The sequence below is a fragment of the Sulfitobacter sp. HI0027 genome (genome assembly GCF_001634775.1).
GTDB lineage: Bacteria > Pseudomonadota > Alphaproteobacteria > Rhodobacterales > Rhodobacteraceae > Sulfitobacter.
The window spans coordinates 1-53,960 of the sequence record NZ_LWER01000230.1 but is presented as its reverse complement, the minus strand read 5'-3'; the positions used below and the strand labels follow the sequence as shown (position 1 = coordinate 53,960).

The window sequence follows — 53,960 nt, the reverse complement described above, 5'->3', positions numbered from 1 at the left end:
TGCGGGTAAAATAGGCGTGCAGATGATCGCCGTCGCCGGTGCGGATCGCGCGTTGCAGGGCAAAAAGTTCTTCGGTGAAGCGGCCAAGGATCTCCAGCGTGGCGTCTTTGTTGGTCAGGAACACATCGCGCCACATGGTCGGATCGCTCGCCGCGATCCGGGTGAAGTCCCGAAAACCGGCGGCGGAATATTTGATGACTTCGCTGTCGGTCACCCGGCGCAGGTCGTCGGCCACGCCCACCATCGTATAGGCGATGAGGTGCGGCGCATGAGAGGTGACCGCAAGCACCAGATCGTGATGCTCGGCGTCCATCTCTTCGACATTGGCGCCCGCCCCTTCCCAAAGCGCGCGCAGCCGCGCGATGGCGTCCTTGTCTGTCCCCTCGACTGGGACCAGCAGACACCAACGGTTGTCGAAAAGCTCGGCAAAGCCGCTGCGCGGGCCGGAATGCTCGGTTCCTGCCAGCGGGTGAGCGGGGATGAAATGCGCGCCTTCGGGCAGATGCGGCCCCACCTGCGCGATCACATCGGCCTTGACCGAGCCCACATCCGTCACCGTGGCACCGGAGGCCAGATGCGGCGCGATTTCGGCGGCGACGGCCCCCATGACGCCGACCGGTACGCAGAGCACCACCAGATCGGCGCCCCTAACGGCTTCGGCGGCGCTGTCGCAGACCCGGTCGCAGAGGCCGATCTCGCGCGCCGTGGCGCGGGTCTCGTCGCTACGGGCATAGCCTGTGACTTCGCCCGCCAGCCCGCCGCGTTTCATCGCCCAGAAAAGCGACGAGGCGATCAGCCCCAGCCCGATCAGAGCGACCCTGTCATAGACCTGCGCCATCAGCTGCCTCCCTTAAATTGCCGCACCGCATGGACCACGCGGCGGCAGGCGCTTTCGTCGCCTACGGTGATGCGCAAGCAGTTGGGCAAGTTGTATCCCGCCACCCGGCGCACGATCAAACCTTGGGACTTGAGGTAGTCGTCGCAGGCTTCCGCCTCGGCCTGGTTGGCGAAACGGGCCAGCACGAAATTGGCGAGCGAGACATCCGAGGGCACGCCGATCTCTGCCAGCGCATCGGCGAGCCATGTGCGCCAGCGGGCGTTCTCGGCACGGCAATGGTCGGTATAGGCCCGATCACGCATCGCCGCTTCGGCGGCGTTGAGTGCTGCCTGCGAGAGGTTGAACGGCCCCCGCACGCGGTTGAGCACGTCGATCACATGGGCGGGTCCATAGCCCCAACCGATGCGCAGACCGCCCAGCCCGTAGAGCTTGGAAAAGGTGCGCGTCATCACGACGTTATCGCGCCGGTCCACCAGTGCGGCTCCGCCGTCGTAGCCCTCGACATATTCGGCATAGGCCCCGTCGAGCACCAAAAGCGCCTGCGGCGGCAGCCCCTCGGCCAGCCGTTCGATCTCAGCCAAACCGATCATCGTGCCGGTGGGGTTGTTAGGGTTGGCGATGAACACCAACCGCGTCGCATCGGTACAGGCGGCGAGGATCGCATCGACATCCGTCACCCGCTCACGCTCGGGCACCTCCACGGGCGTGGCGCCGGCGGCGAGGGCAGAGATGCGGTACATGGCAAAGCCGTGTTCGGTGTGCACCACCTCGGTCCCCGGTCCGGCATAGGCTTGGCAAAGGAAGGCGATGATTTCATCCGAGCCCGCGCCGCAGATGATCCGCCCCGCATCAAGGCCCAGTACCTCGGCGATGGCGGCGCGCAGCGCGCTATGATCGGAAGACGGGTAGCGATGCAGATCATAGGCCGCGCGGCGATAGGCTTCGACGGCGGCAGGGCTTGGCCCCAGCGGGTTTTCGTTCGAGCTGAGTTTGACCACATTATCAAGGCCCGCGACATGCGCCGCACCCCCTTGGTAAAGGTCAATCTCCATAATGCCCGGTTGCGGTGCGATCTGTGTCATCTCGCTCTTTTCCTCACGCTACTGCCGCCCTTCTATCGGGGCGACAGCGGTGATGCCAGAATCATTCTGCATCCGCGCGTCCGCCGGACAGCCTGTTGCATCGCTGCGCCCCGGCCCAGCCCCGCGCAAAGAAAAAGGCCGCGCGGTTTGCACCACGCGGCCTTTCGATTGTCGACGGGCGAAGAAACTTAGTTCTTCGCGTAGAATTCCACGACGAGGTTCGGCTCCATCACAACCGGGTATGGCACGTCGGACAGGCCGGGTGTGCGCACGAAGGTTGCTGTCAGCTTGGAGTGATCCGTCTCAAGGTAGTCAGGCACGTCACGCTCGGGCAGCTGAACCGCTTCCAGAACGGAAGCCAACTGCTTGGAACGGTCACGCACTTCGATCACGTCACCCTCTTTCACGCGGTAGGAGGGGATGTTCACTTTTTTGCCGTTCACACGAACGTGGCCGTGGTTCACGAACTGGCGCGCTGCGAAAACGGTTGCAACGAACTTGGCGCGGTACACAACGGCGTCCAGACGACGCTCCAGCAGACCGATCAGGTTTTCACCTGTATCGCCTTTAACACGCTCGGCTTCGCCGTAGATGCGACGGAACTGCTTTTCGGTCAGGTCGCCGTAGTAGCCCTTGAGCTTCTGCTTGGCGCGCAGCTGGATACCGAAATCGGAAATCTTGCCTTTACGGCGCTGGCCGTGCTGGCCGGGGCCGTATTCACGACGGTTCACCGGGGACTTCGGACGGCCCCAGATGTTTTCGCCCATGCGGCGGTCTAGTTTGTGCTTGGCAGCTGTGCGTTTTGTCACGGCTGTTCTCCTTTATAAGGCCCCGAGGGGCGGTAAAGGGCGTTGTCCTTTGGCCGAAGCCCGACAGGGTTCCCCTTGCGGGGTCCACCAACACCAATGAAGGGGCGCTTATACGGTGCCGTGGCGGGGAGTCAACGGGGGATTTCAGCGAAGACGATACGCCCTGCCTTAACGCGCCATCGCCGCACAGGGGCCGTGGCGGTGGCAGGTCAGAATATGATCGTTCACCAGCCCGCAGGCCTCCATCCACGCATAGGTGATCGTCGGTCCGCAAAATTTAAAACCGGCTTTCTTCAGGTCTTTGCTCACCTGTTCTGACAGCGCAGTTTTCGGCGGCACCTCAGCCTGTGTGGCAAAGCCGGGCTGTAACGGCACCCCATCCACATAGCGCCACATGAAGCTGTCAAAGCCCCCGCGTGCCTCCAGCTCCTGCCAAGCACGGGCATTGGTGATCGCGGCCTCAATCTTGCCCCGGTGCCGGATAATGCCCGGATTGCCCAGCAGGCGCGTGACATCCGCCTCGCCCCACTCGGCAATCTGATGCGGATCAAACCCGGCGAAAGCGGCGCGAAAGTTATCGCGTTTTTTAAGGATCGTGATCCAGCTTAGCCCGGCCTGAAATCCGTCGAGGATGAGCTTTTGCCACAACGCACGGCTGTCATATTCGGGCACACCCCATTCGGTGTCATGATAAGCTTGGTAAATCGGGTCATCCCCGGCCCAGTCACAGCGCTGCATCTTAACCCTCCCGCGTGATCCACCGCGGAAATCACCGCTGATTAAGACCGTGTTATCACCTTTGCGCCCATACCCAAAGCAGGACAGAAAGAAGAGTACCGCCGTGCCCCGTCGATTCCAACGCCCTATCGCCGATATCCCCCCCGGAGGGGACAGCCCGCTTAACCATGCGATAACGCAACGCGATGCCGCGACCCTAGAAATGGTGCGCGACGCCGTGGCGCACCGTCAGACCCTGCTGGCCTTCCAGCCGGTCATGCGGGCCAGCGATCCGACGTCCATCGCCTTTCATGAGGGGTTGATCCGCCTGCTTGACCCCACTGGCCGCGTGATTCCGGCCAAGGATTTCATGCCGGTCATTGAAGATACAGAAACGGGTCGGCAGGTGGATGTTCTGGCCCTGCGCCTTGGCCTGAACGCGCTGCACCACCACCCCGGATTGCGGCTGTCGATCAATATGTCGGCCCGTTCCATCGGGTATCAGGAATGGACCCGCGTCTTGCGCCACTGGCTGGCCCGCGACGCGACCTTGGGCGAACGGCTGATTCTAGAGATTACCGAAAGCTCGGCCATGATGGTGCCGGAACTGGTGGCGAACTTTATGGATCAATTGCAGCCCTATGGCATTTGCTTTGCCATGGATGATTTCGGCGCGGGGCAAACCGCGATCCGCTATTTCAAGGATTTCTACTTCGACATCCTGAAACTTGACGGACAGTTCATTCGGGGCATCGCGACGAACCCCGACAACCGCGCCCTGACCGCCGCGCTGATGTCGATCGCCACACATTTCGACATGCTCACCGTGGCCGAATGCGTGGAGAACGCGGCTGACGCAGCAGTCCTTGTCGAGATGGGTGTCGACTGTTTGCAGGGCTACCATTTTGCCGCCCCCACGACCCGGCCCGCCTGGCTTGGGTTCGACCGCATGCGCGCCACAGGCTGACCGGGTAAAGAGGGTAACGCCATGTCGGCAGCGTGCCGCTGCCTGCTCAGTTGCCGCATTGCAGCGCATCCGCTATCACTACCTTAGAAGGACGGGAGCGCCCACGCCCGACGATGGCGCGTGTCGGTGTGCCCCCGCTCAACAAGGTAGAGGAAAGTCACATCATGACCAATGTCGTCATCGCATCCGCCGCCCGTACCGCCGTGGGCAGTTTCGGCGGGGCGTTTGCCAATACACCCGCCCATGATCTGGGTGCCGCCGTTCTAAAAGAACTGGTGGCCCGCGCCGGGGTCGACCCATCCGAAGTCTCTGAGACCATTTTGGGGCAGGTGCTGACTGCCGCCCAAGGCCAGAACCCTGCGCGTCAGGCACATATCAATGCGGGCCTGCCGAAAGAAAGCGCCGCGTGGGGCATCAACCAAGTCTGTGGCTCGGGCCTGCGCGCCGTGGCATTGGCGGCCCAGCACATCCAACTGGGGGATGCGAACATCGTCGCCGCTGGCGGTCAGGAGAATATGACCCTCAGCCCCCACGCGCAGAACCTGCGTGCGGGTCAGAAGATGGGCGATCTGCAGTTCATCGACACGATGATCCGCGACGGTCTGTGGGATGCCTTCAACGGCTACCACATGGGCCAAACCGCCGAAAACGTCGCCGAAAAATGGCAGATTTCCCGCGACCAGCAGGATGAATTCGCCGTCGCTTCGCAAAACAAGGCCGAGGCCGCGCAGAAAGCTGGCAAATTCGCGGATGAGATCGTCGCCTACACGATCAAAACCCGCAAAGGCGAGACTGTCGTCGATCAAGACGAATACATCCGCCATGGGGCCACTATGGAAGCCATGCAAAAGCTGCGCCCTGCCTTTACCAAAGACGGCTCGGTCACTGCGGCCAACGCCTCGGGCCTGAACGACGGTGCAGCCGGTGCCCTGCTGATGAGCGCGGATGACGCCGAAAAGCGCGGCATCACCCCGTTGGCGCGCATCGCCTCCTATGCCACGGCAGGTCTCGACCCGTCGATCATGGGCGTCGGCCCCGTCTATGCCTCGCGCAAGGCGTTGGAAAAAGCCGGTTGGAAACCAGAAGACCTCGACCTTGTGGAAGCCAACGAAGCCTTCGCCGCGCAGGCCTGCGCCGTAAACAAGGAAATGGGCTGGGATCCGGAAATCGTGAACGTCAACGGCGGTGCAATCGCGATTGGCCACCCGATCGGCGCCTCCGGCGCGCGCGTGCTCAACACTCTGCTGTTCGAAATGCAGCGCCGCGGGGCCAAAAAAGGTTTGGCGACGCTGTGTATCGGCGGCGGTATGGGTGTTGCCATGTGTCTTGAGCGCCCCTAAAACTACAATTGGCGCGCAATTTTGTTGCGCGCCAAAACATGCAATTGCAAGAACATTACCTTGAGGGAGGGACTATATGTCACGCATCGCTTTGGTCACCGGGGGCAGCCGCGGCATTGGCGCGGCCATTTCCACCGCGCTGAAAGACAAAGGCTATACCGTCGCCGCCACCTATGCCGGCAATGACGAGGCCGCCGCGAAATTTACCGAAGAGACCGGCATCAAGACCTATAAATGGAACGTGGCAGATTACGACGCCTCCAAAGCCGGGATCGAACAGGTCGAGGCCGATCTTGGCCCCATTGAGGTGGTCGTCGCCAACGCAGGCATCACCCGCGATGCACCTTTCCACAAGATGACTCCCGACCAGTGGAATGAGGTCATCGCCACCAACCTCACCGGGGTGTTCAACACGATCCACCCAGTCTGGCCCGGCATGCGTGAGCGGAAATTCGGCCGTGTCGTCGTGATCTCTTCGATCAACGGCCAGAAAGGTCAGTTTGCCCAAGTGAACTATGCCGCGACCAAGGCGGGCGATCTGGGCATTGTGAAGTCATTGGCCCAAGAGGGCGCGCGCGCAGGCATCACTGCCAATGCGATCTGCCCCGGCTATATCGCGACCGATATGGTCATGGCCGTGCCCGAGAAGGTCCGCGAAAGCATCATCGCGCAGATCCCCGCGGGGCGTCTGGGGGAGCCTGAGGAAATCGCCCGCGCCGTGGCCTTCCTCGTCTCGGACGACGCGGGCTTCATCAATGGTTCGACCATTTCAGCCAATGGCGCGCAATTCGTCGTTTGATCGACGCCAGCATCGAATCGAAAAGGCCAGCCCCTCGACGGGCTGGCCTTTTTCATTGCGGCGGGAGGGGCCGTTCACCCGTCACGCTCAGTATCGCTTCTGGCATCCGCCTGCCCTACGCAAAGGCTGCCGCCCCGCCCCAGCGAAACGACAGCCCTCGAATGAAAATCTCAATTCACGGGTGAGAGTCAGCTCGACAGGCGGCTAATCTCCTCCTTCAGGCGCAGTTTTTCCTTTTTCATGGAAGCCACTTGTAAATCGTCCATACCGGGGGCGCGTTGCGCGGTTTCCACCGCCTCACTCATCGCCTGATGCTTCCGCTTCAGGGTGTCCAGATGTGCGTTCAAAGCCATACAATCCTCCATGATTGGTGTGTGGAATTTCAGTGGACCACAGCGCGACCCACAAGTCACGCAGCACCGCAGCATAGGGGTGAAGTTGGTAAAAAAACGCTTAAGAAGTAGGATAAGTCAGCGGCGCCCCGCGACGCAGGACCGCTTCAATTTCCGGCACATAGCTGTTGCCATCCGATTCATGCCGCGCGCCAAGGTGCATAGCGTAGCTGTGATAGAGCCGAAAAGCACCGCGGCCATTCTTGCGGGCACGCAAGAGAATCAACTCCGGCATTCGCCCCGCGCGCGAGGCCAGAGGCAGCACTTCGACCGATCCCATCTCATGTGGAAGGGCGGCCAGAATCTCGGGCAGCCGCTCGGCACGGTGGATAAAATGTGCCTGCCCTTTGGGTTTGAGCCGCCGCGCCGCGGTGCGGACCCATTGCCGCAGCGGCGTGGCTTCGCCCAAAGCGGTCTCTCGTCCCGGATCGCGGGACTGAACCGAGGCGGCGCGGTCGAAATAGGGCGGATTGGCCAGAACGTGGTCAAATTGTCGCTGGCGCAGATGCAGGGGCATGTCGGTCAGATCGGCCTCGACCACCTCAAGCGCCGCGCCGCCATTGCGCCGCGCGAGTTCGGCGTAGGCAGGTTGCAGTTCACACCCCGTCAGCGTCAGTCCCGGCACCCGCGCGCCCAGACAAAGCACCGCCGCACCGACCCCGCAGCCCAATTCCAGCACGCTTTGCCCCGCCGTGGCCTCAATGCTCGCGGCCAGCAAAACAGGGTCCACCCCGGCGCGGTAGCCCCGCCCCCGGCGCGGCTGCCAGAGGTGCAACTTGCCGCCCAGAAAGGCGTCACAGGTCAGGTCATCTTCGGCAAAACGGGTCACAGCCCCAGCGGAATCTCATTATCGCGCATTACCCGCACAGCGGCGTCATGGTCATCGGGGTGCACCATCAAGCGGCGCGGGAAAATCCCGATGCCGCCTTCGAGCACGCTCATGTTTACGTCCATTTCAAAGCAGTCTATATCCTCCCCCCTGAGAAGGGCGGTGGCAAAGGCGATGATGGTCATGTCGGTGCTGCGCAAAAGTTCCTTCATATCAAAGATGTAGAGCCGGATCACCGGCATGTCGAGCGGGACGCGGGAAATGATGATGAAAAGTGATGCAACGGCCAAACCGCACGACCGCATGGCGGCCTATCTGAGCGATGATATGGCGGCAGTCAGCGCCCTGATCCGTGAGCGGATGGCGTCAAAACACGCGCCCCGCATTCCCGAAGTCACCGCCCATCTGGTCGAGGCTGGCGGCAAGCGCCTGCGCCCGATGCTGACACTGGCCGCAGCGCGGATGTGCGGCTACGGCGGCCCCTATCACGTCCATCTCGCGGCGACGGTGGAGTTCATCCACACCGCGACCCTGCTGCATGACGATGTAGTGGACGAAAGCGCGCAGCGCCGCGGGCGGCCCACGGCGAACCTTTTGTGGGACAATCAGTCCTCGGTGCTGGTGGGCGATTACCTTTTCGCGCGCAGCTTTCAGTTGATGACCGAACCGGGCTCGATGCCTGTGATGCGCATCCTGTCCAATGCTGCTGCGACGATTGCAGAGGGCGAGGTGTTGCAACTGACCGCAGCGCAGAACCTTGCCACGGATGAACAGGTTTACCTGCAAGTCGTGCGCGGCAAGACGGCGGCGCTCTTCTCGGCCGCGACCGAGGTGGGCGGCGTAATTGCCGACGCGCCAGAGGGTCAGGTCAAAGCGCTTTACGACTATGGGGACGCCCTTGGCATCGCCTTCCAGATCGTTGACGATCTTTTGGATTATCAAGGCGATACAGGGGCCACGGGCAAAAACGTCGGCGACGATTTCCGCGAGCGCAAGCTGACCCTGCCAGTGATCAAGGCCGTTGCCAAAGCCGATGAGACCGAGCGCGCGTTTTGGGTGCGCACCATTGAAAAGGGCAAACAGGAAGAGGGCGATCTCGACCATGCGCTGATGCTCTTGGGCAAACACGATACGCTGACGGCAACACAGCGCGATGCGCGGGACTGGGCAGAAAAGGCCCAATCGGCCCTTGCCCCCCTGCCCGACCATGAGTTGAAAGACATGTTGATCGATCTGGCCAACTACGTCGTCAGCCGGATCAGCTAAGCGGCCAAGATCGGCGCGGCGGCGACCCACCACTGGGGCGCGGCACTGCTGATGCGGTGGGCCGCGTTCTCGGCCTGCGACGCGGTGGCGTAGAGCCCGAAACAGGTCGCGCCCGAGCCGGACATCCGCGCCAGCGCCGCATCGCTCAGCACCTCCAGACTGGCCCCGATGACCGGCTCCCGCGCGATCGCCGGGGCGGCGAGGTCATTGCGCTGTTCGCCCAGAAAATCGATGAATTCAGTAAAGCCCGCGAAGGTCGGGATCACATCCGGCATCGGCGGCTGGTTCTTATCGGTCAGGGCCGAAAAAACGGCAGGCGTCGGCACATCGACGCCGGGATTCACCAGCACCATATGGCAGGGCGGCAACGGCGAAAGCGGCGTGAGGATCTCCCCCACCCCCTGCATCCGCTGCGGGCCGCGCGTCAGGCAGACCGGCACATCCGCCCCGAGCCGCGCCGTGTCTGCGGGCAATGGGACGCCCCAATGCGCGGCAAGCAGGTCCAAGGCCGCCGCCGCATCGGCAGAGCCGCCGCCGATCCCTGCCGCCGCGGGCAGGTGTTTCTCCAGATGCAACGCGGCACAACGGCCCGCGCCCGCATCCAGCATTTCTGCCGCGCGCAGGACGAGGTTGCGGGCATCGGTCGGCACCCCTTCGGCCCGCGGGCCGCTCACGCTGAGGGTCAGGGCGTCGGCAGCCGCCACATGCAGCGCATCGCCCACGCCCGCCCGCACCACCAGCGAATCCAGCAGGTGATAGCCGTCAGCGCGCTGGCCGGTGCAATGCAGGGTCAGGTTCACCTTGGCCCAAGCCATCCGCGACGCCGCAGCGCCGGGACCAGCGGGTGCCCCTTCGTTCGAAAGGTTCATTCGTCTGCAGCAACCTTCAGCGGGGCCGCACCCTCTTCGGACAGCACGGCATCGAGCCCGACTTCCAGCTTGCGGCGCATCCGCTCGGGGTCAGCCTCGGAATCCGCATCCGTCAGGTCCACGAAAGACAGCGCCCGACGCCACTGGAACTCGGCCTCCCGCTGGCGGCCCACGGCCCAGTAGACATCGCCGAGGTGGTCGTTCACCACCGGATCCACCGGCTCCAGTTCCACCGCGCGCTCCATCTGCTCGACCGCCTCTTCGTAGCGGTCCAAACGGTAGAACACCCACCCTAGCGAATCGACGATATAGCCACTGTCGGGGCTAGCCGCGACGGCGCGTTCGATCATGTCCAACGCCTCGTCCAGGTTGCGCTGTTGTTCAACCAGCGAGTAGCCGAGGTAGTTCAACACCTGCGGCTGCTCGGGATTCAGCTCAAGTGCTGCGCGGAAATCGGATTCTGACCCCTCCCAATCACCGCTGCGCTCTTTGGCGATGGCACGGGCGTAGAACAGCACCCAGCGGGCGCGGGCGGTTTCAGGCGTAAGCGCGAGCGCTTCGTCGTAGGACGCGATGGCCGCCTCATAGTCTTCCTCGGCGCGCAGCATGTCGCCCAGCGTGGAATGCACCACCGCCAGTTCCCCATGACTGCGGGCGAGTTGCTCCAGCACTTCGATGGCCTGCGCCGTCTTGCCCGAGCGCCGCAGCGCATCGGCGCGGCCCAATTCCGCAGCGTGATAGGCGGGGCTGTCGGCAGGCAGAGATTTGTACTCGGCAATCGCCAGATCATGCTCGCCGAGGTTTTCCAAAAGGCTGGCCGTCAGCAACAGCGCATCGACATGATCGGGGCGCAGATAGCGCGCGATGCGCGAGTAGAGCAGCACATAGTAGTCCCCCGCCGCCTCGTTGCGCAGCACGGCGGCAAAGGTGAAAAACACCTCGGCCATACCCGCTTGGGCGTCGGGCATATGGCTGAAGGGGGCCGGTGCCTCTTGCTGCAGGGCCTCGATCAACCGCGCGATTTCGGGATCGGTATCTGCGCCAAAGCCGTCCGAGAGCACGGCCAGTGCATCGTCGCTGCGCCCCAGTTGGCCAAGGATCTCAGCATGGGCCATGACCCCGCGCCGGGTCTGGCCCGCAGCGCCCGCTTCACCACTGTCAAAGATCGCCTCTGCCCCTTCGAAGTCACCCACACTCGCCAGCGCGAGGGCCTTGTGATACATCACAAAGCCCTGCATCCCGGCCTCTTCGCTGAGGCCGTCAAATGCAGCCATGGCGGCGGTGACATCGCCTGCGCCCATATGCGCCCAAGCCTGCACCAACCCGCCGACCCAAGGGCCGATGGAAGATGTGTCCCGCTCTAACAGGGCCTTGTAATCACCCTCTTTCGCCATGGCGGCCACGAGGGTCATCTCGGCCACTTGGCTCTTGGTGCCGAGGGTGATCATGTTGCGCGCCAGCGGCAGCGCCTTATCCACCCGCCCAAGCGAGAGATAGGACAGCACCGCGCTTTCCATCAGTTCGATGTTCTTGGGATCACGGGCCAGCGCCTCGGTGTAGTAGCGCGCGGCCTCGGGGTAATCGCTGTTCACAGCCGCATGACGCCCCGCCAGATAGGGGCCCGCGATCGACTGCGCCATCAGTGGCGCAGAAAGGCCGATGCAAAGCGCCGCAACGCTGGTGAAACCTAGGACATTCCGAAACATGCAAACCGCCTCATATCGCTTTGCGCTCAGGCTATCATCTCTGTGCCCGGACGCAATGGCGGGGCCGCGATGAGGCATGCAGCCGACAGGATTTCGCCGATTCAGACAAAGAAAGGACCGACACGCCCTCGCATGCCGGTCCTTTGATTGTGCCTGTTGGCGACCCGTTTACATGTTTGGATAGTTTGGTCCGTCGCCGCCCTGCGGGGTGGTCCAGACGATATTCTGCGTCGGGTCTTTGATGTCGCAGGTCTTGCAATGAACGCAGTTCTGGAAGTTGATCTGGAACCGCGTCTCGCCGGTTTTCTCATCCTCGACGAACTCATAGACCCCCGCCGGACAATAGCGGGCCGAGGGGCCGGCGTATTTCGGCAGGTTCACCTCGACCGGAATGCTCGGGTCTTTCAGCTTGAGGTGCGCAGGCTGGCTTTCCTCGTGATTGGTGAACGAGAAGGCCACGTTGGTCAGACGGTCAAAGCTGAGTTTGCCATCGGGCTTGGGGTAGTCGATCTTTTTGTGCTTATTCGCAGGCTCAGTCGCTTCGGCGTCCGATTTCCCATGGCTCAGCGTGCCCAAAAGCGAGAAGCCGAGCGTGTTGGTCCACATGTCAAAGCCACCAAGCGCCAGCGAAGCGGTGAGCCCGTATTTCGACCACAGCGGTTTGACGTTGCGCACTTTCTTGAGGTCTTCGGCAATCGGACCTTCGCGCACATCCGTCTCATATTCGGTCAGCTCATCGCCGCCCCGCCCTGCTTGGATCGCGGCATAGGCGGCCTCAGCCGCTGCCTTGCCCGAGAGCATGGCGTTGTGGTTGCCCTTGATGCGCGGCACGTTGACCATGCCGACCGAGCAGCCCAGCATCGCCACGCCGGGGGCCACCATCTTGGGCATCGACTGATAGCCGCCTTCGGTGATTGCCCGCGCGCCGTAGGCCACACGTTTACCCCCCTCGAGCAACTCGGCCACCATCGGGTGATGCTTGAAGCGCTGGAATTCCATGTAAGGGAAGACATGCGGGTTTTTGTAGCCAAGGTGAACGACGAAGCCGACGTAAACCTGATTGTTCTCAAGGTGATAGATGAAAGACCCGCCGCCCGCGTTGCTGTTCAGCGGCCAGCCCATCGTGTGGGTGACGGTGCCTTCTTTGTGCTTGGCGGGGTCGATCTCCCAGATTTCTTTCATGCCGAGACCGTATTTCTGCGGCTCTTTGCCCTCGTCCAGCCCGTATTTCGCGATCACCTGCTTGCTGAGGCTGCCGCGCACGCCTTCGGAGAGGAAGACATATTTGCCGTGCAACTCCATGCCCGGCTCATAGCTTGGGCCGGGGGTGCCATCGGCGTTTTTACCCATCTCACCGGCAACGACGCCTTTGACTTCGCCGTTCTCGCCAAAGACGAGTTCGGAACAGGCCATGCCGGGAAAGACTTCGACGCCCAGTTCCTCGGCCTGTTCGGCCATCCAACGGCAGACATTGCCCATGGAGACAATGTAGTTGCCGTGGTTTTTCATCAGCGGGGGCATGGGAAATTCGGGGATACGCAGCTTGCCCGCCTCACCCAGCAGGTAAAAGTTGTCTTCTTTCACCGGCACGTTGATCGGCGCGCCTTTTTCTTTCCAATCGGGGATCAGCGCGTCCAGCCCGCAGGGATCAAGCACCGCACCCGAGAGGATATGCGCGCCCACTTCCGAGCCCTTCTCCAGCACCACGACATTGCAATCGGCGTCCAACTGCTTGAGCCGGATCGCAGCCGACAGGCCAGCAGGCCCGGCGCCGACGATCACAACGTCATATTCCATCGCTTCGCGTTCAATCTCGGCCATTTTGGTGCTCCCTCACGGCAAATTCGGTTTGGATTTGGCTAAACCACCGCCGCGCGCAATGCAATCGCGACCCTGCGTTTATTGCGCAAAACATGGCCTCAGCGACATAACATGACGCGCGACCTGTCAGGCCGCCGGTTCGTCCCCCATCAGATAGCGCGGTCCGGGGCCTTTTTCACCTGCTTGGTCGATAGGATTGTAAAGCGCGCAGGCTTCGAGGCTCAGACAGCCACAGCCGATGCAGCCGTCAAGATTGTCACGCAGCCTGTTTAGGGTGGCGATGCGCGCGTCGAGGGCGGCGCGAAACCCTTCGGAAATGCGGGTCCAATCGGCCTTGGTGGGCGTGCGCCCGCCCGGCAAGCGGTCCAACTCAGCCTTGATCTGTGGCAGGGTGAAACCGAATTGCTGGGCGATCATGACGAAACTCAGCCGCCGCAGATCGGCCCGATCAAACCGCCGCTGCCCGCCCGCATTGCGCCACGGCGCGATCAACCCCTGCGCCTCATAGTAGCGAATGGCCGAAACGGCGAGCCCGGTGCGCTTGGCCAAAGCCCCGATCGACAGCCCCTCATTCACCGCCATTTCGCCCTCACAAATCTCTTTACCTAAAGTTAGGTTTAACAATTACACTCAGATGGCACAAGCGATCACAAAAAGGATAAACGCCATGCCCGCGCAACTTGAACATGCCAATTTCACCGTCTCTGACCCCGCCGCCACCGCCGATTGGATGCGCGAAGTCTTTGGCTGGCACCTGAGATGGGAGGGCGACGCCATGGCCGGGGGCCATACCAAACATGTCGGCACCGAGGCGTATTATGTCGCGCTCTACAATCCCGGCAATGCGGGCACTCTTACGAACACCAGCTACGAAACTATCGGTGCGCTCAACCACATCGCGGTCGTGGTGGATGACCTCGACGCCACCGAAAAAGCCGTGCTGGCGCAGGGTTTCACCACCGGAAACCACGCCGACTATGAGCCCGGACGGCGGTTTTATTTTCACGATGCGGACGGGATCGAATATGAGGTCGTGCAATACGATTGACGGCAGTCAACCGCCGACCCAGAGGCCGTTAGGCTCTTGCAATTGGCGGGCAGTTTGGGTCAGGTATCTGCCAAGTTAACACGCAATTGGCCGCCCCCCGGCGAAAACCCGGGTGCGGCCCTCATTATGTAGGCACACCGCCATGGAAAAGATCCCGATGACCCGCGACGGTCACACCGCGCTCGAAGTCGAACTCAAGCAGCTCAAGTCGGTCGAACGGCCCGCCATCATCAAGGCCATCGCCGAAGCGCGCGAACATGGTGACCTGTCGGAAAATGCCGAGTATCATTCCGCCAAGGAAAAGCAGTCTTTCATCGAAGGCCGCATCAAAGAGCTTGAGGGCGTGATCTCGCTCGCGGATGTGATTGACCCCAAGAAGCTGTCGGGGTCGATCAAATTCGGGGCCACGGTGACGCTGGTGGACGAGGACACCGACGAAGAGAAGACCTATCAGATCGTTGGCGAATATGAGGCCAATATCGAAAAGGGACTTTTGAACATCAAGTCGCCCATCGCCCGCGCGCTGATCGGCAAGGACGAAGGTGATTCCGTCGAGGTGCGCACCCCCGGGGGGCAGAAATCCTATGAGGTTCTCAAGATCGTTTACGCTTGACCGGGAAGGCTGACATGGCAGAGCCCGACGCTTCGACACCCCAAGATCAAGCCCCCCGCGCCCCGCGCGGCGGGAACGGCGCCGCGCGGCCTACGTCGATGGGCGTCTACGACCGCCCCAAACCCAATAGCATCACAGAGATTGAGATCATCGCGGGCGCGCTTTCAGCGCTTTGGCTGCTTGGCACGGCGATCTATTTTACCTTCATTGCCGCAGAGGTGCCGGAAGGGGCCAATGACGGGGGGCTGCGCGGGCTGCTGATCCTGTTGGTGGTGATCTTGCCGGTTGCGATGATCTGGGTCGGGGCCACCGCCGCCCGTGCCGGGCGGGTTATGCGTGAGGAAATCCAACGCCTACAAGCCGCGATTGATGCCATCCGGTATTCCTATATTTCGCAACAGCAGGGCAACAAACCTGCGGGCGACAGTAACATCGCGCGCAAGCTTGATGAACTCGCCGCCAGCGCCCGCAAGACCGAGATCGCTTTGGCCGGGCTTCAGGGCCGCGACGAGACCGCGCGCCCCGTCACCCCAGCCCCCGCGCCCACACCGCCCGCCGCCGAAGACCAGCCGACGCTGGCGCTTGGCACGCAGGCGGGCGACAAGACACAGCCGCTCTCTGCCGAGGATTTCACCCGCGCGCTTAACTTCCCCGAAACGGCGGAAGACCAAGCCGGGTTCGACGCGCTGCGCCGTGCGTTGAAAGACCGCTCCGCCTCGCAACTGGTGCAGGCCGCGCAGGACGTGCTGACCCTGCTCAGCCAAGACGGCATCTATATGGACGACCTGCGCCCCGACCGCGCGCGCCCCGAGGTCTGGCGGCAATTCGCCAGCGGAGCGCGGGGCCGTACAATTGCGCCTTTGGGTGGCATCCGCGACCGCTCTTCACTGGCACTGGCCAATGCGCGTATGCGGCAAGACCCGATCTTTCGCGATGCCGCGCATCACTTCCTGCGCCGGTTTGACCGGACCTTTGCCGAGTTCGAGAAACAGGCAACGGATGAGGAAATCTCATCGCTGGCTGACACCCGCACTGCCCGCGCCTTTATGCTGCTGGGCCGTTGTGCGGGCACCTTCGACTGACACGCGGCCTTAGCTGGTAAAACTGCCGTAAGGAATGAAACGGACGAGATCGCCGGGCGCAATGTCGCGCGCGGTCTCGTCCAACTCGACCAGCCCTTCGGCCCAGCTTAGCCCGCTGATACGCCCCGATCCTTCGGAGGCGAAAACCTCGGCCCGGCCATCGCGCATCCGGGCGCGCAGGTATTCGCGCCGCCCGGCCTTTTTGCGTTTCTCAAAGGCGGCAGGCACATCAAAGCCCTGCGGTTCCTGCCAGCCGCCCCCGGCAAGCAGCGCCATGGCGGGCCGCGCGAAAATCAACGAACAGACCATCGCCGCCACCGGATTGCCTGGCAGCCCGAACACCGGCACGCCTTGCCACAGGCCAAGCGCCAAAGGCCGTCCCGGCTTCACCGCGATCCGCCAAAGCTGCATCGCCTCCGCTTCGGTCAGCAGGGCCGAGACATGGTCTTCGTCCCCCGCCGAAGCACCGCCGCTGGTCAGGATCACATCCACCTGCCCCGCCGACGCGTCGAGCCGTTTGCGCAGGGTGGCACGGTCGTCGGCCACGCGGCCCAGATCGACGGCCTCGTGCCCAAAGTCCGCCGCGAGTTGCAGCAACATGGGGCGGTTGGCGTCGTAAATCTGCCCGTCGCGTGCTGCCTCCCCCATCTCGACCAATTCGTCGCCGGTTGAGATCACGCCGACCTTCAATCGCTTGCGTAGGCGCACCTCTGCCACACCTGCTGCCGCCATCAATGCCAGTTCCGCCGGACCAACGCGCGTGCCTGCGGCAAGGATCACATCGCCGGCTTGTACATCCTCTCCGGCTTTGCGGGTGTTCGCCCCCTGCTTTACCGGCCCGTTGAACCGCAACACGCCGCTCTCGGCGGTCACGTCTTCTTGCAGGATCACGGTATCCACGCCCTCAGGCAGCGCCGCGCCGGTCAGCACGCGGATCGCTTGGCCCGCAGGCACTGCGCCGGGGCGATCCCCTGCCGCTGCACGGCCCGGCACCANCGGAAGCTCATGCAACCCTTCGCCGCGCCCACCGGCAAAACCGTAGCCATCGACCGCCGTGTTCGGCAGCGGCGGGTTGGCGCGGATGGCTGTGACATCTTCGGCCACGATACGCCCCCCGGCATCGGCAGCGGGAAAGGTTTCCGCCCCCGTCACCGGGTGGAGGCGCTCTTTCAACAGCGCCAGCGCATCATTCACCGGGGTCCAATGCACGCCGGGCGGGAGGGCGAAACAGTCGTTGCGCAGGGGCGGCGGTGCGCTGGTGGCAGGTGCCGTTGGGGCGGCGATCAGCCCCACTTCGTGCAGGATGAAATCGGCAATCGCACGGGTGTCGTTCAGATCAAAAACAGGTCGGTCCATCTCAAGCGCCACGTCGCTGGCCACCGCCCGCACCGTCGGGTCATCCGGCGCGATCAGCGCGTTTCCGGTCTCGGCCCGGTGCGCTTCGACCTTGGGATGTCCGTCGCGTTTGTAGCCTTCGATCAGCACCAGATCGACAGGCGCTAGCCGTGCCAGATGCGCCTCCAGCGGCGGCTCTTCGGCCCCGCGCAACTCATGCATTAAGGCAAAGCGCGCGCCGGAGGCCAGCAGCACCTCACGCGCGCCCGCGACGCGGTGGCGGTGGCTGTCCTTGCCGGGGTGGTCCACGTCGAAAGTGTGATGCGCATGTTTGACAGTCGAAACGGTGAAGCCGCGCCCGGTGATCTCGGCCACCAACCGCTCCATCAATCCGGTCTTGCCTGCATTCTTCCAACCGACGACGCCGTAAACCCTCATGCCATCGCCTCTGCTTTCGCCAAATCCTCGGGCGTGTTCACGTTGAAGAAAGCGGCCTCATCGGGGAACAGCGCCTCGCGCCCGTCGTGCTGTTCGGTCCAGAGCACCACCTTGCGCAGCCCGCCCGCCAAGGCGCTGCGCAGATCGTCCCGCAACCCCACGGGCCAGAGGCCAAAGGTCGGATGCCGCGCCGTGCCGCGCTTCGCGTCCGGCGTCGCGGCCAAGGCGAGCGGGTTGTCCATGCCATCGGCGGCCAGCAGCAAACGCGGCACCAGATCGCAGGGAAAGAAGGGCGTATCGGCAGCGGCGGTCACAATCGTATCGGCCCCCTGTTCGGCGGCCCAATCGAGCCCGGCCAGCACGCCCGCAAGCGGCCCGGCGAAACCCTCGATACTGTCCGCCAGCACCGGCAGGCCCAGATCCGCAAAGCGCGCCGCATCGCCATTGGCGTTGAGCGCCAGCCCCGCGACCTGCGGCTCCAGCCGGTCGATCACCGAGGATAGCAGCGTGCCCTGCCCCAGCGGCAGCAAGCCCTTGTCACCGCCGCCCATACGGGTCGCCTGCCCGCCCGCCAGAATGACGCCAAGTGGTTGTTTCATCGCTCTATTCCTTCGCGCCTTTGCGCCCGCTTTTGCGCGGCTCCTCGGCCACGGTGGTCGGATCCGCGTCGCGGATCAACCGCCCCTCGCCCGCCAGACAGGTAAATCGCTGCCCGCGCATCCGCCCGATCAGCGTAAGATTCACCTGCTGCGCAATCTCCACCCCCCAAGCGGTAAAGCCCGAGCGTGACGCCAGCACCGGAATGCCCATCATCGCCGTCTTGATCACCATCTCAGAGGTCAGCCGCCCGGTGGTATAGAGCACCTTATCCTCGGCCCCGACCCCTTCGGAGAGCATCCAGCCCGCGATCTTGTCGACTGCGTTGTGACGGCCCACATCTTCCATATAAACCAAGGGCCGGTCGCCTTGGCAAAGCACTGTGCCGTGGATCGCGCCCGCCTCCAGATAGAGGCTCGGCGTGCGGTTGATCTTGGCCGCGAGCGCGTAAAGGTCCGAGGTGCGCACCGGCGTGTCGGGCAGACGCACATCGGCCAGCCCCTCCATCATATCACCAAAGACGGTGCCCACGGCGCAGCCGCTGGTCCGGGTCTTGCGCTGCATCTTGTCTTCGTAATCAGTGGCGCGTTTCGTGCGCACGACGACGGTCTCAAGCTCTTCGTCATAGTCGACGCCGGTGATTTCTTCGTCCGGGCGCAGCATCCCCTGATTGCGCAGAAAGCCGAGCGCCAGATAGGCCGGATAGTCGCCGATGGTCATGGCGGTCACGATCTCTTGCCGGTTGAGGAATATCGTCAGGGGGCGTTCTTCGACCACATTGATCGCCACCTCTGCGCCGGTGTGATCCACGCCAGAGACATTCCGCGTCAGTCGAACAGCAGTGGGATCGGGGGCGATCAGATAATTGCTAAGTTCATTGTCGCGGGCCAATTGTATCCCCTTCCGGTTAGGTCTAAGCCTTTGACATTATATTTAAGAGTTCGTCATGGCCATCACCACCACCAAATCCGCCTATCGCAAAGGTATCGTCGACGCGCTGCCCTTTGTGCTGGTGATCATCCCCTTCGCCTCACTCTTTGGTCTATTGGCGACTGAGGCGGGGTTGAACGTATTCGAGACGCTGACATTCTCGATCGTGGTGATCGCCGGGGCCGCACAATTCACAGCGCTGCAACTGCTGCAAGAGGATGTACCCACGGCCATTGTGCTGGCCTCGGCGCTGGCGGTGAACCTGCGCATGGCGATGTATTCGGCCTCTCTGACCCCTTGGATCGGCGGCGCCCCGATCTGGCAGCGGGCACTGGCGGCATATATGACGGTGGATCAATCCTATGTCGCTTCCATGACCCAATATGAGCGTGAGCCAGAGATGACCGTGCCGCAGCGCATGGCCTATTTCTTTGGGACCGTGACGCCGGTGGTGCCGCTTTGGTATCTCTTCACGCTGATTGGCGCGATGGTCGGCTCCAGCGTGCCGGATAGCTGGGCGCTGGACTTTGCCATTCCGATCACCTTTCTGGCCATGATCGCACCGATGTTTCGCACGCTGGCCCATGTGGCGGCGGCGCTTGTTGCAGTGATCGTGAGCTTGATCGCCGTCGAGGTGCCCTATGCGCTTGGGCTGATCATCGCGGGGCTTGCTGGCATGATCACCGGTGCACAGGTCGAGGCGTGGATGGAACGGCGCAAACCCGGGAGCACGGCACGATGATCGACAGAACCTCACTTTGGATCGTGATTATTGGGCTCGGGCTGGGCAGCTTTTTCCTGCGCTTTGTCTTTACCGGATTGGTCGGCAACAAGCAGATGCCCGCGTGGTTGTTGCGGCATCTGCGCTATACCGCCGTGGCGATTCTGCCTGCGCTGGTGGCACCGCAGGTGCTTTGGCCCTCGGGCACGGACGGGCAGTTCGACCTGCCGCGTGTGACTGCGGCGGTGGTCACGCTGGGTGTGGGACTGGCGAGCAAGAACGTGCTCGCCGCGATCCTGTCAGGGGCCGCGGCGCTTTATGGGATGCTCTATCTGGTGGGGTAAGCGCGGGCGCTACTGGCGGGCCAGTTGCGCCGCGCGCAGGGCGTCGATCACGTCGCCCTCATCGTCTTCGTAGTATTTCGTCGTGGTCACGCCCGGCAGGGTCTCAAACCGCTCTTGCAGTTTGACGGGATAGAAGGTCGACCCAACGCTTTGAAAACCGGGGATTTGGCTAAGAATACCGCTGGTGGCATTGGCGCAAAAGGCGCCGGGCACCGCCCCGTTGGAGGTCACCAGTCGAAGCGCCCGCTCGGCTACTTCGGGGCTGACCGGGATTTCCTGACTGACCACGTGAAAGGTGCTGCGGGCATGGGCGGATTTATAGGCCTGCAGCCACGCGGGCGTCACCCCATAGAGCACATCGCCCCGCTCGGCCATCCGCGCGTCCCGGAACGATCCGGCGGGGTCAAAGATCACCCGCTGCGAGCCGTTTACCATCAAGGCAGTATGTCCGCCGCTGCCGGTACGGTTATTCACCATGGTCATCAAAGTGAGGGAGGGCGGCTCGGGCGAGCGATAGGCCGCACGCGCCACGACGTCGGGCGGGCTATCGGGGCTTTGATCCACCGAACAGCCAGCCAGAACGCCTACCAGCGCAATCGCCGTCAAGAGAGTTTTCAAAGGGTTACCCTCTCACGCAGGGATAGGGCGTGATCAACCGGCAAAGATCGCCAGCAGAACCAGGATCGCCAGGATGACAACGGCGCTGCGCGTCACGAAGGTCATGAACCCGTCAAAGGTCTTTTGCTGTGGTTCGTAATTCATGCTGCCGTGTTCGTGTTCAGCCATTTTCGTCTCCCTAAGACAATCTGTTGGCGCTGATTAACCTATTCGTAACACCCTGTCACGGGGGGATGATAATCAGAAAACCATACTAGCGTTACGCGAAATTACGCGCTAGAGGGGAATCTTACACTTGCGCGCACGCGAAAGAGTCGTGCAGATCAGGTCTCTTCTAGATCGGCGACCAAACGAAAGCCGATCCTTTGCGGTGCGGCATCGGGCACTTTCTTTGGCAGGGCCCGCAACATCACGTTTAACTGCCCCACATGCTGCACCAATTGCGCCCGCGCCCCTGCCGGATCGACGCCGTAAAAAGTGATGATGTCGGGGTCGAAATACCCCATGCCTTCGATCCGCAGCACCCCGGCGTCGCCCCCGGCAAAGCCAATCGCCGCCTCATGGTCGTTGTCGAGCTTTTCTTCAAAATTCTTGAGATAAAGCACGACCCGCTCATAGGCCCATTGCGCGGGCGACTTCTGTTTCACCGGCTTGTCAGTTACCGATTTGGGCAGCGGCTGGTCGCCTGACTTGGGCTGATCCGCGCCTGTATGCACCTCATGCATGCGCGGCAATGCGGCCTCCTCATAGGCTTCGGCCGCCGTTTTCACCTCATCGCCCATCGCTCACCCCTTGCGCTGATACACCCATGCGCCGTCTGCCTCACGCAGCACGCGCGTGGCCTCTCCGGCTTGGTAAAGGTGGCTCAGATGGGCGACGGCTTCAACCAGTGCGAGGCCATATTCCGCCTCGCCAATGCTGCGCTTGAACAGCGGCGCGAAACATTCCGAGGCAGATTTCGGCGTGTCGATATAGGCCAGCAGGCGGCGCAGGGCGCTGTGGTGGTTCTCGATCAACTGCTTGAGCCGCGTCGGCAGGCCGGTGAAGGGCAGTTTGTGCCCGCCAAGTACCAGATGATCCTCGCGGGCCAAGGGTAGGAAACGCTCGCAAGCCTCAAGCCATTCGCCGATGGGGTCGGCCATGGGCTCCGTCGGGTAGACGCCGATGTTGGGGCTGATGGAGGGCAGGATTTGATCCCCCGCGATCACCAGATTGTCATCCCGGCTCCAGAAGGTGGCGTGTTCGGGCGCATGACCATTGCCGATATGCACATCCCAATCGCGCCCGCCCATGCGGATCACGTCATCCTGCCGGATCCGGGTGAAGCCTAGCGGCAGCGGGGCCACCACGTCGGAAAAATTGAAAGGTCGTTCGTTGGCGCGTTTGTCGTAGAGTTCCGCCGCCATGCCCGCTTTACGATAAAACGACAGGGATTCGGCGACCGGCACCTCTTGCACGTCCAGCGTCAGCATCCGCGCGGTGAGCCATGCGGTCCGTGTGGTGACCAGTTCCGCGCCATGCTCCGTCTGCAACCAACCGGCAAGGCCGATGTGATCGGGGTGATGATGGGTGACGACCACGCGCGAGATCGGTTTGCGGCCCAGCGGTCCGGCCATCAGCCCCTGCCAGATGTCCTTTGCCCGGCGTGAGGCGAAACCGGTGTCGATCACCGTCCAGCTGTCACCTTCGTCCAGCGCATAGACGTTGACGTGATCCAGCTTCATCGGCAGCGGCAGGCGGAACCAAAGCACCCCCGGCGCCACTTCTATCGCCTCCCCCTCGGCGGGGGGCACGTCCCATGGATAGCGCAGCCCTTTGGGCGGTTTCGGCGTGGTGGCGGATAGGGTGGCCTGTTCGGTCATCAGCTTCTCAGGTCTTCGACATCAAGCGCATAGAGGTCTTCGGCCCCCGCCTGCGCATGGGCCAGTAGGCCCTGATGCTCGGGCAACAGACGCTGGATATAAAACCGCGCCAGCTTCTCACGTGCACCGCTGCCGCCTGCGGCTTTCTCGGCCATGGCGGCTTGCAAATGCAGATGCCCACCCAGCACACGGGCAAAGGCGCGCAGGTAGGGCACGGCACCGGCGAAACGCTCATTCATGTCCTTTTGCGCGGTGACCCACTCGGTCGCCTCGCGCAGGGTTTCGCTGGCCTGCCAGACGGCATCGGCCATGCGCGGGAACGGGTCGCGTGCGGTTTCGGCATCGGCTTCGATCTCATCCAGCAGCCGGTTCGCCGCCTCGCCGCCGTCCATCATTTTGCGGCCCACAAGGTCCATCGCTTGAATGCCGTTGGTGCCCTCATAGATCGCCGTGACACGCACATCGCGGCTGAACTGCGCCGCGCCGGTTTCTTCGATAAAGCCCATGCCGCCATGCACCTGCACACCCATCTCGGCAACGCTCATGCCTACGTCGGTCCCGAAAGCCTTGGTGATCGGCGTCAGGAACGCCGCCCGCGCCGCCCATTCGTCGCCCTGCCCGGCGCGCGCCATATCGCTGGCATAGGCACAGCTCAGCGCGATGGCACGAGAGGCAAAGATATCGGCTTTCATGCTCAGCAGCATCCGGCGCACGTCGGCGTGATCCACGATGGTCCCGGTGCCACCCTCGACAGGCGACCGGCCCTGTTTGCGGTCCAGCGCATAGTCCAGCGCAAGTTGATAGGCCCCTTCAGCGGCCCCAATGCCCTGCTCTCCAACGCCTAGCCGCGCATTGTTCATCATCGTAAACATCGCCGCCATGCCGCCGCCTTCGCGGCCAACGATCCAACCGGTGGCATTGTCATATTGCATCACCGCGGTGGGCGAGCCGTGCAGCCCCATCTTATGCTCAAGGCTGACCACGCTCACGCCGTTGCGCTGGCCCGGCTCCCCATTCTCATCCGGGATGAACTTCGGCACGAGGAACAGGCTGATCCCCTTGGTGCCCGCAGGCGCCCCCGGCAGGCGGGCAAGAACCAGATGGCAGACATTGCCCGCGAAATCATTGTCGCCCCAAGAGATATAGATTTTCTGGCCCGAAACCGCGTAGGTCCCGTCGCCATTGTCCTCCGCCCGGCTGCTCAGCGCGCCCACGTCCGACCCGGCCTGCGGCTCGGTCAAGTTCATCGTGCCGGTCCATTCGCCCGAGATCAGCTTGGGCAGGTAGAGGGTCTTGATCGTGTCGCTTGCGTGATGCTCCAACGCTTCGATCTGGCCTTGGCTCATCAAAGGCGCAAGCTGCAAAGACAGGCAAGCGCCGCTCATCATCTCGTTGACTGCGCTGGTCAGGGTCATCGGCAGGCCCATGCCGCCGAATTCAGGGTCGGCCGACATGCCGATCCAACCGCCCTCGGCAATCGCGGCAAAGCCTTCGGCAAAACCCGGAGAGGTCCGCACGATGCCGTTCTCCAACTTCGCGGGATGCAGATCGCCGCCACGTTGCAGGGGCGCCAGCACGTCATTACAAAGCCGCCCCGCCTCCTCCAAAATTGCGCCGGTCACGTCATCGGTGGCCTCGGCGTAGCGGTCAGTGGCGCGGAGGGCTGCGAAATCCAGCACATCTTCAATCAGAAAACGGTAGTCATCCACGGCGGCGCGGTACGGCATATCATATCCTCCTGAAAGGCGCGCTTGATCTGGCAAGCCTGACATGGCCCTGATAAAGGCTGGTTTATGTTGCCGCCAGCATGAAATGCCCGGCCGCCCCCCGCAACCCAAACGCGGCGTCACGGGATGCTGCAGGATTAGACAGGATTAGCCCTGCTATGACCGAGACGCTGCCCCCCACGGCTCAAGGCATCGCCCGCGCCGCCCGCCTGCTGCAAGAGGGCGCGCTGGTCGCCCTGCCGACCGAGACAGTCTACGGCCTTGGTGCGGATGCCCGCAATGGGGAAGCCGTGGCGGGGATCTATGCCGCCAAGGGGCGGCCCAGCTTCAATCCGCTGATCGTGCATTTGCCGGATATCGAGACGGCCAAACGATACGTTGAGTGGACGGACGATGCTGACCGGTTGGCGCAGGCCTTTTGGCCCGGCGCGCTGACATTGGTCTTACCGCTCAAACCCGACAGCGGGCTGTCGTCACTGGTCACGGCGGGATTGCCCAGCCTTGCGGTGCGCGTGCCAGCCCACCCCGCCATGCGGCAGGTCTTGCAGGCACTCGATGGTCCAGTGGCCGCGCCCTCGGCCAACCCATCGGGCAAAATCAGCGCCACCACGGCTGCGCATGTTCTGGCGGGCCTCGACGGTAAGATCGCGGCGGTACTGGATGACGGCGCCTGCACTGTTGGTTTGGAAAGCACGATCCTCGGTCTGACCGGCCCCCGCCCCGCCCTGCTCCGCGCAGGTGGTCTGCCGAGTGAGGCGATTGAAGCGGCGCTCGGACAAACGCTCGAGATCGTAGATGGGGCAGAGATCATCGCACCGGGGCAGTTGGCCTCCCACTACGCCCCCGGCGCGGCTGTGCGGTTGGATGCAGAAACGGCCGGGCCGGGCGAAGTGCTGCTTGGCTTTGGGACGATGATCTGTGATCTCAACCTCTCACCTGCTGGCGATTTAACCGAGGCTGCGGCGAACCTTTTCGACCATCTGCACCAGCTTGACGCGACCGGTCAGCAAATCGCTGTGGCACCGATCCCCAATCACGGGTTGGGCCGCGCAATCAACGACCGTCTGGCCCGCGCCGCCGCGCCGCGCTAGGCATGGCCGGCTGAGGCCGAGAGCCCCAAGGGGTCGATGCCAAGCGTTTTGAGCGCCGCGCCCCATTTCTCAGCATCCGGCAGGTCAAAGATCACCTCTGGCGAGGCTTCGCAGGTCAGCCAGCCGTTCTGCGCAATCTCGCCCTCCAGCTGCCCCGGCCCCCAGCCCGCATAGCCCAGCATCAACTGCGCGCGCTCTGGCCCCTTGCCGGTCGCGATGTCTTCTAGGATGTCGCGCGTGGCGGTCAGCGCAATGCCATCGCCGACCCGCAGCGTTTCAAGGGCAGAGCGGTATTCATCGGAATGCAGCACAAAGCCACGCCCCGTCTCGACCGGGCCGCCGAAATGCACCGCCAGAGATTTCGCCTGCGGCGGCGTGTCATCGACCAATTGATCCAGCACATCCGAGAGGCGCAGTTCCGGGGCGGGTTTATTGACCATCAGCCCCATGGCGCCCTGTTCTGAATGCGCGGAAAGATAGATCACGGAATGGGCGAAACGTGGATCGCCCATGCCCGGCATCGCGACCAGCAGCTTGCCCGTCAGTTCCATTGTCTGACCCGTCAACGCCCACCTCCTGAAGGTAACCTTTCTTTGAACATGGCCGCTTGCGCCCCACAAAACAAGAGATGCCGCCCGCCGCCCGTCCCATCGGCGAAACATGGATAATGCAAATGTGACTTGGCAGGCGCGGATGGATACCCCATCAAGACCCCATGAATATATCGCGCCTCTTCTCCGCCGTTCTTTCCTGCCTTGCCCTTGCCCTGCCAGCCGCCGCACAGGACGGTGTCGGCACGCCGTTGCAGGGTGATCTGCTCACTGGTTGGCAACAGGCCGACGGGCGGCGGGTGGCGGCCATTCGGCTGCGCATGGCACCGGGGTGGAAGACCTATTGGCGCAGCCCCGGTGACGCGGGCATTCCGCCGGAGTTCGATTGGTCCGGCTCGGACAACCTGCGCGACGTGCAGATCACATGGCCCGCGCCCAAAGTCTTTGACCAAGGCGGGGTGAGCTCCATCGGCTATGCGCGCGAAGTCATCCTGCCGCTGACCATCACGCCGCGCCGCCCCGGTGCCCCGGTAAGCTTGGACGCCAGCATCGACCTTGGCGTGTGCAGTGACATCTGCCTGCCGCAAACCATCCACCTGCGCGCCCTGCTCGACACCCGTGACAGCAAGCCCACCCCGGCCATCGCCGCCGCCTTTGCAGCGCGGCCCTATTCGGGGGCCGAGGCTGGATTGAAAAGCGCCCAATGCAGCCTGCGCCCCACCGCGCGGGGGCTGGAGATCGAAACCCGGCTGGCCCTGCCCTCTGCCGGGGGTAAGGAGACCGTGGTAATTGAGCCCGGCAACCCCAACATGTGGATGAGCGAGATGGACAGCCAGCGGTCGGGCAATACGCTTGTCGCCAGCGGAGAGATGATCGCCGAGAACGGCACGGCGCTGGCATTGGACCGCTCTGCCATTCGGATCACCGTGATCGGCAAGAACCACGCGGTCGAGATCACGGGCTGCACCTCTGGCTAACCTACGGCGCTACTTGCGGCGCTGATGCTCGTCCAACCGGGGCATGATCTCAACGAAATTGCAGGGCATGTGGCGGTAGTCCAACTGCTTAAGCAGGATGCCGTCCCACGCGTCTTTGCAGGCGCCGGGGCTGCCGGGCAACGCGAAGAGATACGTCCCCTGCGCCACGCCGCCCGTGGCGCGGCTTTGCACCGCGCTGGTGCCGATCTTCTCCATCGAGATCATGGTAAAGACCGTGCCGAAAGCATCGATCTCTTTCTCATAGACATCCCGGTGCGCCTCGACCGTTACGTCGCGCCCGGTAAGGCCGGTGCCGCCGGTGCTGATCACCACGTCAATCTCAGGGTCCGCGCACCAGTCGCGCAGTTGCGCCGCAATGGCGGGGCGGTCGTCGGTCACGATCTCGCGCGCGGCCAGCACATGGCCCGCCGCTTCGATCCGTCCGACCAGCACATCACCCGAGCGGTCCTCGGCCAAGCTGCGACTGTCCGAGACGGTCAGCACAGCGATTCTTACGGGAATAAAATCCCGGCTGTCGTCGATCCTGCTCATGTCCGCTCCATCATAGCCAAACGCGCGGCCAGTGCCACGAAAATACCGCTGCTGATCCAGCCGAGCACACGCCCGCCCCCAGCCAGCCGCCGCCCGATTCCGGCAGCGAAGACACCCACCACGCCGTTGATGACGAAACCGCCCAAGGCCAGCACCGCGCCGAAGGTCAGGAACTGCGCCAAGACCGGCCCGGCCTCGGGCACCACGAATTGCGGCAGAAAGGCCAGCACGAAAAGGATCACCTTGGGGTTGGTCAGATTGACGATAAACCCGGTGTTAAACGCCCGCCAGCCGCCCATACCGGGCGTCGTGTCGCGCGGCTTTCCGGCCTGTCGCAGCGTTTGAACCGCAAGCCACAGCAAATAAGCCACGCCGAGCCAGCGGATCAGATCAAGCGCCCAAGGCAGCGCCGCCACCAGCGCACCAAGGCCAAGCCCCGCCAGCGTCACATGCACCAAAGCGCCTGCGGAGATCCCGGCACTCGCCGCCAGCGCGGCACGCGGGCCGGAGCGCAGCCCCTGCCCAAGGCAAAACATCATATCCGCCCCCGGTGTCAGGTTCAGAGCCAAGGCGGCAGGCACGAAAGCCAGAAGGGTCAGCGCATCAACCATCGCGCAGCTTTGCCTGAACGCTGAGCAGATCGGCCCAAGCCTCGCGCTTGGCCTCGGGATTGCGCAGAAGGTAGCCGGGATGCACCATCGGCATGCAAGAGAGATCGGCGGCCTTGGTCCAATTGCCACGCAACCGCATGATGCTGCGTTTTTCCAGCAGTGATTGGCAGGACCAATTGCCAAACAGCACCAGCACCTTGGGCTTGGCCAATTCGATATGACGCTGCACAAAGGGGCGCATCATCGCAATCTCATCCGGTTTCGGGTCGCGCCCCTGCGGCGTGCGCCACGGCAGGATATTCGACAGGTAGACATTGCGGTCCCGCCCCATGTCGATCGCCGCCAGCATCCGGTCGAGCATCTGACCGGTACGCCCCACGAAAGGCTTGCCCGCGCGGTCTTCGTCGCGGTCGGGGGATTCGCCAAAGATCATCAAAGGCGCGCCCGGCACCCCATCGGCAAAGACCAGATTGCGCGCACCCTTGTGAAGCTCGCAATGTTCGAACCCTTGGACCGCGGCGCGCAACTCTTCCAAGGTCTGCGCGCCCCGCGCGGCGCGGCGGGCCAAGGCGACGGGGTCGGGCGTTTCCGACGCCTGCAAAGGCTGGGGGCCCTTGCCAATCTTGGCACTGGCTTTGGGCGGGCTTGCGGGCACCTCATAGCGGTTGACCGGCGCGTCGCAAATCGCCTCGGTCGCGCCAAGCTCAATCTGCCACGCCAGCATCTCTGCCGCCTGATGATAATCGAATGATTCCATGGCCCCAGCTTACGCTCTGCGCGCGGGGGGCGAAATGCCCTATCGCTGCGCTTTACGCGCCAACCCACCCGCGCCTATAAGGCGGCAACAGCAGAAGGGATCGCCACCATGTCATTCGCCCATCGCCACCTGCTTGGCATCGAACAACTCTCGCAGGCAGACATCACCACCCTGCTGGATCTGGCCGACACCTATGCCGACCGCAACCGCCAGCCCAACAAACACTCTGACGCGCTGCGCGGGCTGACGCAGATCAATATGTTCTTTGAAAACTCCACCCGCACGCAGGCGAGTTTCGAGATCGCGGGCAAGCGTCTTGGCGCGGATGTGATGAACATGGCGATGCAGGCCAGCTCGATCAAAAAGGGCGAGACGCTGATCGACACGGCGATGACGCTGAACGCAATGCACCCCGACCTGTTGGTCGTGCGCCATCCACAATCCGGCGCGGTGGACCTTCTGGCCCAAAAGGTGAACTGCGCGGTGCTCAACGCGGGCGACGGGCGGCATGAGCATCCCACGCAGGCGCTGCTGGATGCGTTGACGATCCGCCGCGCCAAGGGTAGGCTGCACCGCCTTAGCATCGCGATCTGCGGCGATATCGCGCACAGCCGGGTGGCGCGGTCGAACATCCTACTGCTTGGCAAGATGGAGAACCGCATCCGCCTTGTCGGCCCGCCGACCCTGATGCCGAGCCAGATCGACCAATTTGGCGTCGAAGTCTTTGACGACATGAAAAAGGGGCTCGAAGGTGTCGATGTGGTGATGATGCTGCGCCTCCAGAAAGAGCGGATGGACGGCGGGTTCATCCCCTCCGAGCGCGAGTATTATCACCGCTACGGGCTGGATGCCGAAAAGCTCGCCCATGCTAGCCCCGACGCCATCGTCATGCACCCCGGCCCGATGAACCGCGGGGTCGAGATTGACGGCACCTTGGCCGACGACATCAACCGTTCCGTCATTCAAGATCAGGTCGAGATGGGCGTCGCCGTGCGCATGGCCGCGATGGACCTGCTGGCGCGCAACCACATCGCCGCCCAGCCCGGCGCGGCCTGACCGGAACCCTGAAGGGCCGCGCGGCGTTTTCCTGAGAACAGTCAAAGGAAGCCGTCATGCCCCATACAGAAGTCGCCCCGCAAGAAGCCGGCAAAGTCCGGGTCTACACCCTCTCGCTCTCGGATGACGAGGCGCGGGCCATGCGTGATGATGAGACCGCACAGGCCGCCGCCCTTGGGATTGAGCGGATCGACGCGGCCTTTACAGAGGTCTTCCGGGTGGCCGATCTCGACCAACTGGGGCTTGCGGGCTATCTGCGCGACGGCAATGGCGTGAACCCCGATCAGATTGAGAAAGACCGCAGCAAGCTTGCCGCGCTCGACGGGTGGGTGATGATCGTCTACTCCCGCGCTTTCGCCGGACAGTCGCTGCAACTGGCTCCTATCCCGGCGCTGACCCATATCGGCACCTATACCGAAGGCGGCCCCGACACGCCCGTGCAAGCGATGGAAGCCGAAGCCGCCCAGCCCTACACTGGCATCCCCCGCGTCTCTCCGGCTGAGCCTGCAAAGGGCGGTGGCGGCAAGACGATGGTGATCGTGGCCGTTGTCGCGCTGATCCTGCTGGTCATCTGGTGGCTGCTTGCCTAAGACGAAAACCGCTGGCACCCTTGGTGCTGGCGGGTTACATCTGGCCCATGCAAGAACCTGAACACGATCCCAAGATGTCTGGCCGTATTGCGATGGTCGCCCTTCTGGTGGCTTTTGGCGTGGTCGGTATGATGATTTGGATCGGCGGTTAAGGGCGACACCTGCCTCAGAAAACCGCTTGGTCTGGGGGGCGATTTGGGGCATGACAGCGGCGCATCCGCTATCGCATCAAAGGCCCGCCCATGACCCAGTTCTTCACCAATCTGCGCCTTCTTGACCCTCAGGCGGGCACGCTCGAGCCCGCCGCGGTTTTGGTCCGCAACGGGGTAATTGCCGAAGTTTTGGCCAGTGACGCCCCAACGCCCGACGGCGCGGAGGTGATGGATTGCAGCGGCCATATCCTCGCCCCCGGCATCGTCGATATCGGCGTGAAAGTCTGCGAACCAGGCGAGCGGCATAAGGAAAGCTACCGCTCTGCCGGGCTGGCGGCGGCGGCGGGCGGGGTGACAACGATGGTCACGCGCCCTGATACCGATCCGGCCATCGACAGCCCCGAAACACTCGAATTCGTCACCCGCCGCGCCAATGAGGCCGCCCCAGTGAATGTGGTCCCCATGGCCGCGCTCACCAAAGGCCGCGAAGGGCGCGAAATGACCGAGATCGGTTTTCTGATGGATGCAGGCGCCGCTGCCTTTACCGATTGCGACCGCGTTGTGACGGATACCAAGGTCTTCTCCCGCGCGCTGACCTATGCGCGCAGCCTTGGCGCGCTGGTCATCGCGCACCCGCAGGATCCGGGGCTGAGCAAGGGGGCGGCTGTCACCTCTGGCAAATTCGCCTCGCTGCGCGGTTTGCCTGCCGTATCGCCTATGGCCGAACGCATGGGGCTGGACCGCGACATTGCCCTGATCGAGATGACCGGCGCGCGGTATCACGCAGACCAGATCACCACCGCCCGCGCCCTGCCCGCGCTGGAACGCGCCAAGCGCAACGGGCTCGACATCACCGCGGGCGTGGGCATCCACCACCTGACGCTGAACGCACTGGATGTGGCCGACTACCGGACCTTCTTTAAGGTGAAGCCCCCGTTGCGCGACGAGGAAGACCGCATCGCCGTGGTCGAAGCCGTCGCCAGCGGCCTCATCGACATCATCTGCTCCATGCACACCCCACAGGATGAAGAAAGCAAACGCCTGCCGTTTGAGGAAGCCGCCAGCGGCGCGGTCGGGCTGGAAACACTGCTGCCCGCCGCCCTGCGACTGGTCCATGCCGAGATGATGGACCTGCCGACGCTCTGGCGCGCGCTGTCGCTGAACCCGGCCAAACGGCTCGGCCTGCCCGGCGGGCGGATTGCCGTGGGTGCGCCTGCGGATCTCGTGCTGTTCAACCCCGACGCGCCCTTCGTGTTGGACCGCGCGACGCTGCGGTCAAAATCCCGCAACACGCCCTTTGACGGGATGCGGATGCAGGGTAAGGTCATGGCAACTTATGTAGCAGGCTCCTGCGTTTACGAGGCGAATTGATGCCCCCTATCGACACTTCTATTGAAATGATCCTCTTTTGGGCGCTGGCGGGCTATATCATCGGCTCTATCGCCTTTGGCATGCTGCTGGCGCGGCTGATGGGGCTGGGCAACCTGCGCGATATCGGGTCGGGCAATATCGGCGCGACCAATGTGCTGCGCACCGGCAACAAAAAGGCCGCGGCGCTGACGCTGTTGCTGGATGGGGCTAAAGGGGCCGTGGCAGTGCTGCTGGCCCGGGCCTTTGCGGGCGAAGATGCCGCACAGGCGGCGGCGCTCGGCGCGATGATCGGCCATTGCTATCCGGTCTGGCTGGGTTTTCGTGGCGGCAAAGGCGTGGCGACCTTTTTGGGCCTCATGCTGGCGCTGGCATGGCCTGTCGGGCTGGCATGCTGTGCGGTCTGGCTGATCACGGCGGCAGTCTCGCGCATCTCGTCTCTGTCGGCGCTGGCAGCAGCGGCAAGCTCAACCTTTTTGCTGGTGTTCCTCGGCTATGGAGAAATGCTGCTTTTGGGCATCGCCCTGACGCTGCTGATCTTTTGGCGGCACCGCGACAACATTCGCCGCATTCGAAGCGGTACGGAATCGCGGATTGGTCAGAAGGGCTGACACCGCCCGAAGGCGGCATCAGCCAATTCATGTTTCAGTAGGAATATTCGGCGTAGATACGGCTCAGATCGCCGTTCCATGGCCCATGATAATCCGCCAGCAGATCATCCGCAGGCACGCGGCCCGTCTCGATACTATCGCGCAGGGCGTTGAGGAAATGCGTCTCATCCGGGACCAGCCCGCCTGCGCCGGGACGGGCGCGGGCTTTCAAACCGGCCTCTGACAGGGCCACCGCCTCGCGGGCCAGATCATGCATCTTTAGCCCGCCAACCTCGGCCTGAAGGCCGTGGGTCGAGGCCGCGATGCGCAGTTCTTCCCGCGTCTCTGCATCCCAGTCCTTGACCAAATCCCAAGCGCCATCCAACGCGCTCTGGTCATACATCAGCCCGACCCAGAAGGCCGGAAGGGCGCAAAGACGCCGCCACGGGCCGCCATCGGCACCGCGCATTTCGATGAATTTCTTCACCCGCGCCTCGGGGAAGAGCGTGGTCAGATGATCGGCCCAATCGCTCAGCGTCGGCTTCTCGCCGGGCAGCGCAGGCAGCTCGCCCTTCAGAAAATCGCGGAAGGACTGGCCAAGTGCGTCGATATATTTGCCATCGCGGTAGACAAAATACATCGGTACATCGAGCGCATATTGCACCCAAGCCTCAAACCCAAAACCCTCGTCAAAGACGAAAGGCACCATCCCAGTGCGGGCATCATCCAGATTGCGCCACACCAACCCGCGGGTGGATTTCACGCCATTGGGCTTGCCGTCGAGGAAGGGTGAATTGGCAAAAAGCGCATTGGCGATGGGCTGCATCGCCACGGCCACGCGCATCTTTTGCACCATGTCGGCTTCACTCGCGAAATCTAGGTTCACCTGCACGGTGCAGGTGCGGCGCATCATGGTGGTGCCCATGGTGCCGACCTTTTGCATATAGCCGTCCATCAGCTTGTAACGGCCCTTGGGCATCAAATCCATCTGCTCATGCGACCACTCGGGCGCGGCGCCCAGACCGATGAAGCCCACGCCGATCTCATCGGCCACATCTTTGACCTCGCGCAGGTGGGTGTTCACCTCATCGCAAGTTTCATGGATGGTTTCGACCGGCGCGCCCGACAGCTCCAACTGCCCGCCCGGCTCAAGACTGATGTTCGCACCCTCTTTTTCCAGCCCGATAAGCTTGCCACCCTCTTCGACCGGCGCCCAGCCGTGACGGTCACGCAGCCCTTCCAGCATCACCCGGATTGAGCGGTCGCCCTCATAGGGCAGCGGCTTATGAGTATCAGTGCAATAGCCGAATTTCTCGTGTTCTGTGCCGATGCGCCAATCTTCTTTTGGCTTGCAGCCGTCGGCCAGATACTGCGCCATTTGGTCATGATGTTCGATCGGGCCGCCGCCGGATTGAGGAATGGACATTTGCGAGGGCTCCGTTTTGAAGGGTCGTCTTGGGTGTCTTCTAAGGTGACGACTTGGCGTCGTGTTTAGCAGGGATGGGCGGATTTGCCGGGGCTGTCAATGCAGCAAGACATGCGCCGGGCGCAGCGGCGCGCGCTCCCAGATCACAACGGCGTCATGGCGGGTCTTGCGCAACTCAAAGAGCATCCGCTCGGTGCGCAGGCCCGGCAGGGCGGCGAAAGCGTCAAAAAGCGCCTCGGAGCCAGCGGCATTCACCGGGATCAGCAGGGGCGCTTTATCGTCGCGCGGCTCAAGCCGCCAATGGGCTGGAAACATCTGCCGGTCGAGGCTGAGCCGCTGCAGTTCGCGCAGAGCGACCGTGCCGCCGGTCAGCGGGCCGAAATAGGTGATCTGCCCCTCGACAACCTGAACGGCCCCCGCCCCGTCACCTTCACCGCGAAAGCGCGCACGCTGCACGCCGAGCCAGATCAGCGCGGCCCCGCCCGCAAGGGCAGCGTATCCCGGCACCGCCAGCAAAAAGCCCGGCCCGGCCACCAGCCAGAGCCCAAAGAGCATCAGCCCGCCGCCGACAATCGCCTCGCGCCAGCGCCAAAGCTGGTCGCGGGCGCCTTGGCGCAGGAAACTCATTGGGTCATCCTTTGCATCACCAATCTCCCAAAGCCTGCTGCCACATGGTCATCGCCGCCACCGCCGCCGTATCGGCCCGGAGGATGCGCGGCCCCAGTGTGACGGCGTGGGCATGATCAAACCCGTGCAAGCGCTTGCGTTCTCCTTCCGAAAACCCACCTTCGGGACCGATGAGAATGGCCCATGGTCCGCCTGTCCCCGTGGGAAGCGCGCCGCTCTCTCCGGCTAAAGCCTCATCGCAGAACATGATCTGCCGGGTGCTGTCCCATTGATCCAGCAGCCGCCCTAGCTTCACTGCCTCGGCCACCTCGGGCACATAGGTGCCGCCGCATTGCTCTGCCGCTTCGATCGCATGGGCCTGAAGGCGCGGCTGCTGCACGCGGCCTGCGTTGGTGAAGTCGGTCATCACCGGGACAATGCGCGAGGCGCCCATCTCGGCGGCTTTTTCAACAATAAAATCTGTCCGGGTCTTTTTGATCGGCGCGAAAAGCAGCCACAGATCCGGCGGCATCTGCAACGGGCGGGTCTGTTCGACACAGGTCAGAACCCCGCCGCGTTTGCCCGCCTCAGCGACCTCGGCTAGCCATTCGCCATCGCGCCCGTTGAACAAAAGCACCCCGGCCCCGACCGACAGCCGCATCACCCCAAAGAGATAATGCGCCTGCTCGCGCGCCAAAGGAACCGTTTGCCCCTGCCCCAAGGGCTGATCTACATACAATCTGATTTTCGCATTCATGGGGCCAGATATATGCACAACCAGCCGCCTTCGCCAGATGCTACGCCCGATGCGCCTGTTGCCGATGCTGTGACCGACAATTGGGTCGACCGTTACGCCCCTGCCGGACTGCGCCCCTACCTGCGGCTGAGCCGCGCGGACCGGCCCATCGGCACATGGCTGTTGCTGCTGCCCTGCTGGTGGGGGCTGAGCCTTGCGATCCTTTTCGATCAGGCACCCCGGTGGGAGGATCTGTGGATTTTCACGGGCTGCGGCATCGGCGCCTTTCTGATGCGAGGGGCGGGCTGTACGTGGAACGACATCACCGACCGCAACATCGACGGCAAGGTCGCGCGCACCCGCTCGCGACCGATCCCTTCGGGGGCGGTCACGGTGAAACAGGCGCTGGCGTGGATGGTGGGGCAAATGCTGCTGGCGCTGCTGATACTGCTTTCCTTTAACCAAGCGGCCATTGCCATGGGTGTCCTGGCGCTGCTGCCGGTGGCTGTCTATCCCTTCGCCAAACGGTTCACATGGTGGCCGCAGGTCTTTCTGGGGCTCGCCTTTAACTGGGGCGCGATGCTGGCGTGGACGGCGCATGCGGGCACACTGCACGCTCCTGCGATCGTACTCTACCTCGCCGGGATCGCTTGGACTCTGTTCTATGACACGATCTATGCCCATCAGGATGCCGAGGATGACGCGCTGATCGGGGTCAAATCCACCGCCCGGCTCTTTGGAGAGAATTCTGGCAAATGGCTGCGGCGCTTCCTCATGGCGACTGTCGGTTTGATGGGGATCGCCGTGATCTATGCCGGCCTGCCAGAGGCTTCGGTGCTGGCGCTGGCGATTGCGCTTGGCGGGCCTTGGGCCATGGGATGGCATATGGCGTGGCAATTGCGCGGGCTGGACACCAAAGACAACGCCAAGCTCTTGCAGCTCTTTCGCGCTAACCGTGATACCGGCATGATCCCGCTGTTGTTTTTCGCAGCAAGTCTTCTGGCCTGATTGCACCCCCGGCAGGACGCGCGTATCAAGTCTTGAGCTTAACAACCAGAAGGCCGCCCATGCGCCTCTCCGCCATTTTCATGATCGCCCTGACCTTTGCAGCCGCAGGGGTGGTCTCTCTCGTGGCGGCAAGCTTTTCGGTGCAGTTGATCGAGGATACTTCTGAAATCGGTGTGCGTGACGCGCTGGACGATCAGGGCATGACATGGGCCGAGGTGCAGGCCGATGGTCTGCAAGTCACCCTCGCCGGGATCGCCCCGACCGAGGCCGTGCGTTTCCGCGCCCTGTCGACCGCAGGCACCGTGGTCGACGCCGCTCGCGTGATCGACGAGATGGAGGTCGAGGCCCAATCCGGCATCGCCCCGCCGCGCTTCTCTGCCGAGGTTCTGCGCAATGATGCGGGCATCTCGATCATTGGCCTGATCCCCACCAGCACCGACCGCGAGGCGGTGATCGACGCCTTTGGCGACATGGCAGGTGACGCCACGGTGACCGACCTGTTGGAATCTGCCGACTATCCGGCCCCCGAAGGCTGGGAAGACGCGCTGAACTTCGCCGTGCGCGCCATGGCGGACCTGCCCCGCGCCAAAGCCTCGGTCGATGCGGGGCGCGTGACGATCACCGCCATCGCCGACAGCGCCGCAGCCAAGGCCCAGATGGAGCGTAAACTGCAGCGCGCGGCCCCGCCCAGCCTGCGGCTAAGGCTCGACATTGCAGCACCTCGCCCGGTGATCACCCCCTTTACCCTGCGGTTTGAGATCGACGCCGAAGGCGCGCGTTTCGATGCTTGCTCTGCCGATACCGAAGCCGCCGCCAACCGCATCCTGAAAGCGGGCATCGCCGCCGGCGCGTCAGAAAGTGCCGATTGCACCATCGGTCTGGGTGTGCCCAGCCCGAACTGGGGCCGCGCCGTGGCGCTGGCCATCGAAGCGCTGAGCCGCGTGGGCCAAGGCGCCATTTCTTTCGCGGATGCAGACATTACATTGCTGGCCGCACCCGGCACCGATTCCAACACCTTCGACCGCGTTGTGGGCGAGTTGGAAAACGCCCTGCCGGATGTTTTCGCCCTGACCGCGAAACTGCCGAAAGTCGAAGACCCCGACGCAGGCCCGCCCGAATTCACCGCCACCCTCTCGCCCGAGGGGCAGGTGCAACTGCGCGGACGGCTCTCGACCGAGGGGCTGCGCGATCTGGCGGACAGCTACGCGAAATCGCATTTCGGATCGGCCAATGTCTATACCGCCGCACGTCTGGACGAGACCCTGCCCGACGATTGGGCCACCCGCGTCCTGACCGGGCTGGAGGCCATGGCCTCACTCGCCAACGGCTCTGTCAACGTGACGCCCGACCGGCTTGAGGTCATGGGCAACACCGGCAACAAGGATGCGAACACCACCGTTGCCTCACTCTTGGCCGACAAGCTGGGCGAAGGTGCGGATTACAGCATCGACATCACCTATCAAGAAAAGCTCGACCCCATCGCGGGTCTGCCCACACCCGAAGAATGCGAAGCCGAGATTCGCGAAATCCTGAAAATCGGCAAGATCACCTTCGAGCCGGGCAGCGCCACGATTGACGCGGCCGCTTTGGGTACGATGGATGATATCGCCGAGGTGCTGAAACGCTGCGGTGACATCCCGCTGGAAATTCAGGGCTACACCGACAGCCAAGGCCGCGAATCGATGAACCTGTCGCTGTCGCAAAGCCGCGCGGAATCGGTTCTGAACGAATTGCGCGCCCGCCGGGTGCTGACCTCGTCCTTCCTTGCCAAAGGCTATGGCGAAGAAAACCCCATCGCCGACAACAAGACCGAGGATGGCCGCGAAGCCAACCGCCGCATCGAATTCCGCCTGATCCAACCCGAGGCTGAGACGCCCGAAGACGAAACAGCGCTGGAATCTGCGGAAGAAACGGGCGATACCACGGCAGAAGAGATCGGGGAATCCGACGAAACCGAAGAAGGCAGCGGTGATGAGCAGAACTGAGTTTGTCCTGGCAACAGCCATCATTCTTTTCGTGGCCTTCTGCATGGGATGGTTCGCCAATTGGCTGCTGAACCGCTTCACCCGTGTGGCCGCCGATGATGTGGCCCAGCTTGACCGGATGAGCCAAGAGCTTCACGAAGCCGAAGAAACCCGCGATCAGGCGATCACCTATCTGCAACAGCGCGAAGCCGAACTGACCAACCAGCTTGCCCAGACCGAGGCAGAGCTGCGCGCCGCGATGGACGGCCTGCGCGATGCCCGCCACGAGGCCGAAGAGATGCGCGCCTATATCGAGCGTCAGAAAGCCTAACCCCACGCCCTTCCGGAGGCTCCCATGGCCAAACTCGCCCATTCCATGATCCGCATCCTTGATGAGGCGGCATCGGTGAAATTCTACGAAGACGTTTTCGGGCTGAAGATTGCGGACCGTTTAGATTTCGACAGCTTCACGCTGATCTACCTGCGCGACGCTGCGGGCGATTTTGAGCTGGAACTGACGGTCAACAAGGACCGCGACACGCCCTATAATCTGGGCGACGGTTATGGCCATCTGGCCTTTGTGGTCGAAGACCTCGAAGCCGCCCGCGAGACTGCGATCAAAGCCGGAGCCGCGCCACGTGACATCGTCGATTTTCGCCCTGCCGGAGAGACGGTGGCGAAGTTCTTCTTTGTGGCGGACCCTGATGGCTATCAGATCGAAGTCATCGAAAAAGGCGGACGCTTCGCCTGAAGCAGAGGCTCACCAGCGGTTTAACGCGGCCTCATCTTCGTCTTTCGCGGCGACCCACGCCTCCCCCTCAGCCGTGATCTCGCGCTTCCAGAATGGCGCGCGGGATTTGAGGTAGTCCATCAAAAACTCCGCCGCCTCGAATGCGCTGCGGCGATGCCGCGCTGCCGTGGCGACCATCATGATCTGTTCGCCCGGCACCAGACGCCCATGGCGGTGGATCACCAGCGCATCTTGCAGATCGAACCGCGTAACGGCCTGCTGCGCAATGTCGCTCAGCGCCTTTTCGGTCATGCCGGGGTAATGTTCGATCTCCATCGCGCTCAACGTGCCTGCATCATTGTCGCGCACAACGCCGGTAAAGGTCACAATCGCACCGCTGCCGCCCTCGCCCTTGGCGAAACGTGCGGTTTCCTCGGCCAGATCAAAGGGCGCTTCCTGCACCAAAACGCGCATGGGTCAGCCCCCGGTCATCGGAGGAAAAAAGGCCACTTCGCGCGCGCCATTCAGCGGGGCGTCGAAATCGGTCAACTCCTGATCCACAGCCACGCGCAATGCAGAGAGGTCAGAAAACGCCATCTCGTAACGCTCCTCTCGGCCACGTAATTCCTCGACCAGCTCAGCCACGGTCGTGGCTTGGCTTTCCACCCGCTCACGCGGCAGGCCGATGCGTTCGCGAACCCATGCAAAATAGAGGATATCCATTAGATCGGCTCCTTCAGATGTGGCAGCGCCTTGCGCAGGTAGTCAAAGCCGGTGATGGCGGTCAGCACCGCGGCGATCCACAGCAGGACCAGCCCCAACAGCCCGGCCCATTCCATCCCGGCGAGCTTCCAACCCAGCCCCAGAGTATCTTCGACCTCGCCATCAAGGATCGCTTCGATCATCTGCTGGTCCATGCCGAAAACGCTCATCCCAAGATAATGTTCGAACACGCCTTGCGAGAACAGCACGGCGATCGCGATCATCTGCAGGGTCGTCTTCCACTTGGCCAGTTGGGTGACCTTCAAAGTGCCCGCAACGTCGCCCAGATATTCACGCAGGCCCGAGACAAAGACTTCCCGAAACAGGATCAGCGTGGCGGGCAGCACCAGCCAAGGCGACCAGCTGGAAAAGGCCACGATCACCATCAGCGCGATCACGACCATCGCTTTGTCGGCAATCGGGTCGAGCATGGCGCCCAGTTTGGTTTCCTGCCCCCAAGCGCGGGCAAGATAGCCGTCAAACCAATCCGTCACCGCCGCCCCGACAAAGAGCACCAATGCGAACCAGTCGGCGTAGGGGCGCGTAAAATAGAGAAACATGACCGCCACACCGGGGGCCGCGACCAGCCTGAGCAGGGTCAGGATATTGGGCAAATTCCATTTCATGACGTTATCCTATCTTGCGCCGTTCGCGGCTGAAAGGACGAAACCGCGCCAGCGGTCTGCCCTTCGGCGGACGCATACCTAACCCTTTTCATGGAAGTAGCCATAAATTGTCTCTGCCAGCGCATCCGACACCCCTTCGACGGCCTTAAGATCGCTGAGGTTCGCGCGGCCCACCGCCTTGGCCGAGCCGAAATGCGCCAAAAGCGCGCGTTTGCGCGCAGCCCCAACGCCCGGCACATCGTCCAGCGGCGTGGCGCTGACCCCCTTGGCGCGTTTCGCGCGGTGAGTGCCGATAGCGAAACGGTGCGCCTCGTCACGCAGCCGCTGCACGAAATACAGCACCGGATCATTGTGCCGCAACGCCATGACGCGCTTGCCGACACGGTGGAACTCTTCCTTGCCCGCATCCCGATCAATGCCCTTGGCGACGCCGACCATCGGAATGTCCTGTACCCCATGCTGCGCCATAATAGAGGCCACGGCGCTCACCTGCCCCGCACCCCCGTCAATCAGCAACAGATCGGGCCAAAGGCCACGACTTCGGTCCGGGTCTTCTTTGATCAGGCGCTTAAACCGGCGGTGCAGTACTTCTTTCATCATGCCAAAGTCATCACCGGGGGTCAGGTCATCGCCGCGGATGTTGAACTTGCGGTACTGGTTTTTCATCATCCCTTCGGGGCCCGCGACAATCATCGCGCCCACCGCATTGGTGCCTTGGATGTGCGAGTTGTCGTAAACCTCGATCCGATCGGGCGGTTTTGGCAGATCAAAGGCATCGGCCAGCCCTTGAAGCAGCTTGGTCTGGGTCGCTGTCTCGGCCATCTTGCGGGCTAGGCTTTCGCGCGCGTTGCGCAGGGCACCGTCGACCAGTTCGGCTTTCTCGCCCCGCTGTGGCACCAACAGTTCCACCTTGCGACCGATCTTGCCGCTCAGCGCTTCGGCCATCAGATCGGGGTTTTCGATCTCATTGCTCAGGATCAACTGCCGCGGCGGCTCGCGGGTGTCGTAGAACTGGCCGATGAAAGCCTCCAGCACCTCGGCGGCGTCTACATCGGCCCCGACGCGGGGGTAGTAATCCCGGTTGCCCCAGTTCTGGTTGGCGCGAATGAAGAAGACCTGCACGCAGGCCTGACCGCCCTCCATATGCAGCGCGATGATGTCGGCCTCGTTCACCCCTTGCGGGTTAATGCCTTGGGCCGTTTGCACCTGCGTCAGCGCCTTGATCCGGTCGCGCAGGGCGGCGGCGCGTTCAAACTCCATCGCCTCAGATGCCTCGGCCATGTCCTGCGCCAGACGGCCCTGAATCTCGGTCGATTTGCCACTCAGAAACCGCTCCGCATCACGGACGGTCTGGCGGTATTCCTCGGCCGAGATCTTGCCGACGCAGGGGGCCGAGCAGCGTTTGATTTGGTGTTGCAGACAGGGCCGTGTGCGGCTGTCGAACATCGCATTGGAACAGTCCCGCAGCAGGAAGACCCGCTGCAACTGGTTGAGCGTCCGGTTCACCGCGCCCGCGCTGGCGAAGGGGCCATAATAGCTGCCCTTTTCCTTCTTCGCGCCGCGGTGTTTCTTGATCTGCGGATAGTCGTGATCAGCGGTGACAAGGATATTGGGAAAGCTTTTGTCGTCGCGCAGCAGCACGTTGAACTTGGGCTTGAGCTGCTTGATCAGGTTCTGTTCGAGAAGCAGCGCCTCGGTTTCCGTCTTCGTGGTCAAAAACATCATCGAGGCCGTATTGGCAATCATCCGCGAAATGCGGCCCGAATGCCCCGTCGGCCGCGCATAGGACGACACCCGCGCGCGCAGGTTCCGCGCCTTGCCAACATAGAGCACGCGGCTCTCCGCATCGAGCATCCGGTAGACGCCCGGCGAGGAATCGAGCGACTTCAGATAGGCCTGAATCACTTGGCGGCCTTGCGGCGGTGGGCTGTCGTTTGGCGTGGTCATCTCAGGCGCTGATTCTCCTGCTTCGCTGCAATAGGACGGCAATGGGGGCAAGCTTTAACATGTCCACCAAACATGTGGATAACTCTGCCGATAACTTCTGGGCATCTTGGATTTCTCTTTGTTTTTAACATGGTTCGCTGATTTGCCTATTTTTTAGGCAGGACCGTAATACACTGATTTCGCTCATTCTTTTGTTTACCATGAAACAAGCCCCTGAAAACAAAAGGGTTTCGGTAACACTTTGGTTACATAGGTTAACGAGGTGCAAAACTTCCCGCATGGCCGTCAGTTTCGGGGGCTTTTAGGGCTTGTATCCCACTGCAAATGTTCGCCGCCATCGGTGCAGATAAGCTGCCCTGTGACGCCCGGCGAATCGATGAAATAGCCCAGTGCCGCCGTGATATCCTCTGGATTTGCCCCCCGGCCCAAAACCGTGCCGCGGCGCTGCGCGGCAAAGTCTTCGGCGTCTTGATGCGGGCCTTGCAACGTGGGGCCGGGACCGATGCCATTGACCCGGATCGCCGGGGCCAGCGCCTGCGCAGTGGTGCGTGTCATTGCCCAAAGGCCCATCTTGGCGATCGTATAGGTGGTGAATTCCGGCGTCAGGCTGCGCACCCGCTGGTCGAGCATATTGACGATCAAACCGCGCGCACGCGGCTCGCCCCCGGCGTCGACCTCGGGCATCAGCCCCTGCCCCGCCATCGCCTGCGTCAACACGAAGGGCGCCCGCAGGTTGCTGCCCATATGGCGGTCCCAGCTTTCACGGCTGGCGCTCGCGATATCGTCCTGCTCGAATATCGAGGCGTTGTTCACAAGGCAGGTGATCGGCCCGCCAAGCGCCTCTGCCGCGCAGGGCAAGAGCGCCCCCGCTGCGGTATCGTCCAAAAGGTCGGCTTGCAGGGCCACGGCGCGACGGCCCATGGCCGTAATCTCAGCGGCGGTTGCTTCGGCCCCGGCACGCGAGGTGGCGTAATGCACCGCCACGTCAAAGCCCCGCTGCCCGAGATAGAGCGCCATGGCGCGGCCCAGACGTTGCCCGGCCCCGGTCACCAATGCCCGCCGCATCTGCCGCCCTCCTCAGATCAGGATGATTAACAAATAAAGCCCGTAAAGCGCGCTGAGCGCCACACCCCAAAGCCGCGTGATATCGCGCCCCAGATAGACGAAGGGGATCAGCAGCAGTGACGCGCCCAGCATCACCCACAGGTCGATCCGCAAGAAGGCTTCGTCGACCGAAATCGGACCGACAAGGCTTGCGATGCCGATAATAGCCAGCAGGTTGAACATGTTCGAACCAATGACGTTCCCAAGCGCCACATCCGCTTGACGGCGCAGCGCCGCCATCACCGTGGTCGCCAGTTCAGGCAGCGACGTGCCGACGGCCACCAGCGTCAGGCCGATCACCGTGTCGCTGACACCGTAGGTCTGGGCGATGACCGTCGCATTATCCACCAAAAGGCTTGCGCCCAAGGGCAAGCCGATCAGCCCGAGGATCAGGAACAGCGCAATCTGCCAGCCCGCCATGTCGGGGTCGGCGCCTTCGGGCTCTTCCTCTTCCTCAACCTCCCCGCTCCGGCAGGCGCGGCGGTGATCTTTGGCATCGCCGAAAGCGTCGTAGAGCATATAGGTCAGACCGGAGAGCAGGATCAGCCCCGAGATCCAGTCGAACACACCGCGGAAGGCCAACGCGATAAAGAGCAGCGATGCCGCGATCATCTGATTATAGGTCTTGCGCGTGCTGCATTCAGAGGTGTGCATCGTCGCCAACAGAGCGGGAATGCCCAGCACCATCAGGATGTTAGCCGTGTTCGACCCGACCACATTGCCAAGCGCCAGCCCCGGCACCCCGTCCAAGATCGCCTTGACCGAAATCAGCAGTTCAGGCGCAGAGGTACCAAAGGCCACGATCGTCAAACTGACGATCAGCGCGGGCACCCCAAGGCGCAGCGACAGGTTCACCGCGCCTTTCACCAACGCATCCCCCGCAAACAGCAGGATCACGAGGCCAAGCCCCGAAAGTAGCCATGGCATCAGCATTAACGCCCTCCCTTACAGGCACATTCGCCTTTGCCAATGCGGTAACGTCCGCAGTCACGGCATTTGGTCCGGGACAGGCGTTTGCCCCCCAGCCAATGCATTTTTCCAAACCAAGCGAGCAGGCCCATCGCCACTAGAAACAGCAGAACGATCTTAAAAACCATGGGCTAGAGACCAAACCGCGCATAGGCCGCGCGTTCCTCTATGCCCTGCACCGCGTCCTGCACCATCTGCACGCCAAAGCGTGACAGCAGCCCGCGTTTCACGCCGTAGCGGCGCAGTTTCACCTTGTCACCAAAGCGCTCTTTCAACAGCGGTTTCAGATGGCCGACACCGTCGATCAAGCCCAGTTCGGCGGCGCGTTTCGCCAGCCAGATTTCCCCGGTAAAGAGGTCTTGCCCCTCGGGCAGCTTGCCCGCGCGGCGGGTCTTTACATGGTCGATAAAGTTCTCATGAATGTCTTCGAGCAGCGTTTTCAGCCGCGCGACATCTTCGGGGTCTTCCGGGCGGAAGGGGTCGAGCATGGATTTGCTCTGCCCTGCCGTATAGACGCGCCGCTCGACCCCATGCTCGCGGATGAATTCATGCACCCCGAAAGAGGCAGAGATCACCCCGATGGAGCCCACAACCGAGCTTGGGTCGGCGTAAATTTCATCCGCCGCAGCCGCCAGCCAATAGCCGCCTGAGGCCGCGACATCTTCGACAAATGCGATAACGGGGATGTTCTTTTCCTCAGACAGCCGCCGGATACGCGCGCCGATCAACGAGGATTGCACCGGGCTCCCACCGGGAGAGTTAATCTCCAGCGCGACAGCGGCAGGCTTGCCCTTAGCAAAGGCCTTTTCGATGACCGGCCCCATCGTGGCATCGTTCAACACCGCGCGGCCCTGCGAGCCGATCATGCCGGAAAGCCGGATCACGGAAACGCTGGGCGGGGATTTAAGGAAGGGCAGCCGAATTCTCATTCTTCTCATGTAGAACGCCCACCCGGTGCAAACAAGGCGGGCGCAGAAGTTTCGCGGCCCTCAGGCCCGCAGACGCCAGCCGGTGCGGAAAATCCACCAGATCACGCCAAGGCAAAGCGCCGTGAACAGCGCGATTGCCGCAAGGCTGGTCAGGATCGGCACATCGGCAGAGCCGAAAAACGCCCAGCGGAAGCCTGAGATCAGATAGACCACCGGGTTGAAGTGCGAGATCACCTGCCAGACCGGCGGCAGCATCGAGATCGAGTAGAAAGACCCGCCAAGGAAGACCAGCGGCGTGACGATCAAGAGCGGCACAAGTTGTAACTGCTCAAAATTCCCTGCCCAGATGCCGATGATAAAGCCCATTAGCGCGAAGCTGATACAGGTCAGGATCAGGAAAGCGACCATAGCGATGGGATGCTGGATGGTTATATCGACAAAGAAAAACGCCGTAATCAGGATGATCGTGCCGATGAACAGCGCCTTGGTGGCCGCCGCACCGACATAGCCGATGACGATCTCGAAAAAGTTGATCGGGGCCGAGAGCAATTCATAGACCGTGCCGATAAATTTCGGGAAATAGATGCCGAAAGAGGCGTTTGAGATCGACTGCGTGATGACGCTGAGCATGATCAGACCCGGCACAATGAAGGCGCCATAGCTCACACCCTCGACCTCTTCGATCCGGCTGCCGATGGCTGCGCCGAAAACAACGAAGTAGAGCGAGGTCGACAGCACCGGAGAGATGATACTCTGCGTGATGGTTCGGAAAAACCGTGCCATCTCGAACGCGTAGATGGCTTTGATCGCGGTCCAGTTCATGCCGCATCCTCCTTGAGCAGATCGACAAAGATATCTTCCAGACTGCTTTGCCGTGTCGCCACGTCTTGCAGCACCAGACCGCTTTCGGCCACTTTGGAGAGCAGCTTGGTGATGCCGGTCCGCTCGGCGTTGGTGTCATAGGTATAGATCAGGGACCGACCATCGGCGGACAACTCCACATCGGGCGACTGCAGCGCCAGCGGCACGTCGGTGATCGGCTCGGTGAGCTGCACTTCAAGTTGCTTTTTGCCCATCCGCGCCATCAGCGCGTCTTTCTCTTCGACCAGCAGCAATTCGCCCTTGGCGATGACGCCGATCCGGTCCGCGATGGCCTCGGCCTCTTCGATGTAATGGGTCGTTAGGATGATCGTCACGCCCGAGGCTTTCAGCCCCGCCACGATCTCCCACATGTCCTTGCGCAGTTCCACGTCGACGCCCGCGGTGGGCTCATCAAGGAACAGCACCTTCGGGTCATGCGACAGCGCCTTGGCGATCAGCACGCGGCGCTTCATCCCGCCCGAAAGCTCACGGATCTGGCTGTCTTTCTTGTCCCAGAGCGAAAGTTGACGCAGGATTTTCTCCAGCACCGCCTCATCCGCCGGCCGGCCAAACAGCCCGCGCGAGAAGCGCACGGTGTTGAGCACCTTTTCAAACGGTTCAAGGTTAATTTCTTGCGGGACCAGCCCGATCATCGTGCGTGCAGCGCGGAAATCGTCCTTAATGTCATGGCCACCAACGGTCACTGTGCCACTGGTCGCCGTGGTGATGCCGCAAATGGTCGAGATCAGCGTCGTCTTACCCGCCCCGTTGGAGCCTAGGAGAGCAAGGATTTCGCCCTGTTCGATCTGTAGGTTGACCCCTTTAATCGCCTCGAAACCGCCCGCGTAGGATTTACGCAGGTTCTGAATATCCACGATTGTCGGCATGGTCGTCTCCGCTTTGGTAAGGCGGGCAACCTAACTGGCTTTGGGCCGGGTGAACAGATGCGTTCAAGTCTTGGCGCGGCCGAACCAGCCCTTTTTGGCGGGGGCGTCTTTATCAGCTTCCGCGCTTTCGCCCGTCTCTTCTGCCGGACCTTCGAGCGAGGATTGCAGATTGTCGAAAAACTGATCCGCCATTTTCTTAGCGAAGCCATCGATGATCCGGCTGCCAAGCTGCGCCAGCTTGCCGCCCACTTTGGCCTCCACGTCGTAACTCAACTCGGTGCCGCCGTCCTTTTCCGCCAGCCGCACTTCCGCGCCGCCCTTGGCGAAACCAGCGGCCCCGCCTTTACCCTCGCCGGTGATGGTCAGCGCTTCGTTCGGCACCAGATTAGAGAGTTTCACATGCCCCTTAAAGGTCGCCTTTACCGGGCCGACCTTTTGCACCACCGTCGCGTCATAGCCCTCTTCGACCGAGCCGGTAACATCCTGCGCGCCGGGCACGCAGGTTTGCAGCATCTCAGGGTCCAGAAGGGCTGCATAAACCTCGGCTGGGGTGGCGGCGATCTGGCGGGTGTCGGACATCTGCATTGCTGGCTCTCCCTTTAACCTATCCTTTCAGCCTAGCGGGTAATTCTGCGCAAACCAACGTCAAAGCGCTGGACCTCTCCCGCCGGGCTGGTAGGTCTTTGGTCATGAGCACCTCTCCCCATAACCGCGCCGGGCTGGCGATCGGGTTGATCCTTCTCGGCGTGGCCGCGATTTCAGTCAATGACATGCTGATCAAACGTCTATCGGGCGGCTATCCGCTACATCAGATCGTTTTCACACGGTCGGCCATCGGGATCGTGTTGGGGCTGGTTTTGGTCAAACTTGAGGGCGGGTTTCACCTGCTCAGGACGCGCCAGCCGGGGCTGCATCTGCTACGCGGGCTGCTGATCGTGATTTCTAACATGTCATTCTTTCTGGCGCTTTCGGTCTTGCCACTTGCCGAAGCGACGGCCCTGTTCTTTGCCGCCCCCCTGTTCATCACGCTGCTGTCGATCCCGCTGTTGGGCGAAAAGGTCGGCCCGCTGCGGCTTGGCGCGGTGATCGTGGGGTTTATCGGCGTGGTTATTATGATGCGCCCTTGGGCTTCTACGACGACGCTCGAAGTTTCCCGCTGGGTTCTGCTGCTGCCGGTGCTGGCAGCGCTGACCTATGCATTGAACCAGCTTATGACCCGCAAGCTCGGCGTGAACTCCAAAGCTTCGGCCCTGATGGTCTATATCCAAGCCGCTTTTGTCGCCGTGTCGCTGGGGTTTTTCCTGATCGCGGGCGATGGGCGTTTCGTGGATGAGGGCAGCAATGCCTCGCTGCAATTCCTGCTGCGCGGATGGGTTTGGCCTGCTGAGGAGGATTTCCTCACCTTCCTCGGCATCGGCCTCAACATCGCGCTGATCGGCTATTGCCTGAGCCAAGCCTACCGGCTGGGCGACGCCGCCACCGTGGCCCCGTTTGAATATATCGGGCTGCCGCTGGCGGTTTTCTGGGGCTTCGTGATCTTCGGTGATCTGCCGGTTTGGGAGGTCTGGGTCGGGATCGCGCTGATCCTCGCTTCCGGTCTTTTCGTCTACCTACGCGAGCGCCAAAAGGCGCTGCGCGTGACACGTTTGCAGGGCGGGCGGCGGGCCTAGCGCGCCACCTTCACCACCACCTTGCCCGTCGCTTTGCGGTCGCGCAGCAGGGCCAGCGCCTCATTCGCCTGCTCCAGCAGCATGACGTTGCTGACATGGGGTTTCAGCTTGCCCGCGACATACCATTTGATCAGCTCGGCGAAACTGTCGGTCAGCACCGAAGGTTTGATCTTGGCATAGCCGCCCCAGTAAAAGCCCAACACGCTCAGGTTCTTGACCAGCAGGATATTCGCCGGGATCTGCGGCACCTCACCGCTGGCAAAACCTAGCGGGATCAGCCGCGCTTCGGGGTTGCAGGCGCGCATGGCGGCTTTGAACTGATCGCCGCCCACCGGGTCATAGACCACATCGGCCCCGCCCAATTCCTTGACGATGGCGCGGATGTCGTCGGTCTCGGAGTTGATCAGGTGATCGGCTCCCGCCTCTTTGCAGACGGCGAGTTTATCAGCGCCGCGGGCCACGGCGATCACCTCGGCCCCCATCAGCTTGCCCAGTTCCACCGCCGTCAGCCCGATGCCGCCCGAGGCACCCAAGACCAACAGCCGCTCACCCGGTTGCAACCGCGCCTTATAGTCCAACGCGACATGGCTGGTGCCGTAAGCGATGAGGAAAGCTGCTGCATCCACGGCGGTCATCGCTTCGGGGATCGGCACGCAGACCGCGGCGGGAATGGCGGCATATTCGGCCAACCCGTTAAACCCGGTATAGGCTGCCACGCGCTGACCAACTTTCAGGCCATCGACCCCTTCGCCCAAAGCGGTGATCGTGCCCGCCATCTCCATCCCCAAGGTAAACGGCAGCGGCGGCTTTTCCTGATAGGTGCCCTTGATGATCAGCAAATCGCCAAAATTCAGCCCGCAGGTATCGACTTGGATCAGCACCTCGCCCTGCCCCGGCATCGGCATCTCAAGCTCTTGCAGGGTGAGCGGTTCGTCATAGGCGGTGACTTGCATGGCGCGCATCGGGCTGTCCTTTCGTGCTGCTTTGGGCTTGAAGAGGCCAGATGCCGCAGCACTTGGCAAGGCCCGAGGCACGCGCCGCTGCGTCAGCCGGGCATGATCACCAGCCGGATGCCATAGGCCACCACCGCCAACAGGGCGACGCTGGCCAGCCAAAGCGCCACGAACCAGCCGCTGCGTTTCAGCCATTTTCCCATCAGTGATAGCCCTCCTCGGGGTCGATCTTGCCGCGGAACACCCAATAGGCATAGGCCGTGTAGCTGAGGATCAGCGGCAGCAGCACCAGCGTGCCGACCAGCGCGAACATCAGGCTTTCATCGGGGGCGGCGGCATCGGCGATGGTCAGGCTTGGCGGCACCATATGCGGGTAAAAGCTGATCCCGATGCCGATGAAGCCCAACACGAACAGCGCCTGCGCACAGAGGAACGGCTGAATGTCCGCCTTGCGTTGCAAGCCGCGCAGCATCCCAAAGGCCGCAAGCGCCACCAAAAGCGGCACCAAGCCGCTGAACAGCGCCGTGGGCCACGCGAACCACCGCTCGAAATAGACGGCATCGGTGAACGGCGTCCAAAGGCTGACCATCCCCATGAAGACCAAAGTCGCCACCGCCAGCGGCCAAGCAAGGCGGCGCATGTGGGCCTGAATGCGGCCCTCAAGCTTCATGTTGAGCCACGTAGCCCCCAGCAGAGCATAGCCCACGGTCACCGCCACCCCGGTCAGGATCGAGAAAGGCGTGAGCCAATCCCACCAGCCGCCCGCATAGGCGCGGCCTTCGATCTCGATCCCCTGCACCAGCGCGCCAAGGGCGATGCCCTGACAGAAGGAGGCCACCAGCGAGCCGCCGAAAAACGCCATGTCCCACAGGGGCTTCCAACGTTTGGTACGCCAACGGTACTCAAACGCCACGCCGCGAAAGATCAGCCCCAGCAGCATCAGGATGATCGGCATGTAAAGCGCGGGCATGACAACCGCATAGGCCAGTGGAAAGACCGCAAAAAGCCCACCGCCGCCCAACACCAGCCAAGTTTCGTTGCCGTCCCAGATGGGGGCGACCGAGTTCATCATCACGTTGCGCTCGCCCTCGTCCTTGGTCATCGGAAAGAGCAGCCCAACCCCCAGATCGAACCCGTCGAGGACGACATATATCAGCACGGCACCGGCGATGATCCCGGCCCAGATGAACGAAAGTTCCAGTCCAAACATCTCAGCTATCCCCGCGCTTGTTTTTGACCGCTTTGTCTTTGACCGCCGCCTCTTCGCCGACAGCAAGGATCGGCCCGTCATCCTGCGCGGCGTCATCCTGCGCCGCGTCGCGTTCGTCTTCCAGCACATGATCCACAACCGGTTTGCGCATCATCGCCACGATATACCACGTGCCCGCGCCAAAGACGAAAAAGTACACCACGATGAAAGCGATCAGCGAGGTCGCCACGGCGGGTGCCTCAATCGGTGCAAGGCTTTCAGAGGTCCGCAGCAGCCCGTAAACCGTGAAGGGCTGCCGCCCGACCTCGGTCGTGATCCAGCCCGCCAGCACCGCGACAAAGCCGGTCGGCCCCATCAGCAGCGCCAACCGGTGCAACAGCGGCGCATCGTAAAGCCGCCCCCGCAGCCGCGCGAGTGCGGCCCAAAGACCCAGACCCAACATCGCAAAACCAAGCGCGATCATGATGCGGAAAGACCAGAAAACAATCGCCACGGGCGGCTCATCCTCATCCGGGATCGTGTCCAGCCCCGGTAGCGGCGCGTTCAGATCGTGCTTGAGGATCAGTGAAGAGAGCTTGGGGATCTCGACCGCGTAATCAATGCGCTTTTCCTCAGGGTTCGGGATGCCGAAAAGGATCAACGGCGCGCCATCTGGATGGCTGTCGTAATGCCCCTCCATCGCCATGACCTTGGCGGGCTGATGCTCCAGCGTGTTGAGGCCGTGCATGTCGCCCGCAAAAATCTGTAGTGGCGTGACCAGCAAAAGCATCCACATCGCCATCGAGAACATCCGCCGCGCGGCCCGGTCGGCGTGATCGCGCAGCAAGTGCAAACCGCCGACCGCGCCCACGACCAGCGCCGTGGTCAGATAGGCCGCCAGCACCATATGCACCAAACGGTAGGGGAATGACGGGTTAAAGACGATCGCCCACCAGTCCTCGGGCACGAATTGCCCCACGTCGTTGATGCCAAAGCCCGCAGGGGTCTGCATCCAGCTGTTGACCGACAGGATCCATGTCGCCGAGGCCAGCGTGCCCAGCGCCACCAGCGCTGTGGCAAACATATGCAGCCCGTCGCCGACCCTTTTGCGGCCAAAGAGCATGATGCCAAGGAACCCGGCTTCGAGGAAGAAAGCCGAGAGGACTTCATAGGCCATCAGCGGCCCGACAACCGGCCCTGCCTTGTCGGAAAACACCGACCAGTTTGTGCCGATCTGGTAGGACATGACGATGCCCGAGACGACCCCCATGCCAAAGGCCACGGCAAAGATTTTCTTCCAATAGTTAAAGAGCTTTAGATAGGTTTCTTCGCGTTTCCAAAGCCAAAGCGCGTTCAGCACGGCCAGAAAACTCGCCAACCCGATCGAGAAAGCCGGGAAGATGATGTGAAACGAAACCGTGAATGCAAACTGCACCCGCGCTAGGATTTCGGCGGTGTAACCGTCGAGCATGAGAAGCCCTCGCGTGTTGTTTCCTGACCTATATAGGACCGGGGAGAGGGAGAGGCACAGGCTAAATTGCCGCAGTCCTTTGCGCGCGCTAACTGTCGAAGGTTATCACGACGCGCAGCCCCGGCGCGTTGTCGATCAGTTCCAGCCTTGCCCCATGCAGTTTCGCCACCCCATCGACCAGCGCCAGCCCCAGCCCATGGCCCGGCGTGCCCCGGCTGCGGTCAAGCCGGTAGAGCCGCTGCAGCACTTTGTCGCGGTCCGCCGCCGGAATGCCGGGGCCGCTGTCCGCTAAAGTGAGCACGACCTGTCCTGCCGTCTGGTTCAACGATATCTCTACCGCTTCGGCATCGCCGGAATGGCGCAGAGCGTTCTCGATTAGATTGGCCAGCAGTTGGCCCAACAGCGCCCGGTCGCCGGTGACATGGGTCGATGTCTCCGGCAGATCGCAGAGCAAGCGTTTGCCCTGCTCCCCCGCTGCGGGCTCATAAAGCTCGATCATGGTGCGGCAAAGCGCGGCCAGATCGACGGGGGCGAAATGGGCGCGGGCGTCGCCCTGCTCTACCTGCGCCAATTGCAGCAGGGATTGGAAAATGGCCGCGATACCGTCCAACTCGGCGCGGGCGCGGGCCAGCGGCTCGGCGCGGTCCTCGCCCGTGGCCTCGGCCCGATCCAGATCGTCCAGATGCACCGAGACACGCTGTATCGGCGTTTTCAGGTCATGCGCGATATCCAGTGACACCTGCCGCAGCGCCGCCACGGAGGTTTCCTGCGCCCGGGCCATCTGGTTCACCGCCTCCCCGATGCGCAGCAGGTCATCCGACCAGCGCGGCCCGGGCGATACCCTTGCTGCCAGATCGCCCGCAGTGAGCCGGTCCAGCGTGGCGCGGATCACCTCAACATGACGTTTAGAGCGTCGGGCAAGGATCAGCCCGCCCGAGAGCGCAATCAGCACCGTGGGCAGAAGGCTGACCAACAGAATGTTGACGAAAACCTCACGCAGGGCCGTGATCTCGGCCCGGCTGCGCGCGATGGTCAAAAGCCCGCCATNNAGGACCACCGGGGCAGGCTGCCCAGCCC

General features: G+C 62.6%; 61 protein-coding genes (1 of these 61 running past the window's edge). 20 read left to right on the top strand and 41 right to left on the bottom strand.

Going from position 1 to position 53,960, the window contains the following annotated elements:
- The 4 genes from A3722_RS14535 to A3722_RS14520 all read right to left on the bottom strand — a co-directional run.
- Positions 1 to 838: the 5' portion of a prephenate/arogenate dehydrogenase family protein gene (locus A3722_RS14535; protein ID WP_067629537.1), read on the bottom strand. It extends 83 nt beyond the left edge of the window; 838 of the gene's 921 nt are visible here — the first part of the coding sequence; its start codon is at positions 836 to 838; the stop codon falls past the left edge of the window.
- Complete coding sequence (hisC, locus tag A3722_RS14530; protein ID WP_067629536.1) at positions 838 to 1,920, bottom strand: histidinol-phosphate transaminase; 1,083 nt, start codon at positions 1,918 to 1,920, stop codon at positions 838 to 840. Before hisC ends, A3722_RS14535 begins: the two co-directional genes overlap by 1 nt.
- A 188-nt stretch (positions 1,921 to 2,108) precedes the next feature.
- Positions 2,109 to 2,729 (bottom strand): 30S ribosomal protein S4, encoded by a 621-nt coding sequence (gene rpsD / locus A3722_RS14525; protein WP_007118979.1) that lies wholly within the window; start codon positions 2,727 to 2,729, stop codon positions 2,109 to 2,111.
- Between the two features lie 168 nt (positions 2,730 to 2,897).
- Positions 2,898 to 3,467 (bottom strand): DNA-3-methyladenine glycosylase I, encoded by a 570-nt coding sequence (locus A3722_RS14520; protein ID WP_067629535.1) that lies wholly within the window; start codon positions 3,465 to 3,467, stop codon positions 2,898 to 2,900.
- Positions 3,468 to 3,570: 103 nt separating this feature from the next.
- On the opposite strand from A3722_RS14520, the gene A3722_RS14515 reads away from it, so the two are divergent.
- The 3 genes from A3722_RS14515 (at position 3,571) to phbB (ending at position 6,552) form a co-directional block, all read left to right on the top strand.
- Entirely contained in the window at positions 3,571 to 4,413 is an 843-nt protein-coding gene (locus A3722_RS14515) for an EAL domain-containing protein (protein WP_067629534.1), read from the top strand.
- Positions 4,414 to 4,577: 164 nt separating this feature from the next.
- A complete protein-coding gene (locus A3722_RS14510) occupies positions 4,578 to 5,753 on the top strand; it encodes an acetyl-CoA C-acetyltransferase (protein WP_067629601.1) in 1,176 nt (391 codons plus the stop codon).
- Between the two features lie 76 nt (positions 5,754 to 5,829).
- Positions 5,830 to 6,552, top strand: coding sequence for an acetoacetyl-CoA reductase (phbB, locus tag A3722_RS14505; protein WP_067629533.1), 723 nt, complete (start codon positions 5,830 to 5,832; stop codon positions 6,550 to 6,552).
- A 188-nt stretch (positions 6,553 to 6,740) separates the two neighbouring features.
- Here phbB and A3722_RS23440 read toward each other — a convergent pair whose 3' ends face one another.
- The 3 genes from A3722_RS23440 to A3722_RS14495 form a co-directional block, all read right to left on the bottom strand.
- Positions 6,741 to 6,905, bottom strand: a complete 165-nt coding sequence (locus tag A3722_RS23440) for a YdcH family protein (RefSeq protein ID WP_082849498.1) — start codon at positions 6,903 to 6,905, stop codon at positions 6,741 to 6,743.
- A gap of 100 nt (positions 6,906 to 7,005) precedes the next feature.
- Positions 7,006 to 7,773, bottom strand: a complete 768-nt coding sequence (locus A3722_RS14500; protein WP_067629532.1) for a tRNA1(Val) (adenine(37)-N6)-methyltransferase — start codon at positions 7,771 to 7,773, stop codon at positions 7,006 to 7,008.
- Complete coding sequence (locus A3722_RS14495; protein ID WP_067629600.1) at positions 7,770 to 7,985, bottom strand: putative signal transducing protein; 216 nt, start codon at positions 7,983 to 7,985, stop codon at positions 7,770 to 7,772. Before A3722_RS14495 ends, A3722_RS14500 begins: the two co-directional genes overlap by 4 nt.
- A 55-nt stretch (positions 7,986 to 8,040) precedes the next feature.
- Between A3722_RS14495 and A3722_RS14490 the strand changes: the two genes are divergently transcribed.
- Positions 8,041 to 9,039: a polyprenyl synthetase family protein gene (locus A3722_RS14490; RefSeq protein ID WP_067629597.1), complete on the top strand. Its 999-nt coding sequence runs from the start codon at positions 8,041 to 8,043 to the stop codon at positions 9,037 to 9,039.
- Here A3722_RS14490 and A3722_RS14485 read toward each other — a convergent pair.
- The 4 genes from A3722_RS14485 to soxR all read right to left on the bottom strand — a co-directional run bounded on the left by A3722_RS14485 (position 9,036) and on the right by soxR (position 14,017).
- Positions 9,036 to 9,908: a 4-(cytidine 5'-diphospho)-2-C-methyl-D-erythritol kinase gene (locus tag A3722_RS14485; protein ID WP_067916235.1), complete on the bottom strand. Its 873-nt coding sequence runs from the start codon at positions 9,906 to 9,908 to the stop codon at positions 9,036 to 9,038. The two genes, A3722_RS14490 and A3722_RS14485, sit on opposite strands and share 4 nt — an antisense overlap.
- Complete coding sequence (locus tag A3722_RS14480) at positions 9,905 to 11,614, bottom strand: tetratricopeptide repeat protein (RefSeq protein ID WP_067916233.1); 1,710 nt, start codon at positions 11,612 to 11,614, stop codon at positions 9,905 to 9,907. Before A3722_RS14480 ends, A3722_RS14485 begins: the two co-directional genes overlap by 4 nt.
- A gap of 168 nt (positions 11,615 to 11,782) precedes the next feature.
- Positions 11,783 to 13,435, bottom strand: a complete 1,653-nt coding sequence (locus tag A3722_RS14475; protein WP_067624295.1) for an electron transfer flavoprotein-ubiquinone oxidoreductase — start codon at positions 13,433 to 13,435, stop codon at positions 11,783 to 11,785.
- Between the two features lie 126 nt (positions 13,436 to 13,561).
- Entirely contained in the window at positions 13,562 to 14,017 is a 456-nt protein-coding gene (gene soxR, locus A3722_RS14470; RefSeq protein WP_067624292.1) for a redox-sensitive transcriptional activator SoxR, read from the bottom strand.
- Between the two features lie 85 nt (positions 14,018 to 14,102).
- Here soxR and A3722_RS14465 point away from each other — a divergent pair, with 85 nt between their 5' ends.
- From A3722_RS14465 to A3722_RS14455, 3 genes are all read left to right on the top strand, one after another.
- On the top strand, positions 14,103 to 14,483 hold the full coding sequence (locus tag A3722_RS14465) for a VOC family protein (RefSeq protein ID WP_067624278.1): 381 nt from the start codon (positions 14,103 to 14,105) through the stop codon (positions 14,481 to 14,483).
- A gap of 142 nt (positions 14,484 to 14,625) precedes the next feature.
- Complete coding sequence (gene greA / locus A3722_RS14460; RefSeq protein ID WP_067624274.1) at positions 14,626 to 15,096, top strand: transcription elongation factor GreA; 471 nt, start codon at positions 14,626 to 14,628, stop codon at positions 15,094 to 15,096.
- 14 nt (positions 15,097 to 15,110) lie between these two features.
- Positions 15,111 to 16,178 (top strand): hypothetical protein, encoded by a 1,068-nt coding sequence (locus A3722_RS14455; protein ID WP_236627422.1) that lies wholly within the window; start codon positions 15,111 to 15,113, stop codon positions 16,176 to 16,178.
- 9 nt (positions 16,179 to 16,187) lie between these two features.
- Here the strand turns inward: A3722_RS14455 and A3722_RS14450 are convergent, their stop codons facing one another.
- The 3 genes from A3722_RS14450 to A3722_RS14440 are packed head-to-tail and all read right to left on the bottom strand — an operon-like array spanning position 16,188 to position 19,445.
- Entirely contained in the window at positions 16,188 to 17,951 is a 1,764-nt protein-coding gene (locus A3722_RS14450; protein ID WP_082849497.1) for a bifunctional molybdopterin-guanine dinucleotide biosynthesis adaptor protein MobB/molybdopterin molybdotransferase MoeA, read from the bottom strand.
- The gene (mobA, locus tag A3722_RS14445; RefSeq protein WP_067625045.1) at positions 17,948 to 18,550 is read right to left on the bottom strand and encodes a molybdenum cofactor guanylyltransferase MobA; all 603 of its coding nucleotides are present in this window, start codon (positions 18,548 to 18,550) and stop codon (positions 17,948 to 17,950) included. Before mobA ends, A3722_RS14450 begins: the two co-directional genes overlap by 4 nt.
- 4 nt (positions 18,551 to 18,554) lie before the next feature.
- The gene (locus tag A3722_RS14440) at positions 18,555 to 19,445 is read right to left on the bottom strand and encodes a formate dehydrogenase accessory sulfurtransferase FdhD (RefSeq protein ID WP_067625048.1); all 891 of its coding nucleotides are present in this window, start codon (positions 19,443 to 19,445) and stop codon (positions 18,555 to 18,557) included.
- Between the two features lie 49 nt (positions 19,446 to 19,494).
- On the opposite strand from A3722_RS14440, the gene A3722_RS14435 reads away from it, so the two are divergent.
- On the top strand, positions 19,495 to 20,220 hold the full coding sequence (locus A3722_RS14435) for an AzlC family ABC transporter permease (protein WP_067625050.1): 726 nt from the start codon (positions 19,495 to 19,497) through the stop codon (positions 20,218 to 20,220).
- Positions 20,217 to 20,543, top strand: a complete 327-nt coding sequence (locus A3722_RS14430; RefSeq protein WP_067625053.1) for an AzlD domain-containing protein — start codon at positions 20,217 to 20,219, stop codon at positions 20,541 to 20,543. The genes A3722_RS14435 and A3722_RS14430 overlap by 4 nt, the downstream gene beginning before the upstream one ends.
- Before the next feature lie 9 nt (positions 20,544 to 20,552).
- On the opposite strand, the gene A3722_RS14425 is transcribed toward A3722_RS14430, so the two are convergent.
- The 5 genes from A3722_RS14425 to A3722_RS14405 all read right to left on the bottom strand — a co-directional run bounded on the left by A3722_RS14425 (position 20,553) and on the right by A3722_RS14405 (position 24,750).
- A complete protein-coding gene (locus A3722_RS14425) occupies positions 20,553 to 21,161 on the bottom strand; it encodes a hypothetical protein (protein WP_067625057.1) in 609 nt (202 codons plus the stop codon).
- 33 nt (positions 21,162 to 21,194) lie between these two features.
- Positions 21,195 to 21,329, bottom strand: coding sequence for an aa3-type cytochrome c oxidase subunit IV (locus A3722_RS14420; RefSeq protein WP_067625061.1), 135 nt, complete (start codon positions 21,327 to 21,329; stop codon positions 21,195 to 21,197).
- A gap of 155 nt (positions 21,330 to 21,484) precedes the next feature.
- Positions 21,485 to 21,943 carry a DUF6173 family protein gene (locus A3722_RS14415; protein ID WP_067625065.1) on the bottom strand — a complete coding sequence of 153 codons (459 nt, stop codon included), beginning with the start codon at positions 21,941 to 21,943 and terminating at the stop codon, positions 21,485 to 21,487.
- Between the two features lie 3 nt (positions 21,944 to 21,946).
- Positions 21,947 to 23,023: an MBL fold metallo-hydrolase gene (locus A3722_RS14410; protein ID WP_067625068.1), complete on the bottom strand. Its 1,077-nt coding sequence runs from the start codon at positions 23,021 to 23,023 to the stop codon at positions 21,947 to 21,949.
- On the bottom strand, positions 23,023 to 24,750 hold the full coding sequence (locus A3722_RS14405) for an acyl-CoA dehydrogenase (protein WP_067625070.1): 1,728 nt from the start codon (positions 24,748 to 24,750) through the stop codon (positions 23,023 to 23,025). Before A3722_RS14405 ends, A3722_RS14410 begins: the two co-directional genes overlap by 1 nt.
- Before the next feature lie 158 nt (positions 24,751 to 24,908).
- Here A3722_RS14405 and A3722_RS14400 point away from each other — a divergent pair, with 158 nt between their 5' ends.
- Positions 24,909 to 25,841, top strand: coding sequence for an L-threonylcarbamoyladenylate synthase (locus A3722_RS14400; RefSeq protein WP_067625073.1), 933 nt, complete (start codon positions 24,909 to 24,911; stop codon positions 25,839 to 25,841).
- Here A3722_RS14400 and A3722_RS14395 read toward each other — a convergent pair.
- The gene (locus A3722_RS14395; RefSeq protein ID WP_067628926.1) at positions 25,838 to 26,392 is read right to left on the bottom strand and encodes a YqgE/AlgH family protein; all 555 of its coding nucleotides are present in this window, start codon (positions 26,390 to 26,392) and stop codon (positions 25,838 to 25,840) included. The two genes, A3722_RS14400 and A3722_RS14395, sit on opposite strands and share 4 nt — an antisense overlap.
- 164 nt (positions 26,393 to 26,556) lie before the next feature.
- Between A3722_RS14395 and A3722_RS14390 the strand changes: the two genes are divergently transcribed.
- Positions 26,557 to 27,369, top strand: a complete 813-nt coding sequence (locus A3722_RS14390) for a protein-disulfide reductase DsbD domain-containing protein (protein WP_067628924.1) — start codon at positions 26,557 to 26,559, stop codon at positions 27,367 to 27,369.
- Between the two features lie 9 nt (positions 27,370 to 27,378).
- Here the strand turns inward: A3722_RS14390 and moaB are convergent, their stop codons facing one another.
- Genes moaB through A3722_RS14375 form a run of 3 tightly spaced genes read right to left on the bottom strand, consistent with a single transcriptional unit; the run spans position 27,379 to position 29,289 of the window.
- Positions 27,379 to 27,921 carry a molybdenum cofactor biosynthesis protein B gene (gene moaB, locus A3722_RS14385; protein WP_067628922.1) on the bottom strand — a complete coding sequence of 181 codons (543 nt, stop codon included), beginning with the start codon at positions 27,919 to 27,921 and terminating at the stop codon, positions 27,379 to 27,381.
- A complete protein-coding gene (locus A3722_RS14380) occupies positions 27,918 to 28,532 on the bottom strand; it encodes a LysE family translocator (RefSeq protein WP_067628920.1) in 615 nt (204 codons plus the stop codon). The genes moaB and A3722_RS14380 overlap by 4 nt, the downstream gene beginning before the upstream one ends.
- Positions 28,525 to 29,289, bottom strand: coding sequence for a uracil-DNA glycosylase (locus A3722_RS14375; RefSeq protein WP_067628919.1), 765 nt, complete (start codon positions 29,287 to 29,289; stop codon positions 28,525 to 28,527). Before A3722_RS14375 ends, A3722_RS14380 begins: the two co-directional genes overlap by 8 nt.
- Before the next feature lie 108 nt (positions 29,290 to 29,397).
- On the opposite strand from A3722_RS14375, the gene A3722_RS14370 reads away from it, so the two are divergent.
- From A3722_RS14370 to plsY, 4 genes are all read left to right on the top strand, one after another.
- Positions 29,398 to 30,345, top strand: a complete 948-nt coding sequence (locus A3722_RS14370) for an aspartate carbamoyltransferase catalytic subunit (protein WP_067628917.1) — start codon at positions 29,398 to 29,400, stop codon at positions 30,343 to 30,345.
- 56 nt (positions 30,346 to 30,401) lie between these two features.
- Positions 30,402 to 30,935: a hypothetical protein gene (locus A3722_RS14365; RefSeq protein ID WP_067628915.1), complete on the top strand. Its 534-nt coding sequence runs from the start codon at positions 30,402 to 30,404 to the stop codon at positions 30,933 to 30,935.
- Between the two features lie 242 nt (positions 30,936 to 31,177).
- On the top strand, positions 31,178 to 32,458 hold the full coding sequence (gene pyrC / locus A3722_RS14360) for a dihydroorotase (RefSeq protein ID WP_067628913.1): 1,281 nt from the start codon (positions 31,178 to 31,180) through the stop codon (positions 32,456 to 32,458).
- Positions 32,458 to 33,066, top strand: coding sequence for a glycerol-3-phosphate 1-O-acyltransferase PlsY (gene plsY / locus A3722_RS14355; RefSeq protein ID WP_067628911.1), 609 nt, complete (start codon positions 32,458 to 32,460; stop codon positions 33,064 to 33,066). The genes pyrC and plsY overlap by 1 nt, the downstream gene beginning before the upstream one ends.
- Before the next feature lie 34 nt (positions 33,067 to 33,100).
- Here plsY and A3722_RS14350 read toward each other — a convergent pair whose 3' ends face one another.
- The 3 genes from A3722_RS14350 to A3722_RS14340 form a co-directional block, all read right to left on the bottom strand.
- A complete protein-coding gene (locus A3722_RS14350; protein ID WP_067628909.1) occupies positions 33,101 to 34,471 on the bottom strand; it encodes a glutamate--cysteine ligase in 1,371 nt (456 codons plus the stop codon).
- Positions 34,472 to 34,567: 96 nt separating this feature from the next.
- Positions 34,568 to 35,098 (bottom strand): hypothetical protein, encoded by a 531-nt coding sequence (locus tag A3722_RS14345; RefSeq protein ID WP_067628907.1) that lies wholly within the window; start codon positions 35,096 to 35,098, stop codon positions 34,568 to 34,570.
- A gap of 16 nt (positions 35,099 to 35,114) precedes the next feature.
- Complete coding sequence (locus A3722_RS14340) at positions 35,115 to 35,834, bottom strand: 16S rRNA (uracil(1498)-N(3))-methyltransferase (RefSeq protein WP_067628905.1); 720 nt, start codon at positions 35,832 to 35,834, stop codon at positions 35,115 to 35,117.
- A gap of 12 nt (positions 35,835 to 35,846) precedes the next feature.
- Here A3722_RS14340 and ubiA point away from each other — a divergent pair, with 12 nt between their 5' ends.
- From ubiA to A3722_RS14320, 4 genes are read left to right on the top strand one after another with little or no spacing between them, the layout of a single operon-like run.
- Positions 35,847 to 36,821 (top strand): 4-hydroxybenzoate octaprenyltransferase, encoded by a 975-nt coding sequence (gene ubiA / locus A3722_RS14335; protein WP_067628902.1) that lies wholly within the window; start codon positions 35,847 to 35,849, stop codon positions 36,819 to 36,821.
- Between the two features lie 59 nt (positions 36,822 to 36,880).
- A complete protein-coding gene (locus tag A3722_RS14330; RefSeq protein WP_067628900.1) occupies positions 36,881 to 38,806 on the top strand; it encodes an OmpA family protein in 1,926 nt (641 codons plus the stop codon).
- Positions 38,793 to 39,116 carry a hypothetical protein gene (locus A3722_RS14325; protein ID WP_007118939.1) on the top strand — a complete coding sequence of 108 codons (324 nt, stop codon included), beginning with the start codon at positions 38,793 to 38,795 and terminating at the stop codon, positions 39,114 to 39,116. Before A3722_RS14330 ends, A3722_RS14325 begins: the two co-directional genes overlap by 14 nt.
- Before the next feature lie 24 nt (positions 39,117 to 39,140).
- Positions 39,141 to 39,536 (top strand): VOC family protein, encoded by a 396-nt coding sequence (locus A3722_RS14320; RefSeq protein ID WP_067628898.1) that lies wholly within the window; start codon positions 39,141 to 39,143, stop codon positions 39,534 to 39,536.
- 9 nt (positions 39,537 to 39,545) lie between these two features.
- On the opposite strand, the gene A3722_RS14315 is transcribed toward A3722_RS14320, so the two are convergent.
- The 10 genes from A3722_RS14315 to A3722_RS14270 form a co-directional block, all read right to left on the bottom strand.
- Positions 39,546 to 39,989, bottom strand: coding sequence for a molybdenum cofactor biosynthesis protein MoaE (locus A3722_RS14315; RefSeq protein ID WP_067628896.1), 444 nt, complete (start codon positions 39,987 to 39,989; stop codon positions 39,546 to 39,548).
- Between the two features lie 3 nt (positions 39,990 to 39,992).
- Positions 39,993 to 40,238: a molybdopterin converting factor subunit 1 gene (moaD, locus tag A3722_RS14310; protein ID WP_067628895.1), complete on the bottom strand. Its 246-nt coding sequence runs from the start codon at positions 40,236 to 40,238 to the stop codon at positions 39,993 to 39,995.
- A complete protein-coding gene (pgsA, locus tag A3722_RS14305; protein ID WP_067628893.1) occupies positions 40,238 to 40,903 on the bottom strand; it encodes a CDP-diacylglycerol--glycerol-3-phosphate 3-phosphatidyltransferase in 666 nt (221 codons plus the stop codon). Before pgsA ends, moaD begins: the two co-directional genes overlap by 1 nt.
- A gap of 78 nt (positions 40,904 to 40,981) precedes the next feature.
- Positions 40,982 to 42,850: an excinuclease ABC subunit UvrC gene (gene uvrC / locus A3722_RS14300; RefSeq protein WP_067628891.1), complete on the bottom strand. Its 1,869-nt coding sequence runs from the start codon at positions 42,848 to 42,850 to the stop codon at positions 40,982 to 40,984.
- Positions 42,851 to 43,135: 285 nt separating this feature from the next.
- A complete protein-coding gene (locus A3722_RS14295; RefSeq protein WP_067629778.1) occupies positions 43,136 to 43,915 on the bottom strand; it encodes an SDR family oxidoreductase in 780 nt (259 codons plus the stop codon).
- 12 nt (positions 43,916 to 43,927) lie between these two features.
- On the bottom strand, positions 43,928 to 44,887 hold the full coding sequence (locus A3722_RS14290; protein ID WP_201722036.1) for a calcium/sodium antiporter: 960 nt from the start codon (positions 44,885 to 44,887) through the stop codon (positions 43,928 to 43,930).
- A 167-nt stretch (positions 44,888 to 45,054) separates the two neighbouring features.
- Positions 45,055 to 45,852, bottom strand: a complete 798-nt coding sequence (locus A3722_RS14285) for a S49 family peptidase (protein ID WP_067629775.1) — start codon at positions 45,850 to 45,852, stop codon at positions 45,055 to 45,057.
- Between the two features lie 60 nt (positions 45,853 to 45,912).
- Positions 45,913 to 46,674: an ABC transporter permease gene (locus tag A3722_RS14280; protein WP_067629772.1), complete on the bottom strand. Its 762-nt coding sequence runs from the start codon at positions 46,672 to 46,674 to the stop codon at positions 45,913 to 45,915.
- Positions 46,671 to 47,600, bottom strand: coding sequence for an ABC transporter ATP-binding protein (locus tag A3722_RS14275; protein ID WP_067629768.1), 930 nt, complete (start codon positions 47,598 to 47,600; stop codon positions 46,671 to 46,673). Before A3722_RS14275 ends, A3722_RS14280 begins: the two co-directional genes overlap by 4 nt.
- A gap of 63 nt (positions 47,601 to 47,663) precedes the next feature.
- Positions 47,664 to 48,185: a CoxG family protein gene (locus A3722_RS14270; protein WP_067629764.1), complete on the bottom strand. Its 522-nt coding sequence runs from the start codon at positions 48,183 to 48,185 to the stop codon at positions 47,664 to 47,666.
- 104 nt (positions 48,186 to 48,289) lie between these two features.
- Between A3722_RS14270 and A3722_RS14265 the strand changes: the two genes are divergently transcribed.
- Positions 48,290 to 49,270, top strand: a complete 981-nt coding sequence (locus A3722_RS14265) for a DMT family transporter (protein WP_067629762.1) — start codon at positions 48,290 to 48,292, stop codon at positions 49,268 to 49,270.
- Here A3722_RS14265 and A3722_RS14260 read toward each other — a convergent pair.
- The 5 genes from A3722_RS14260 to A3722_RS25325 form a co-directional block, all read right to left on the bottom strand.
- On the bottom strand, positions 49,267 to 50,232 hold the full coding sequence (locus A3722_RS14260) for an NADPH:quinone oxidoreductase family protein (RefSeq protein WP_067629759.1): 966 nt from the start codon (positions 50,230 to 50,232) through the stop codon (positions 49,267 to 49,269). The genes A3722_RS14265 and A3722_RS14260 overlap by 4 nt on opposite strands.
- A gap of 83 nt (positions 50,233 to 50,315) precedes the next feature.
- On the bottom strand, positions 50,316 to 50,426 hold the full coding sequence (locus tag A3722_RS23435) for a DUF2474 family protein (RefSeq protein ID WP_082849496.1): 111 nt from the start codon (positions 50,424 to 50,426) through the stop codon (positions 50,316 to 50,318).
- Positions 50,426 to 51,433: a cytochrome d ubiquinol oxidase subunit II gene (gene cydB, locus A3722_RS14255; RefSeq protein WP_067629754.1), complete on the bottom strand. Its 1,008-nt coding sequence runs from the start codon at positions 51,431 to 51,433 to the stop codon at positions 50,426 to 50,428. The genes A3722_RS23435 and cydB overlap by 1 nt, the downstream gene beginning before the upstream one ends.
- A 1-nt stretch (position 51,434) precedes the next feature.
- On the bottom strand, positions 51,435 to 52,883 hold the full coding sequence (locus A3722_RS14250; RefSeq protein ID WP_067916231.1) for a cytochrome ubiquinol oxidase subunit I: 1,449 nt from the start codon (positions 52,881 to 52,883) through the stop codon (positions 51,435 to 51,437).
- 88 nt (positions 52,884 to 52,971) lie between these two features.
- Complete coding sequence (locus A3722_RS25325) at positions 52,972 to 53,382, bottom strand: sensor histidine kinase (protein WP_443068782.1); 411 nt, start codon at positions 53,380 to 53,382, stop codon at positions 52,972 to 52,974.
- Positions 53,383 to 53,960 lie beyond the last annotated feature (578 nt).

What these genes read in the sequence shown, in the direction of transcription:
- hisC (WP_067629536.1), bottom strand. Translation starts at nt 1,920, where the DNA reads ATGACACAGATCGCACCGCAACCGGGCATTATGGAGATTGACCTTTAC.
- A3722_RS14520 (WP_067629535.1), bottom strand. Translation starts at nt 3,467, where the DNA reads ATGCAGCGCTGTGACTGGGCCGGGGATGACCCGATTTACCAAGCTTAT.
- A3722_RS14510 (WP_067629601.1), top strand. Translation starts at nt 4,578, where the DNA reads ATGACCAATGTCGTCATCGCATCCGCCGCCCGTACCGCCGTGGGCAGT.
- phbB (WP_067629533.1), top strand. Translation starts at nt 5,830, where the DNA reads ATGTCACGCATCGCTTTGGTCACCGGGGGCAGCCGCGGCATTGGCGCG.
- A3722_RS23440 (WP_082849498.1), bottom strand. Translation starts at nt 6,905, where the DNA reads ATGGCTTTGAACGCACATCTGGACACCCTGAAGCGGAAGCATCAGGCG.
- A3722_RS14495 (WP_067629600.1), bottom strand. Translation starts at nt 7,985, where the DNA reads ATGAAGGAACTTTTGCGCAGCACCGACATGACCATCATCGCCTTTGCC.
- A3722_RS14490 (WP_067629597.1), top strand. Translation starts at nt 8,041, where the DNA reads ATGAAAAGTGATGCAACGGCCAAACCGCACGACCGCATGGCGGCCTAT.
- A3722_RS14485 (WP_067916235.1), bottom strand. Translation starts at nt 9,908, where the DNA reads ATGAACCTTTCGAACGAAGGGGCACCCGCTGGTCCCGGCGCTGCGGCG.
- A3722_RS14480 (WP_067916233.1), bottom strand. Translation starts at nt 11,614, where the DNA reads ATGTTTCGGAATGTCCTAGGTTTCACCAGCGTTGCGGCGCTTTGCATC.
- A3722_RS14475 (WP_067624295.1), bottom strand. Translation starts at nt 13,435, where the DNA reads ATGGCCGAGATTGAACGCGAAGCGATGGAATATGACGTTGTGATCGTC.
- soxR (WP_067624292.1), bottom strand. Translation starts at nt 14,017, where the DNA reads ATGGCGGTGAATGAGGGGCTGTCGATCGGGGCTTTGGCCAAGCGCACC.
- A3722_RS14465 (WP_067624278.1), top strand. Translation starts at nt 14,103, where the DNA reads ATGCCCGCGCAACTTGAACATGCCAATTTCACCGTCTCTGACCCCGCC.
- greA (WP_067624274.1), top strand. Translation starts at nt 14,626, where the DNA reads ATGGAAAAGATCCCGATGACCCGCGACGGTCACACCGCGCTCGAAGTC.
- A3722_RS14455 (WP_236627422.1), top strand. Translation starts at nt 15,111, where the DNA reads ATGGCAGAGCCCGACGCTTCGACACCCCAAGATCAAGCCCCCCGCGCC.
- mobA (WP_067625045.1), bottom strand. Translation starts at nt 18,550, where the DNA reads ATGAAACAACCACTTGGCGTCATTCTGGCGGGCGGGCAGGCGACCCGT.
- A3722_RS14435 (WP_067625050.1), top strand. Translation starts at nt 19,495, where the DNA reads ATGGCCATCACCACCACCAAATCCGCCTATCGCAAAGGTATCGTCGAC.
- A3722_RS14430 (WP_067625053.1), top strand. Translation starts at nt 20,217, where the DNA reads ATGATCGACAGAACCTCACTTTGGATCGTGATTATTGGGCTCGGGCTG.
- A3722_RS14420 (WP_067625061.1), bottom strand. Translation starts at nt 21,329, where the DNA reads ATGGCTGAACACGAACACGGCAGCATGAATTACGAACCACAGCAAAAG.
- A3722_RS14415 (WP_067625065.1), bottom strand. Translation starts at nt 21,943, where the DNA reads ATGGGCGATGAGGTGAAAACGGCGGCCGAAGCCTATGAGGAGGCCGCA.
- A3722_RS14410 (WP_067625068.1), bottom strand. Translation starts at nt 23,023, where the DNA reads ATGACCGAACAGGCCACCCTATCCGCCACCACGCCGAAACCGCCCAAA.
- A3722_RS14405 (WP_067625070.1), bottom strand. Translation starts at nt 24,750, where the DNA reads ATGCCGTACCGCGCCGCCGTGGATGACTACCGTTTTCTGATTGAAGAT.
- A3722_RS14400 (WP_067625073.1), top strand. Translation starts at nt 24,909, where the DNA reads ATGACCGAGACGCTGCCCCCCACGGCTCAAGGCATCGCCCGCGCCGCC.
- A3722_RS14395 (WP_067628926.1), bottom strand. Translation starts at nt 26,392, where the DNA reads ATGGAACTGACGGGCAAGCTGCTGGTCGCGATGCCGGGCATGGGCGAT.
- A3722_RS14390 (WP_067628924.1), top strand. Translation starts at nt 26,557, where the DNA reads ATGAATATATCGCGCCTCTTCTCCGCCGTTCTTTCCTGCCTTGCCCTT.
- moaB (WP_067628922.1), bottom strand. Translation starts at nt 27,921, where the DNA reads ATGAGCAGGATCGACGACAGCCGGGATTTTATTCCCGTAAGAATCGCT.
- A3722_RS14380 (WP_067628920.1), bottom strand. Translation starts at nt 28,532, where the DNA reads ATGGTTGATGCGCTGACCCTTCTGGCTTTCGTGCCTGCCGCCTTGGCT.
- A3722_RS14375 (WP_067628919.1), bottom strand. Translation starts at nt 29,289, where the DNA reads ATGGAATCATTCGATTATCATCAGGCGGCAGAGATGCTGGCGTGGCAG.
- A3722_RS14370 (WP_067628917.1), top strand. Translation starts at nt 29,398, where the DNA reads ATGTCATTCGCCCATCGCCACCTGCTTGGCATCGAACAACTCTCGCAG.
- A3722_RS14365 (WP_067628915.1), top strand. Translation starts at nt 30,402, where the DNA reads ATGCCCCATACAGAAGTCGCCCCGCAAGAAGCCGGCAAAGTCCGGGTC.
- pyrC (WP_067628913.1), top strand. Translation starts at nt 31,178, where the DNA reads ATGACCCAGTTCTTCACCAATCTGCGCCTTCTTGACCCTCAGGCGGGC.
- plsY (WP_067628911.1), top strand. Translation starts at nt 32,458, where the DNA reads ATGCCCCCTATCGACACTTCTATTGAAATGATCCTCTTTTGGGCGCTG.
- A3722_RS14350 (WP_067628909.1), bottom strand. Translation starts at nt 34,471, where the DNA reads ATGTCCATTCCTCAATCCGGCGGCGGCCCGATCGAACATCATGACCAA.
- A3722_RS14345 (WP_067628907.1), bottom strand. Translation starts at nt 35,098, where the DNA reads ATGAGTTTCCTGCGCCAAGGCGCCCGCGACCAGCTTTGGCGCTGGCGC.
- A3722_RS14340 (WP_067628905.1), bottom strand. Translation starts at nt 35,834, where the DNA reads ATGAATGCGAAAATCAGATTGTATGTAGATCAGCCCTTGGGGCAGGGG.
- ubiA (WP_067628902.1), top strand. Translation starts at nt 35,847, where the DNA reads ATGCACAACCAGCCGCCTTCGCCAGATGCTACGCCCGATGCGCCTGTT.
- A3722_RS14330 (WP_067628900.1), top strand. Translation starts at nt 36,881, where the DNA reads ATGCGCCTCTCCGCCATTTTCATGATCGCCCTGACCTTTGCAGCCGCA.
- A3722_RS14325 (WP_007118939.1), top strand. Translation starts at nt 38,793, where the DNA reads ATGAGCAGAACTGAGTTTGTCCTGGCAACAGCCATCATTCTTTTCGTG.
- A3722_RS14320 (WP_067628898.1), top strand. Translation starts at nt 39,141, where the DNA reads ATGGCCAAACTCGCCCATTCCATGATCCGCATCCTTGATGAGGCGGCA.
- A3722_RS14315 (WP_067628896.1), bottom strand. Translation starts at nt 39,989, where the DNA reads ATGCGCGTTTTGGTGCAGGAAGCGCCCTTTGATCTGGCCGAGGAAACC.
- moaD (WP_067628895.1), bottom strand. Translation starts at nt 40,238, where the DNA reads ATGGATATCCTCTATTTTGCATGGGTTCGCGAACGCATCGGCCTGCCG.
- pgsA (WP_067628893.1), bottom strand. Translation starts at nt 40,903, where the DNA reads ATGAAATGGAATTTGCCCAATATCCTGACCCTGCTCAGGCTGGTCGCG.
- uvrC (WP_067628891.1), bottom strand. Translation starts at nt 42,850, where the DNA reads ATGACCACGCCAAACGACAGCCCACCGCCGCAAGGCCGCCAAGTGATT.
- A3722_RS14295 (WP_067629778.1), bottom strand. Translation starts at nt 43,915, where the DNA reads ATGCGGCGGGCATTGGTGACCGGGGCCGGGCAACGTCTGGGCCGCGCC.
- A3722_RS14290 (WP_201722036.1), bottom strand. Translation starts at nt 44,887, where the DNA reads ATGCTGATGCCATGGCTACTTTCGGGGCTTGGCCTCGTGATCCTGCTG.
- A3722_RS14285 (WP_067629775.1), bottom strand. Translation starts at nt 45,852, where the DNA reads ATGAGAATTCGGCTGCCCTTCCTTAAATCCCCGCCCAGCGTTTCCGTG.
- A3722_RS14280 (WP_067629772.1), bottom strand. Translation starts at nt 46,674, where the DNA reads ATGAACTGGACCGCGATCAAAGCCATCTACGCGTTCGAGATGGCACGG.
- A3722_RS14275 (WP_067629768.1), bottom strand. Translation starts at nt 47,600, where the DNA reads ATGCCGACAATCGTGGATATTCAGAACCTGCGTAAATCCTACGCGGGC.
- A3722_RS14270 (WP_067629764.1), bottom strand. Translation starts at nt 48,185, where the DNA reads ATGCAGATGTCCGACACCCGCCAGATCGCCGCCACCCCAGCCGAGGTT.
- A3722_RS14265 (WP_067629762.1), top strand. Translation starts at nt 48,290, where the DNA reads ATGAGCACCTCTCCCCATAACCGCGCCGGGCTGGCGATCGGGTTGATC.
- A3722_RS14260 (WP_067629759.1), bottom strand. Translation starts at nt 50,232, where the DNA reads ATGCGCGCCATGCAAGTCACCGCCTATGACGAACCGCTCACCCTGCAA.
- A3722_RS23435 (WP_082849496.1), bottom strand. Translation starts at nt 50,426, where the DNA reads ATGGGAAAATGGCTGAAACGCAGCGGCTGGTTCGTGGCGCTTTGGCTG.
- cydB (WP_067629754.1), bottom strand. Translation starts at nt 51,433, where the DNA reads ATGTTTGGACTGGAACTTTCGTTCATCTGGGCCGGGATCATCGCCGGT.
- A3722_RS14250 (WP_067916231.1), bottom strand. Translation starts at nt 52,883, where the DNA reads ATGCTCGACGGTTACACCGCCGAAATCCTAGCGCGGGTGCAGTTTGCA.
- A3722_RS25325 (WP_443068782.1), bottom strand. Translation starts at nt 53,382, where the DNA reads ATGATCGAGCTTTATGAGCCCGCAGCGGGGGAGCAGGGCAAACGCTTG.